This is a genomic window from Rheinheimera sp. WS51 (assembly GCF_050936095.1).
GTDB lineage: Bacteria > Pseudomonadota > Gammaproteobacteria > Enterobacterales > Alteromonadaceae > Alishewanella.
In genome coordinates, this window is record NZ_JBOTRC010000010.1 from 1 (window position 1) to 57,671 (window position 57,671).

Annotated in this window: 58 protein-coding genes (1 of these 58 running past the window's edge); 21 read left to right on the plus strand and 37 right to left on the minus strand. The window is 41.0% G+C overall.

Features of this window, described 5'->3' with window-relative positions; genetic code table 11:
- Positions 1-414 precede the first annotated feature (414 nt).
- On the plus strand, positions 415-900 hold the full coding sequence (locus tag ACRCA4_RS11420) for an RNA recognition motif domain-containing protein (protein ID WP_433188505.1): 486 nt from the start codon (positions 415-417) through the stop codon (positions 898-900).
- Between the two features lie 153 nt (positions 901-1,053).
- On the plus strand, positions 1,054-2,142 hold the full coding sequence (gene trmA, locus ACRCA4_RS11425) for a tRNA (uridine(54)-C5)-methyltransferase TrmA (RefSeq protein ID WP_433188508.1): 1,089 nt from the start codon (positions 1,054-1,056) through the stop codon (positions 2,140-2,142).
- Here trmA and fabR read toward each other — a convergent pair.
- Entirely contained in the window at positions 2,139-2,747 is a 609-nt protein-coding gene (fabR, locus tag ACRCA4_RS11430; protein ID WP_433188511.1) for an HTH-type transcriptional repressor FabR, read from the minus strand. The two genes, trmA and fabR, sit on opposite strands and share 4 nt — an antisense overlap.
- Before the next feature lie 99 nt (positions 2,748-2,846).
- Here fabR and ACRCA4_RS11435 point away from each other — a divergent pair, with 99 nt between their 5' ends.
- The 3 genes from ACRCA4_RS11435 to ACRCA4_RS11445 all read left to right on the plus strand — a co-directional run bounded on the left by ACRCA4_RS11435 (position 2,847) and on the right by ACRCA4_RS11445 (position 7,061).
- Complete coding sequence (locus ACRCA4_RS11435) at positions 2,847-3,965, plus strand: acyl-CoA desaturase (protein ID WP_433188514.1); 1,119 nt, start codon at positions 2,847-2,849, stop codon at positions 3,963-3,965.
- Positions 3,966-4,167: 202 nt separating this feature from the next.
- Entirely contained in the window at positions 4,168-5,586 is a 1,419-nt protein-coding gene (gene sthA, locus ACRCA4_RS11440) for a Si-specific NAD(P)(+) transhydrogenase (RefSeq protein ID WP_433188517.1), read from the plus strand.
- A 128-nt stretch (positions 5,587-5,714) separates the two neighbouring features.
- Positions 5,715-7,061 carry an energy transducer TonB gene (locus ACRCA4_RS11445; protein ID WP_433188521.1) on the plus strand — a complete coding sequence of 449 codons (1,347 nt, stop codon included), beginning with the start codon at positions 5,715-5,717 and terminating at the stop codon, positions 7,059-7,061.
- Positions 7,062-7,116: 55 nt separating this feature from the next.
- On the opposite strand, the gene hemE is transcribed toward ACRCA4_RS11445, so the two are convergent.
- Together hemE and nudC are read right to left on the minus strand one after the other, a co-directional pair.
- The gene (gene hemE / locus ACRCA4_RS11450) at positions 7,117-8,187 is read right to left on the minus strand and encodes a uroporphyrinogen decarboxylase (protein WP_433188524.1); all 1,071 of its coding nucleotides are present in this window, start codon (positions 8,185-8,187) and stop codon (positions 7,117-7,119) included.
- Between the two features lie 247 nt (positions 8,188-8,434).
- Positions 8,435-9,232 carry an NAD(+) diphosphatase gene (gene nudC, locus ACRCA4_RS11455; RefSeq protein WP_433188527.1) on the minus strand — a complete coding sequence of 266 codons (798 nt, stop codon included), beginning with the start codon at positions 9,230-9,232 and terminating at the stop codon, positions 8,435-8,437.
- A gap of 143 nt (positions 9,233-9,375) precedes the next feature.
- Between nudC and rsd the strand changes: the two genes are divergently transcribed.
- Positions 9,376-9,861 carry a sigma D regulator gene (rsd, locus tag ACRCA4_RS11460; RefSeq protein WP_433188530.1) on the plus strand — a complete coding sequence of 162 codons (486 nt, stop codon included), beginning with the start codon at positions 9,376-9,378 and terminating at the stop codon, positions 9,859-9,861.
- A 48-nt stretch (positions 9,862-9,909) separates the two neighbouring features.
- Here the strand turns inward: rsd and ACRCA4_RS11465 are convergent, their stop codons facing one another.
- Positions 9,910-10,644, minus strand: coding sequence for an FKBP-type peptidyl-prolyl cis-trans isomerase (locus ACRCA4_RS11465; protein WP_433188533.1), 735 nt, complete (start codon positions 10,642-10,644; stop codon positions 9,910-9,912).
- 104 nt (positions 10,645-10,748) lie between these two features.
- On the opposite strand from ACRCA4_RS11465, the gene ACRCA4_RS11470 reads away from it, so the two are divergent.
- Positions 10,749-11,729: a WD40 repeat domain-containing protein gene (locus ACRCA4_RS11470; RefSeq protein ID WP_433188536.1), complete on the plus strand. Its 981-nt coding sequence runs from the start codon at positions 10,749-10,751 to the stop codon at positions 11,727-11,729.
- Positions 11,716-11,943, plus strand: coding sequence for a SlyX family protein (locus tag ACRCA4_RS11475; RefSeq protein ID WP_433188538.1), 228 nt, complete (start codon positions 11,716-11,718; stop codon positions 11,941-11,943). The genes ACRCA4_RS11470 and ACRCA4_RS11475 overlap by 14 nt, the downstream gene beginning before the upstream one ends.
- Positions 11,944-11,988: 45 nt before the next feature.
- Here ACRCA4_RS11475 and ACRCA4_RS11480 read toward each other — a convergent pair whose 3' ends face one another.
- Positions 11,989-12,195: a YheV family putative zinc ribbon protein gene (locus ACRCA4_RS11480; protein WP_433188541.1), complete on the minus strand. Its 207-nt coding sequence runs from the start codon at positions 12,193-12,195 to the stop codon at positions 11,989-11,991.
- Positions 12,196-12,309: 114 nt separating this feature from the next.
- Here ACRCA4_RS11480 and ACRCA4_RS11485 point away from each other — a divergent pair, with 114 nt between their 5' ends.
- From ACRCA4_RS11485 to ACRCA4_RS11495, 3 genes are all read left to right on the plus strand, one after another.
- Positions 12,310-14,217, plus strand: coding sequence for an ABC transporter ATP-binding protein (locus ACRCA4_RS11485; RefSeq protein WP_433188544.1), 1,908 nt, complete (start codon positions 12,310-12,312; stop codon positions 14,215-14,217).
- On the plus strand, positions 14,210-14,701 hold the full coding sequence (locus tag ACRCA4_RS11490) for a TIGR02444 family protein (protein ID WP_433188547.1): 492 nt from the start codon (positions 14,210-14,212) through the stop codon (positions 14,699-14,701). The genes ACRCA4_RS11485 and ACRCA4_RS11490 overlap by 8 nt, the downstream gene beginning before the upstream one ends.
- 98 nt (positions 14,702-14,799) lie before the next feature.
- The gene (locus ACRCA4_RS11495; RefSeq protein ID WP_433188550.1) at positions 14,800-14,934 is read left to right on the plus strand and encodes a DUF3149 domain-containing protein; all 135 of its coding nucleotides are present in this window, start codon (positions 14,800-14,802) and stop codon (positions 14,932-14,934) included.
- An 82-nt stretch (positions 14,935-15,016) separates the two neighbouring features.
- On the opposite strand, the gene ACRCA4_RS11500 is transcribed toward ACRCA4_RS11495, so the two are convergent.
- Together ACRCA4_RS11500 and ACRCA4_RS11505 are read right to left on the minus strand one after the other, a co-directional pair.
- Entirely contained in the window at positions 15,017-16,567 is a 1,551-nt protein-coding gene (locus tag ACRCA4_RS11500) for a GMC family oxidoreductase N-terminal domain-containing protein (RefSeq protein WP_433188553.1), read from the minus strand.
- Positions 16,568-16,597: 30 nt separating this feature from the next.
- Positions 16,598-17,095 (minus strand): hypothetical protein, encoded by a 498-nt coding sequence (locus tag ACRCA4_RS11505; RefSeq protein WP_433188556.1) that lies wholly within the window; start codon positions 17,093-17,095, stop codon positions 16,598-16,600.
- A gap of 49 nt (positions 17,096-17,144) precedes the next feature.
- On the opposite strand from ACRCA4_RS11505, the gene ACRCA4_RS11510 reads away from it, so the two are divergent.
- Together ACRCA4_RS11510 and ACRCA4_RS11515 are read left to right on the plus strand one after the other, a co-directional pair.
- Positions 17,145-18,146 carry a hydrolase gene (locus ACRCA4_RS11510; RefSeq protein WP_433188559.1) on the plus strand — a complete coding sequence of 334 codons (1,002 nt, stop codon included), beginning with the start codon at positions 17,145-17,147 and terminating at the stop codon, positions 18,144-18,146.
- Positions 18,143-18,385 (plus strand): YheU family protein, encoded by a 243-nt coding sequence (locus ACRCA4_RS11515; protein WP_433188562.1) that lies wholly within the window; start codon positions 18,143-18,145, stop codon positions 18,383-18,385. Before ACRCA4_RS11510 ends, ACRCA4_RS11515 begins: the two co-directional genes overlap by 4 nt.
- A gap of 5 nt (positions 18,386-18,390) precedes the next feature.
- On the opposite strand, the gene ACRCA4_RS11520 is transcribed toward ACRCA4_RS11515, so the two are convergent.
- The 8 genes from ACRCA4_RS11520 to nudE form a co-directional block, all read right to left on the minus strand.
- Positions 18,391-18,810, minus strand: coding sequence for a group I truncated hemoglobin (locus tag ACRCA4_RS11520; RefSeq protein ID WP_433188565.1), 420 nt, complete (start codon positions 18,808-18,810; stop codon positions 18,391-18,393).
- Positions 18,810-19,643: a DUF3034 family protein gene (locus ACRCA4_RS11525; protein WP_433188568.1), complete on the minus strand. Its 834-nt coding sequence runs from the start codon at positions 19,641-19,643 to the stop codon at positions 18,810-18,812. The genes ACRCA4_RS11520 and ACRCA4_RS11525 overlap by 1 nt, the downstream gene beginning before the upstream one ends.
- A complete protein-coding gene (locus tag ACRCA4_RS11530) occupies positions 19,630-21,945 on the minus strand; it encodes an EAL domain-containing protein (RefSeq protein WP_433188571.1) in 2,316 nt (771 codons plus the stop codon). The genes ACRCA4_RS11525 and ACRCA4_RS11530 overlap by 14 nt, the downstream gene beginning before the upstream one ends.
- Positions 21,935-22,615: a methylamine utilization protein gene (locus tag ACRCA4_RS11535; protein WP_433188574.1), complete on the minus strand. Its 681-nt coding sequence runs from the start codon at positions 22,613-22,615 to the stop codon at positions 21,935-21,937. Before ACRCA4_RS11535 ends, ACRCA4_RS11530 begins: the two co-directional genes overlap by 11 nt.
- Before the next feature lie 255 nt (positions 22,616-22,870).
- Positions 22,871-23,071: a transposase domain-containing protein gene (locus ACRCA4_RS11540; RefSeq protein ID WP_433188577.1), complete on the minus strand. Its 201-nt coding sequence runs from the start codon at positions 23,069-23,071 to the stop codon at positions 22,871-22,873.
- A gap of 220 nt (positions 23,072-23,291) precedes the next feature.
- Positions 23,292-24,893 (minus strand): phosphoenolpyruvate carboxykinase (ATP), encoded by a 1,602-nt coding sequence (pckA, locus tag ACRCA4_RS11545; protein ID WP_433188580.1) that lies wholly within the window; start codon positions 24,891-24,893, stop codon positions 23,292-23,294.
- A gap of 194 nt (positions 24,894-25,087) precedes the next feature.
- On the minus strand, positions 25,088-25,918 hold the full coding sequence (gene cysQ, locus ACRCA4_RS11550; RefSeq protein WP_433188583.1) for a 3'(2'),5'-bisphosphate nucleotidase CysQ: 831 nt from the start codon (positions 25,916-25,918) through the stop codon (positions 25,088-25,090).
- Positions 25,905-26,474, minus strand: coding sequence for an ADP compounds hydrolase NudE (nudE, locus tag ACRCA4_RS11555; RefSeq protein WP_433188586.1), 570 nt, complete (start codon positions 26,472-26,474; stop codon positions 25,905-25,907). The genes cysQ and nudE overlap by 14 nt, the downstream gene beginning before the upstream one ends.
- Before the next feature lie 81 nt (positions 26,475-26,555).
- Between nudE and yrfG the strand changes: the two genes are divergently transcribed.
- Complete coding sequence (yrfG, locus tag ACRCA4_RS11560) at positions 26,556-27,230, plus strand: GMP/IMP nucleotidase (protein ID WP_433188589.1); 675 nt, start codon at positions 26,556-26,558, stop codon at positions 27,228-27,230.
- Between the two features lie 7 nt (positions 27,231-27,237).
- On the opposite strand, the gene ACRCA4_RS11565 is transcribed toward yrfG, so the two are convergent.
- Genes ACRCA4_RS11565 through gspC form a run of 12 tightly spaced genes read right to left on the minus strand, consistent with a single transcriptional unit; the run spans position 27,238 to position 38,539 of the window.
- Positions 27,238-27,984 carry a type II secretion system protein N gene (locus tag ACRCA4_RS11565; RefSeq protein WP_433188592.1) on the minus strand — a complete coding sequence of 249 codons (747 nt, stop codon included), beginning with the start codon at positions 27,982-27,984 and terminating at the stop codon, positions 27,238-27,240.
- Between the two features lies 1 nt (position 27,985).
- Positions 27,986-28,456, minus strand: coding sequence for a type II secretion system protein GspM (gene gspM, locus ACRCA4_RS11570; protein WP_433188595.1), 471 nt, complete (start codon positions 28,454-28,456; stop codon positions 27,986-27,988).
- The gene (gene gspL / locus ACRCA4_RS11575; RefSeq protein WP_433188597.1) at positions 28,453-29,640 is read right to left on the minus strand and encodes a type II secretion system protein GspL; all 1,188 of its coding nucleotides are present in this window, start codon (positions 29,638-29,640) and stop codon (positions 28,453-28,455) included. The genes gspM and gspL overlap by 4 nt, the downstream gene beginning before the upstream one ends.
- Positions 29,637-30,638 (minus strand): type II secretion system minor pseudopilin GspK, encoded by a 1,002-nt coding sequence (gspK, locus tag ACRCA4_RS11580; protein WP_433188600.1) that lies wholly within the window; start codon positions 30,636-30,638, stop codon positions 29,637-29,639. The genes gspL and gspK overlap by 4 nt, the downstream gene beginning before the upstream one ends.
- Positions 30,631-31,257, minus strand: a complete 627-nt coding sequence (gene gspJ, locus ACRCA4_RS11585) for a type II secretion system minor pseudopilin GspJ (protein WP_433188603.1) — start codon at positions 31,255-31,257, stop codon at positions 30,631-30,633. The genes gspK and gspJ overlap by 8 nt, the downstream gene beginning before the upstream one ends.
- A complete protein-coding gene (gene gspI / locus ACRCA4_RS11590; protein WP_433188607.1) occupies positions 31,250-31,630 on the minus strand; it encodes a type II secretion system minor pseudopilin GspI in 381 nt (126 codons plus the stop codon). Before gspI ends, gspJ begins: the two co-directional genes overlap by 8 nt.
- Complete coding sequence (gene gspH, locus ACRCA4_RS11595; RefSeq protein ID WP_433188609.1) at positions 31,627-32,241, minus strand: type II secretion system minor pseudopilin GspH; 615 nt, start codon at positions 32,239-32,241, stop codon at positions 31,627-31,629. The genes gspI and gspH overlap by 4 nt, the downstream gene beginning before the upstream one ends.
- Positions 32,241-32,675, minus strand: coding sequence for a type II secretion system major pseudopilin GspG (gene gspG / locus ACRCA4_RS11600; RefSeq protein WP_433188612.1), 435 nt, complete (start codon positions 32,673-32,675; stop codon positions 32,241-32,243). Before gspG ends, gspH begins: the two co-directional genes overlap by 1 nt.
- Position 32,676: 1 nt before the next feature.
- On the minus strand, positions 32,677-33,897 hold the full coding sequence (gene gspF / locus ACRCA4_RS11605; protein ID WP_433188615.1) for a type II secretion system inner membrane protein GspF: 1,221 nt from the start codon (positions 33,895-33,897) through the stop codon (positions 32,677-32,679).
- Positions 33,897-35,417: a type II secretion system ATPase GspE gene (gene gspE / locus ACRCA4_RS11610; RefSeq protein ID WP_433188822.1), complete on the minus strand. Its 1,521-nt coding sequence runs from the start codon at positions 35,415-35,417 to the stop codon at positions 33,897-33,899. Before gspE ends, gspF begins: the two co-directional genes overlap by 1 nt.
- An 8-nt stretch (positions 35,418-35,425) precedes the next feature.
- Positions 35,426-37,561: a type II secretion system secretin GspD gene (gene gspD / locus ACRCA4_RS11615; protein WP_433188618.1), complete on the minus strand. Its 2,136-nt coding sequence runs from the start codon at positions 37,559-37,561 to the stop codon at positions 35,426-35,428.
- Between the two features lie 27 nt (positions 37,562-37,588).
- Positions 37,589-38,539 carry a type II secretion system protein GspC gene (gspC, locus tag ACRCA4_RS11620; RefSeq protein ID WP_433188621.1) on the minus strand — a complete coding sequence of 317 codons (951 nt, stop codon included), beginning with the start codon at positions 38,537-38,539 and terminating at the stop codon, positions 37,589-37,591.
- 170 nt (positions 38,540-38,709) lie between these two features.
- On the opposite strand from gspC, the gene hslR reads away from it, so the two are divergent.
- The 3 genes from hslR (at position 38,710) to rrtA (ending at position 40,614) form a co-directional block, all read left to right on the plus strand.
- The gene (gene hslR / locus ACRCA4_RS11625) at positions 38,710-39,123 is read left to right on the plus strand and encodes a ribosome-associated heat shock protein Hsp15 (protein ID WP_433188624.1); all 414 of its coding nucleotides are present in this window, start codon (positions 38,710-38,712) and stop codon (positions 39,121-39,123) included.
- A 9-nt stretch (positions 39,124-39,132) separates the two neighbouring features.
- A complete protein-coding gene (gene hslO / locus ACRCA4_RS11630) occupies positions 39,133-39,987 on the plus strand; it encodes an Hsp33 family molecular chaperone HslO (RefSeq protein ID WP_433188627.1) in 855 nt (284 codons plus the stop codon).
- Between the two features lie 108 nt (positions 39,988-40,095).
- Complete coding sequence (gene rrtA / locus ACRCA4_RS11635) at positions 40,096-40,614, plus strand: rhombosortase (RefSeq protein WP_433188630.1); 519 nt, start codon at positions 40,096-40,098, stop codon at positions 40,612-40,614.
- Here the strand turns inward: rrtA and ACRCA4_RS11640 are convergent.
- The 4 genes from ACRCA4_RS11640 to ompR form a co-directional block, all read right to left on the minus strand.
- The gene (locus ACRCA4_RS11640; protein WP_433188633.1) at positions 40,582-40,989 is read right to left on the minus strand and encodes a hypothetical protein; all 408 of its coding nucleotides are present in this window, start codon (positions 40,987-40,989) and stop codon (positions 40,582-40,584) included. The two genes, rrtA and ACRCA4_RS11640, sit on opposite strands and share 33 nt — an antisense overlap.
- 79 nt (positions 40,990-41,068) lie before the next feature.
- Complete coding sequence (locus ACRCA4_RS11645) at positions 41,069-44,812, minus strand: S8 family serine peptidase (protein ID WP_433188635.1); 3,744 nt, start codon at positions 44,810-44,812, stop codon at positions 41,069-41,071.
- Between the two features lie 293 nt (positions 44,813-45,105).
- Positions 45,106-46,419: a two-component system sensor histidine kinase EnvZ gene (gene envZ, locus ACRCA4_RS11650; protein ID WP_433188638.1), complete on the minus strand. Its 1,314-nt coding sequence runs from the start codon at positions 46,417-46,419 to the stop codon at positions 45,106-45,108.
- Entirely contained in the window at positions 46,420-47,145 is a 726-nt protein-coding gene (gene ompR, locus ACRCA4_RS11655; protein WP_313907909.1) for an osmolarity response regulator transcription factor OmpR, read from the minus strand.
- A 293-nt stretch (positions 47,146-47,438) separates the two neighbouring features.
- Between ompR and ACRCA4_RS11660 the strand changes: the two genes are divergently transcribed.
- The gene (locus tag ACRCA4_RS11660) at positions 47,439-49,748 is read left to right on the plus strand and encodes a Tex family protein (protein ID WP_433188643.1); all 2,310 of its coding nucleotides are present in this window, start codon (positions 47,439-47,441) and stop codon (positions 49,746-49,748) included.
- A 66-nt stretch (positions 49,749-49,814) separates the two neighbouring features.
- Here ACRCA4_RS11660 and ACRCA4_RS11665 read toward each other — a convergent pair whose 3' ends face one another.
- From ACRCA4_RS11665 to bioH, 3 genes are all read right to left on the minus strand, one after another.
- Entirely contained in the window at positions 49,815-50,564 is a 750-nt protein-coding gene (locus ACRCA4_RS11665; RefSeq protein ID WP_433188646.1) for a putative metalloprotease CJM1_0395 family protein, read from the minus strand.
- Between the two features lies 1 nt (position 50,565).
- The gene (locus ACRCA4_RS11670) at positions 50,566-50,799 is read right to left on the minus strand and encodes a hypothetical protein (protein ID WP_433188649.1); all 234 of its coding nucleotides are present in this window, start codon (positions 50,797-50,799) and stop codon (positions 50,566-50,568) included.
- An 85-nt stretch (positions 50,800-50,884) separates the two neighbouring features.
- Complete coding sequence (bioH, locus tag ACRCA4_RS11675; RefSeq protein ID WP_433188652.1) at positions 50,885-51,646, minus strand: pimeloyl-ACP methyl ester esterase BioH; 762 nt, start codon at positions 51,644-51,646, stop codon at positions 50,885-50,887.
- A 56-nt stretch (positions 51,647-51,702) separates the two neighbouring features.
- Here bioH and ACRCA4_RS11680 point away from each other — a divergent pair, with 56 nt between their 5' ends.
- The gene (locus ACRCA4_RS11680; protein WP_433188655.1) at positions 51,703-52,398 is read left to right on the plus strand and encodes a ComF family protein; all 696 of its coding nucleotides are present in this window, start codon (positions 51,703-51,705) and stop codon (positions 52,396-52,398) included.
- Positions 52,399-52,401: 3 nt separating this feature from the next.
- Here the strand turns inward: ACRCA4_RS11680 and ACRCA4_RS11685 are convergent, their stop codons facing one another.
- Entirely contained in the window at positions 52,402-54,939 is a 2,538-nt protein-coding gene (locus ACRCA4_RS11685) for a M14 family metallopeptidase (protein WP_433188658.1), read from the minus strand.
- 126 nt (positions 54,940-55,065) lie between these two features.
- Between ACRCA4_RS11685 and nfuA the strand changes: the two genes are divergently transcribed.
- Together nfuA and ACRCA4_RS11695 are read left to right on the plus strand one after the other, a co-directional pair.
- A complete protein-coding gene (gene nfuA, locus ACRCA4_RS11690; protein WP_433188660.1) occupies positions 55,066-55,644 on the plus strand; it encodes a Fe-S biogenesis protein NfuA in 579 nt (192 codons plus the stop codon).
- Between the two features lie 93 nt (positions 55,645-55,737).
- The gene (locus tag ACRCA4_RS11695; protein WP_433188663.1) at positions 55,738-56,763 is read left to right on the plus strand and encodes a polysaccharide deacetylase family protein; all 1,026 of its coding nucleotides are present in this window, start codon (positions 55,738-55,740) and stop codon (positions 56,761-56,763) included.
- Here the strand turns inward: ACRCA4_RS11695 and ACRCA4_RS11700 are convergent.
- Together ACRCA4_RS11700 and cyoE are read right to left on the minus strand one after the other, a co-directional pair.
- Positions 56,750-57,391, minus strand: a complete 642-nt coding sequence (locus ACRCA4_RS11700; protein ID WP_433188666.1) for an SCO family protein — start codon at positions 57,389-57,391, stop codon at positions 56,750-56,752. The genes ACRCA4_RS11695 and ACRCA4_RS11700 overlap by 14 nt on opposite strands.
- A protein-coding gene (gene cyoE / locus ACRCA4_RS11705; protein WP_433188669.1) for a heme o synthase crosses the window boundary here: on the minus strand, positions 57,381-57,671 show its 3' portion. 624 nt of this gene lie beyond the right edge of the window; 291 of the gene's 915 nt are visible here — the last part of the coding sequence; its start codon lies beyond the right edge, outside the window — the gene reads right to left on this strand; its stop codon occupies positions 57,381-57,383. Before cyoE ends, ACRCA4_RS11700 begins: the two co-directional genes overlap by 11 nt.

Genomic DNA, 57,671 nt, shown 5'->3' on the forward strand with positions numbered 1-57,671 from the left:
GCTGGTTAGCGTAAAAGTCATTATCACACCTGACTTATTTTCCCGTTTCGAGCCGTTTAAACCAGCTTCGAAGCGAGGGCGCCATTTTAGAGATTTAAGCCGGTGTGTCAAGCGTCTTTTTAAAAGAATTTTGATTCACTTTCTAAACCCTTCCGAGCTACCTTACTGCGTATCCCCGTTGGCATGGCGCGCATTATAGAGCCTTTTAATTGATGCGCAAGCGGTTATTTAAAAAAATAATGTTTTTGCAGCTTGTTTGCTTATTAAAACGACTTTTTGTCCATTTATGCGGCAAATTCATTGTTATTCTAGTTAAGTTAATAGTTGCGGTTTGCTGCTTAATCGCTAAGATAAAGCTGCTTTAACTAATTAAAGCATTCCAATAACTAGAATAGCGTATTTAGGATTATTATTATGTTGCCCATTTTTCGTGCTTCTTTGCCATTTACATTGGCTTTAGCTGTTATATCATTCGCCACGTTTTACTTTTTACCTTCATTAGGATTACCTCAAGCCGTTTATGTAGTAATAGGTGTATTGCTTGCTGGTATTTGTGTTCCAATACTTGTAGATGTTAAATCTGCGCCTAAGCAAGCTAAGAATATAGCAGCTGCTCAAGCTTATACTGGTGAAACTACGACATTATATGTTGGTAATTTACCTTATCGTGCTAATGAAGATGCTGTACGTGATCTATTTCAAGGTTATGGTATCGTTATTAATGTTCGTTTAATGAAAGATCGTCAAACAGGTCGTCGTCGTGGTTTCGGGTTTGTTGAAGTTGCGCAAAAAGATGGTGCTAAGATGATTGCAAAATTAAATGACTTCAACTTCCTTGAGCGGACTTTAAAAGTACGAGAAGCCAAAGAGCGTCAAGAAAACGAAGACAACCAAGAATAAAGTATATCTTTAATTTTCCTGCACTATATAAAGAGGTATTTTACTGTTCTTTATATAGTGCTTTATCTGTTACCTCTGTGGCTAAATGCTAATCCGATTGGATCTTCACTTCTGTCTGTCTTAAAATGGTCTTTTTCGCAGTAGAGTTGCCAGATGAGCGTAGGTCAGGTTTTTCCCGAACAGTATTCCACCCAACTAAAAGCAAAGGTTGCTGAAGTAAGTCAACTTCTTGCCGAGTTTTCGCCACCCGCCCCACAGGTCTTTACCTCTGAACCTGAACATTACCGATTACGGGCTGAGTTTCGAATTTGGCATGATGGTGATGACATTTATCATGTGATGTTTGATCCAGCAACTAAAGCCAAAATTCGCATTGATTATTTCCCTGTTGCTTGTCGTACTATCGCTGACTTTATGCCAGTTTTACTGAAACAATTACAGTTTAACCATGAGTTACGCTATAAATTATACCAAATAGATTATTTAGCGACTTTATCCGGTGAGCTATTAGTCTCGTTAATTTATAAAAAACCACTTGATGACACTTGGTTAGAGCAGGCGCAACAATTAACAGAGCAACTGGCCCCACATTATAATGTTAAGTTTATCGGCCGTGCCCGTAAACAGAAACTTATGGTCTCAAATGACTTTGTTATCGAGCAATTCGATTTAATGGGTAAATCTTTACGTTACCAACAAATTGAAAGTAGCTTTACTCAACCTAATGGCTTGGTTAACGTGCAAATGCTTACTTGGGCCAAGCAAGTGGCCGATCAGTTATCAGACGACTTGTTAGAGCTATACTGCGGCAATGGTAATTTTTCAATTGCTTTAGCACCAAGTTTTAATCAAGTTATTGCGACAGAGATCTCTCGTACCTCTATTAAGTCTGCAGAATATAATATTGAGCTTAATAATGTTAAGAATTTAAAAGTAATCCAAATGTCGGCAGAGGATGTTTCTGCTGCGTTGCAACAGGGCAATATGCTTAAAAAGCTCGATTTATCCACTTTACAGCTAAATACGGTTTTAGTGGATCCGCCTCGTGCTGGTTTAGATGCCGCAACAGAACACTTAGTCGCTGGCTTTAATGATATTATTTATATTTCCTGCAACCCTAATACATTAGCGCACAATTTAACCACATTATGCCAAAGCCATGACATAGTGCGCTACGCTGTATTTGATCAGTTTCCTTATACTGCACATATTGAAACAGGTGTTTGGTTACGCAAACGCTAGGCTTTGTGTTTTCTACCATATCCCGCTGCACCATGCGCCAACCAGCGTAATTGCGTAATGGTGCGGCTTGTTAATACGGGATACTGATCAGCAGGAGCATCTAAAGCATCTGCGCCAGCATGAAACACTAGCGTCACCATAGCTTCAGCTTGTGCCCTGGCTAATTCATCAGGGCAAACCGTTTCTTTACGTAGATACTCTGCTAATTCAGCGACAAAGTGCTGGATTTCCCTAGCAACGGCACTTCTAAATGCAGCAGAAGTTCCTGAACGTTCACGAAGTAATAGCCGGAAAACATTACTATTACCGGTGACAAATTCCATAAAGGTCTCAATAGAAGTACTAATAACGCTACCGTTTTTTTCAATACGCTGTCGTGCTTGACGCATTAACTGCCGTAACATTAAGCCTGCCTCATCGACTAAAGTAAGCCCTAGCTCATCCATATCGGCAAAATGCCGATAAAAAGACGTAGGCGCTATACCCGCTTCGCGTGCAACTTCACGCAAACTTAAACTAGCAAAGCTTTTATCTGCGCTTAATTGAGAAAAAGCGGCATCAATAATTGCTCGCCTTGTACGCTCTTTTTGCTGTGCTCTAGTCACCTTAGCTCCTATATATTTTACATAATGTCATTATATACCTTGACCATTACATTGTGACTAGTAGAATGAGCGTACACATGTAAGCTGAATGAAGGCCTAATGAAAAAACCAGCACTAATTTGGACTAATATTATCCTATTTACCTTGTCTTCTTTGGTAGCAGCAATCGCTGTACCTTGGTATGCCCTAACCTATGGCTTTACTGGCACAGAAATTTTTATAGCCATACTGTGTCTTGGCTACTGCGGTATGTCAATTACTGCCGGTTATCACCGACTATGGGCACACAAAACTTACGAAGCTCATTCTATTTTACAAGTACTTTATGCAATCGGCGGTGCTTTTGCACTACAAAATAGCGCGTTACATTGGTCATCTGATCACCGCGTTCACCATCGTCATGTCGATAATAATGATAAAGATCCTTATTCTGCAGGCCGAGGCTTTTGGTATAGCCACATCGGATGGATGCTAAGAGATTATCAAGGTGACAGTTATTACGATTACAGTAATGTTAAAGATTTACAAAAAAATCGCATCGTTATGTGGCAACACAAGTATTACGTTAGTCTAGCGATTATTACTAATGTCGGTATTCCTGCATTGCTAGGTGTATTCACTGGCAATGTGCTAGGTATGTTATTACTTGCTGGCGTTTTACGCTTAGTCTTAAGCCATCACTTTACATTTTTTATTAATTCATTGGCTCATATATGGGGCAAACAACCCTATACGGATAAAAACTCAGCTCGGGATAATCCTGTTTTAGCTTTTTTAACTTATGGTGAGGGTTACCATAATTTTCACCATATTTTTGAATATGATTACCGTAATGGCATTAAATGGTACCACTTTGACCCCACTAAGTGGTTTATTAAAGCCGCTTCGTGGCTTGGATTAACCAGTAAATTACGTGTCTGCCCTCCTGAGCGGATTGAACAGGCTAAACTGCAAATGCAATTAATTCGTTTACAACAAAAAGTTAAGCATTTACCCGATGCAGAACGGGTACTGCAAACCTTAGAGCACGAATATAATTTGCTAATTAGTCGACTTCAAGATTATTACCAGATTAAAAAAGAACTACTTCAACGTAAAAAGAAACAGTTAGTTGAGCACTACTGTCAATATGAGTTTAAACAACGTTATAGCGAATTTAAGCAGCATCTGTACATGCAAAGACAGCAATGGGCGCAACTGGCTGCTCACTATAGCTAAACAAAAACGGTAATAAGGCGTTAATTCTCTTTATTACCGTTTCTATTACACTTTAAAGCTACGCTTAGTTTTAAAGTGTAATAGAAACCATTAATTTTTATTTACTTTAGTCTAAGATTGCAGCATTAAGCCCTGCTCCCTCTTTTTTTGTCTCTAATTGCTGTTATTATCAAAGACATCTATTTGAAAAGGATGCTGATGTATGGCAACGAAGAAAAGTCCCCCTTCATTTGATTTTGATAGCATTATTATAGGCACTGGCCCTGGTGGTGAAGGTACAGCAATGAACTTGGCTAAAAGCGGTCAACGGGTAGCTGTCATTGAACGGTATGACTCTGTAGGCGGTGGTTGCACGCATTGGGGCACAATTCCTTCAAAAGCATTACGGCATTCTGTAAGCCGTTATATTGAATATAAAGAAAACCCTTTATTTCAATTAGAAGATCAAGCCAGCCGTATGACTTTCTCCCATATTTTAAAACATGCAGCGGGTGTTATAAGTAAACAAGTCCGGCTTCGTAGTAGTTTTTATGAAAGAAACGATGTTAAATTATTTCAAGGTGATGCCAGCTTTATTGATGCCAACACACTAAAAATTGTCCCTAACAAAGGCAGTTCATTTCAAATAACCGCTGCTAATATAATCATTGCTACCGGCTCTAGACCTTATCGCCCACCACAAATTGATTTTAGTCATCCGCGCATTTATGACAGCGATACCATTTTATCATTAGAGCATGAGCCTAAGCATGTCATCATTTTTGGTGCCGGTGTTATTGGTTGTGAGTATGCCTCTATTTTTAGAGGTTTAGGCGTAAGAGTTGACTTAGTGAATACGCGAGATCGGCTACTTTCTTTTATGGATGCCGAGATCTCTGATGCGCTTAGTTATCACTTTTGGAATTCAGGTATTACTATTCGTCACGGTGAAGAGTTTTCTCATATTGAAGGCCGAGAAGATGGCATAGTGCTTCATTTACAATCGGGTAAAAAAATGAAAGCTGATTGTATATTGTTCGCAAATGGTCGAACCGGTAATACTGATAGCTTAAACCTAGCAGCAATTGGGTTAGCCGTTGATAGCCGAGGCCAAGTTAAAGTTAATAATCGTTATCAAACCAGTATTGAAAATGTCTATGCTGTCGGGGATATTATTGGCCATCCGAGCTTAGCCAGTGCAGCTTATGATCAAGGCCGAATCGCTGGAGCAGCCATTATTAATAATGGCCAATGTGACGAGCACTTAATAGATGATTTACCGGTTGGTATCTATACCATTCCAGAAATGAGCTCTGTTGGTAAAACCGAGCAAGAGTTAACTTCTGCTCGCGTTCCTTATGAAGTCGGCCGAGCCCAATTTAAACATTTAGCACGAGCCCAAATTGCCAATACCAATGTTGGTAGTTTAAAAATATTATTTCATCGCGAAACCCTTGAAATACTTGGCGTTCATTGTTTTGGCGAAAGAGCGGCAGAAATTGTTCACATAGGGCAAGCTATCATGATGCAAAAGAATGGTGGTAATACCTTAGAATACTTTATTCAAACGACATTTAATTACCCAACCATGGCGGAAGCATATCGGGTTGCAGCTTTAAATGGTTTCAATCGTTTATTTTAATATTAAACTGCTGTTTATTAATTATAATTTTAGCTATTGTTAGAATAAATATTTAATTTTGTTTTGACTGATAAATCGTTGTAAACTCAAATTCATAATAATTATATAAAAGTAACTTGGGGCTAAATATGATGAAACTTCGGTATAGTCTGGCATTCTTATGGCTAACCTATTCACTACCAGGGCTAGCCGATTTTCCAACTGCCAAGGCATTATTTGATCAAGCTGAATACGCTTTAGCTAAACCTCAAATGGAAACTTTAGCCGAGCTTGGCCATGTAGAAGCGCAGTATTTATTATCACGTATGTATGCGGAAGGCTTAGGTGTTGATCCTGATCTTAAGCTTGCTTATGCATGGACACTAATAGCTAAAGACAGAGATCATCCAGAAGCTGATAAGGCTTATCGCAAATTACGCACTCAGTTGGAATCACGACTAGAAGGCAAAAATGTTTATAACGAGTTAAATGATAAATACGGTGAACAAGCCTTATTTGATAATCTCTACCCTGTACCCAACCGCTTTGTTCCTGCAGAGCATAGATTACGCTCAATAACTAAGCCTGAGCCAGACTATCCATCTTACTTTAACCGGATTGGTGTTAATGCTTGGGCTGTTGTGCATTATGATATCGCTGAAGATGGTAAGGTAGAAAATATTAAGGTCGCAGCTGCTTTTCCAATAGACAGTATTAATCAATATGTTATTGATGCTATGAAACAATGGCGCTTTGAATCACCTAAAGACATCTTTGGCGACCCAATTCGCTTAGAGATGCAATCTCAAGTATTTAAACTTGAAAACTCAAGCGGAGCTAAAGCTCGTAAATATCAACGTGAAAGCAATGAATATATTGATGCGATTTTAGCAGCAGCTAATGCGGAATCTGCTCGATATCAGTATCTATACGGTATTTTAGCTGAGAATAATATTGTTACAGACCCTGAACCATTAAGTTGGTACATTAAAGCCGCGGTCAATGGCTCTAAGTCTGCACAATATCGTTTAGCGCAATGTTTAATTTCAGGAAACGGTTGTAAGCTAGATCGTAATAAAGCGATAAACTGGCTGCATATATCAGCTGACGGTGGTGATGAACGATCTGCCTACCTCTTGGCACAAGAGCTACTCGATCGGAATAATGCTAATTTTAACCCTCGCAAAGCGGCCTCTTATTTAGAGATTGCAGCGTTAAAAGAGTACATGCCAGCCATTACTGATTATGCAGAGCTGTTAGCCATGTCGAGTGATCCGGTTATACGCGATCCGCAAAAAGCTATCCGTTTAGCTGAACAAGGTAGAGCTATAGATTCAAATAACCCTAAGTTATTAGCAGCTATTGGCGTGGCTTTTATTGAGCTGGGACAAAAAGGTCGTGGTTTATCAATGTTAAAGCAAGCATTAGCCGAAGCTAAGCAGCGCAATTGGGCTTATGATAGTTTTGAAACTTTATTATTAGATTATTCTGAATAAGTAAAACAGAACAAGATAAAAAAGCCGCTGTATAAAAGCGGCTTTTTTGCTGGCTTTATTTAGTATCTGTCTGCATTGCTGCGCTAAACTCATGCACGGCATCTATAAATACTGTTACATTATCAGGATTAACATCAGGTGTTATACCATGACCAAGGTTAAATACGTGGCCTGGTCCGGTACCAAAACTTTCTAGAATAGTTTTCACTTCAGCACGAATACGCTCTGGTGAACCTAATAATATTGAAGGGTCCATATTACCTTGTAAGGCAACTTTATCACCAATACGCTGGCGAGCATCCCCAATGTTTATGGTCCAATCTAAACCTACACCATCACAACCTGTATTAGCGATTGTCTCTAGCCACAAGCCGCCATTTTTAGTAAATAACGTTACAGACACCTTTCTGCCATCGGCTTCGCGAGTCAAACCATCAAGAATTTTTTGCATATAATGTAATGAAAACTCTTGATAATCTCTTGGCGTTAGCACTCCGCCCCAAGTATCAAAAATCATCAATGACTGAGCGCCAGCACTGATTTGTGCATTTAAGTAAATGATAACACTATCTGCTAGCTTATCTAACAACAAATGTAAGGCTTGGGGATCTGTAAACATCATTTTTTTGATGGTAGGGAAAGTTTTACTACTGCCCCCTTCAACCATATAAGTTGCCAAAGTCCAAGGGCTACCAGAGAAACCAATTAAAGGCACACTGCCCTTTAACTCACGGCGAATTGTGCGAACCGCATTCATAACATACTGCAGCTCTTGCTCTGGATCAGGAATAGGTAACTTCGCTATATCTGCTGCTGTACGAAGGGGCCGTTCAAATTTAGGACCTTCACCCTCACTAAAGTAAAGTCCTAAGCCCATAGCATCAGGGATAGTTAAAATATCACTAAATAAAATAGCCGCATCTAATGCATAACGACGCAACGGCTGCAATGTAACCTCACAAGCTAGCTCGGCATTACGGCATAATGACATAAAATCACCAGCCTGAGCTCGAGTAGCACGATACTCAGGTAAGTAACGACCAGCTTGACGCATCATCCATACAGGTGTTTTATCAACCGGCTGTTTTAATAAGGCTTTAAGGTAACGATCATTTTTTAATTGCATCTTGGCTCCGCCATTAACAAATAGTTGTGGCTATTTTACCACTCCAAAGCCAAAGCAGCCATGCCTAGGTGGTAATTGCTATGATGTTAACTTTTAAATTTACATGGCCCCGTAAAAGACTTGTCTTAAAAAGTTAAATCTGGTATAACTTTGTTGCGCTAGTAAAGAAAAACAACTAAGAAGCTCGTTTAAACGAGTCCTAGCAATAAATTTCGTTAAGCCACTTTTGTGGCTTTTTTATTGTCTATTATTTACTGTACTTTGCTTGCTGAATTTGTCTAATGATTAAACCAGACAAGGTTTCTATCGGCGGTACTTGTGGTAGTTTATCAATGTCATACCAATGCGCTTCTTCTATCTCTTCAGGCTGACAAACAATCTCACCGCTAACATAATCGGCAATAAATCCCGCCATCAGCGAATGGGGAAAAGGCCAAGGTTGGCTGCCTACATAGCGTAAATTAGTTATTTCAATACCCACCTCTTCTTTTACTTCACGCTTGGCAGCATTTTCTAAGGTTTCTGCCGATTCAACAAAACCTGCTAAAATTGAAAAAAAGCCAGGTTTATGCCGACTTGAGCGAGCAAGCAGTATTTGTCCTTCGCGCTGTATAGCAACTAACACACAAGGAGCAATGCGAGGGTAGCAACGATGGCCACATTTATGACACAAAGCCGCAAGCTCCCAGTTGACTAAATGCATTGCACTTCCGCATTGGCCACAAAAACGATGCGTTTGTATAAAAAGTGCAACTTGTGTTGCTCTTGCTGCTAATGCAAATATTTCTTCGCCTTGGACTAATAGCTCGCGCGGTGTCACTAAGTTCAGCTCATCCGTAACCTGATCATGATCTATGATTAAATAGCATTCTTCACCGGCTAAATTTCCCAGTAAACAGACTTGCTCTGGTTCATTGACTAAATCAAGCTGATTAAAAGCACCATAAGGTAGCTCTCCTTCTGCCGTTAGTTTAATCTTACCTTTATTGACAATTAGCCAATAAGCGGTTTTATTTGCCGCTAACACCATACTATGTTTGATCATTGTTTAACCTCTAGGGTACTCTGTCTTGGTATCATCATAATCCGGTTAACAGAGCAGACCAATGAAATATATGTTGATTTTTAGTAAAAAATTACGTTAAGTAGATTCTACTACAGCCCATCGCTGTAATTAAGGAGAAGGCAATGTACACCCGTGTGCAAAAAGCGCAACAAAAATGGGGCGGCTCTCTATCAGCTATTGATAACTGGCTAGAAGAACGCCAACAAGTTATTGTTAGTTATTGTAAATTAGCCTCTTTACCGCCATTTGAAAATGACCGTAGTACCTTACCAACACAACAGCGGGTTCAAGAGTTTTGCCAGCTATTGTTAGATTATCTATCCGCCGGTCACTTTGAAGTATACGAGCGTATCATTACTGAGTCTGACACTAAAGATAACAATTGCAGACAATTAGCTGAAAAGCTGTACCCGAAAATATCTGTCTCAACAGACTTAGCGTTACAATTTAATGATAAGTATGCTGATCACCTTAGCACTCGTCAGAGTGGGCCTTTCGACATAGAATTATCCAAGCTTGGTCAGGCTTTAGAAGAACGGTTTGGTTATGAGGATGAACTAATTAATACCTTGTACCTAACTCAAACAGATAACTCGGTTTCGGTTTAACGAATAAAAAAAAGCGGCTATGCCGCTTTTTTTTATTCTATTACTTTTTTACTTTTCGCTTGGCTTAACAACTTCTAATAATTCAACCTCGAAAACTAAAACACTGTTTGGCTTAATAATACCTTTATCTTGAGCACCATAAGCTAATTCAGATGGAATGGTAAACTTGTATTTAGAGCCTACACTCATTAACTGTACCCCTTCAGTCCAACCTGAAATCACTTGATTTAACGGGAACTGAGCTGGCTGGCCACGATCGTATGAACTATCAAACTTAGTGCCGTCAGTTAAGGTACCTAAATAATGCACTTTTACCATATCAGTTGCAGTAGGTTTCTCACCGTCGCCTTGCTCTAAGACTTCGTATTGTAAGCCTGACTCTGTCACCATAACGCCTTCTTTAGCTGCGTTTTCAGCTAAATAAGCCTTGCCCGCTTCAATATTTTTAGCCGCTTCGGCTTCTACTAAAGCTATTTGTTTTTGTTGATACTGCTGGTCTAAACCTTCCATTACACTTTTCAATTGCTCATCAGTTAATTCAACCTTACCGGCAATCGCATCTTGTACGCCGCGTAGAACTAACTCTTGATCTAAAGTAATATCAATTTTAGCGTACTCTTCTTGAGCCACGCCTAAATAACGGCCGGCAGACACACCTAAGCTGTATGATTGTTTGGCTTGTTCAGTATCTAATTGTACTGTTTTTTGTTCTGCTTCTTTTTGGCAAGCCGCAAGGGTCATTATAGTAACGGCGACCAACGACAATTTGGTAACTAAGCGCATTTGGTTCTCCAGATTTACGCAGCAAAGCTGCAAAAGTATGTTTTAATAGTGTCCAATGAACTGCTCTATACTAACTGTTTGTATTGATGAGGTTAACACCCCAAATGAAATATCCGCTACTTTTTCTTCTACTTATACTAAGTGGCTGTGAAAAATTGCTGCAGCCAGCACCTTCGCAACAGTTTTTGCATGTTGCCAATGGTAGTTATGCGGCTGCAATATCTGACGATGCGCAATATGCCGTCGTTTCCTCAATTACAGATGGTATTGCATTTTGGGATCTAAATAATAATGCCCTACTATACCAATGGCAGCATAAAGCGGATACCGATAACTACGTTTTTAGCATGGCCATTAGTCATGATAATAGTGTTGTTTTAACGGCTGACCAACATACCTTTGCTCTGTGGCAAGTTAACGACGGTAAAAATAGAGGTTTTTGGCAGCTTGATGCGGCTACAGTGCGTGATGTTGCTGTATCAAATAATGGCGATCATTTACTTATAGGTAAAAGTAATGGCGGTGTGCAACATATTACACTTGCTACAGGCCGGCGTTTAGAGTTTCTTGGCCATACGGAGCGTATAAATAGTATTGCCATGTCACCTAATGGCCGCTACGCCTTAACGGGGGGGAATGACTATAAAGCCTATTTATGGGATACCAAGAGCGCGCAAATTATTCATACTTTTAGCCATCCTAGCCGAGTGACTAAAGTCGCGCTTGACCCAACTGGTCGTTATGCCTTCACCGCAGACAGTAAAGATTTAGCTCAAATTTGGGATATCCAAACAGGCGAACAAATCAGCCGCTTGCAGTTCTCGGCTCGCCAACAAATTTTTAGTGCCGTACGTTTTAGCCCTGACGGCCGCTTTATTGCTACCGGTGCACCAAGCAGAAAGTTAGCGCTATGGGATGTGCAAACAGGACAAGAACTGCAACAATGGCAAGTATCAGTAAAGCCTAATAGTCGCCCAGCCAGTGCAGTGGTGCATGCGGTGGCGTTTATCAGTCATAATCAACTTATTAGCGAAAGCTCTAGTGGCATAGCAGAAGTGTGGGAAATAAAAAATGAGTCAAACTAATGAAGAGTTACATCTGCATATTATCGAGCTTGAAAGTAAGTTAGCCTTTCAAGAAGATACAGTGCAAAGCTTAAACAATGAGATACTAGAGCATCATAAACGTATAGAAAAACTACAGCTGCAAATAAAGTTGTTAGCTGAAAAAATGCAACAAATCCCCGATGATATGGGCATATTGCGACCAGAAGAAGAGCCGCTTCCACCGCATTACTAATAGCTTAAAGAGCGATAAGCCACTGAGTGACGCTTGCTTACATTGTTACTCTGGCTTAAATACACCAATCAGCTGCTCTGACTTTCGGCTAGCTTTAGTCACTTGCTCTTGCGGTTGTACCATTTGGTAACCGCAATCAACACACTCTACTTTTTCAACATTATTTTCTAAAAACAACATCATGGTGTCTTGCTTATGGCACTCAGGGCAGGTCGCCCCCGCAATAAAACGTTTCTTTTTACGTGTAGTCATAATAATTCTCAATTTATTACTCGTAACTAGGCTAGCTATTTTACACCTTTACACTTGGTTTGTTACTGTTATAGGGGTAAATTAGCAGCCAAATTCAGTTGCTCAGGAAAAAACATGATCCAGCTACAACAGGTCGAGCTACGTCGCGGTATTCAATGCTTATTTCAACATGCCGATCTTACCGTATTTCCCGGACAAAAGGTGGGTATTGTCGGCGCTAATGGCTGCGGCAAGTCCAGTTTATTTGCATTACTACAAAGTAAAATTAGCGCCGATGCCGGTGAAGTTAGTTTACCTGTAAGTTGGGATATTGCCACTGTAGCCCAAGAAACTCCGGCGGCAGAATGCAGTGCCATGGATTATGTTTTACAAGGTGATGAGCAATTATATCCATTATTAATGAAAGTGCGTACCGACTGTGATGAAAGCGACTTAGCTGCAGTTCATTTGCAGATAGAAGCCTTAGATGGTTACCGAGCCGAAGCTAAGGCGGGAGTATTACTTGATGGCTTAGGCTTTAACGGGGAAATGCAGCAAAAGGCGGTAAAATCATTCTCTGGTGGCTGGCGTATGCGTTTAAACTTAGCGCGTGCCTTAATGCAACGGGCTGATTTAATGCTGCTCGATGAGCCAACCAACCACTTAGATTTAGACGCGGTACTTTGGCTAGAAAAATATTTAACTAATTATCAAGGTACCTTATTGCTGATTAGTCATGACCGCGATTTTCTCGATGCGGTTACCGATAACATTGTTCATATAGAGCGACAAACATTAACCTTATACAAAGGTAACTATAGCCAGTTTGAGCGCCAACGCGCTGAGCAACTTGCCCAACAACAAGCGAACTATGAAAAGCAACAACTGCAAGTTGCACACTTACAGAAGTTTATTGACCGCTTTAAAGCTCAAGCAACCAAGGCTCGCCAAGCACAAAGCAGAATTAAAGCCTTAGAGCGCATGACCTTATTTGCTCCTGCTCATGTTGATTCGCCATTTAGCTTTAGCTTTCGCGAACCAAAATCATTGCCTAACCCGTTATTAAAAATGGAAAATGTCCAAGCTGGCTATGCAGATAAGGTTATTTTAAGTCAAATTAAGTTTCAATTATTACCCGGTAGCCGAATTGGTTTATTGGGCAGAAACGGTGCGGGTAAGTCGACCCTCATTAAGTTGTTATCTGGCAATATGCAGCCGCAAAGCGGTGATGTGTGGTTTGCTAATGGGGTTAGCCTAGGCTATTTCGCTCAGCACCAACTTGAAACCTTAAGACCTCAAGACTCTCCTCTACAGCACTTAGTGCGTTTAGATCCTTTAGTACCTGAACAAAAATTACGTGACTACCTAGGCGGCTTCGGCTTTTATGGTGATAAAGCCTTAGAAGCCTGTGCGCCTTTCTCTGGTGGTGAAAAAGCCCGTTTAGTACTGGCACTTATTGTGTATCAAAGACCTAATTTATTATTACTCGATGAGCCAACAAACCACTTAGACTTAGATATGCGTGAAGCTATTGTTATGGCATTACAAGAATTCACTGGCGCTACAGTGATTGTCTCGCATGACAGACACTTATTAAGCAGCTGCACCGATGAGTTTTACTTAGTCGCTAATGGCAAAGTTGCTCCTTTTGATGGTGATCTTAATGATTATTATCAATGGTTGCAGCAAGACGCCAAACAAAGCCAAGCGAATGTTGCTGTTACCACTCCAGCTAATAGCAACCAAGTACGTAAAGATCAAAAACGTTTAGAAGCCGAGTTACGCAACTTACTACGACCGTTAAAGCAGAAAATTGATAAGCTAGAAAAGCAGCAGCAAAAATTGGCAACAGAACTTGCTGAGATTGAGCAGTTACTAGGACAAAGTGATATCTATAACGCTGAGCGTAAAGCAGATCTCACCGCCTTATTAAACAAGCAAGCCAATGCAAGTAGCCAATTAGCTAACATAGAAACAGAGTGGTTTGAAGCTCAAGAGCAGCTTGAACAACAAAGCGATGATTTCTGGCAGCAACATGACTAAGCTAAAAGCGGCTGATTTCTGGCACTTTAGTTTAGATTATTATAGCCAAGTAAAGCCTATCTGCTTAGCTTGGCAAGACCAACTCAATGCCAATGTTAATTTGCTTCTGCTGCTGTGCTACTTAGAGCAGCAGCAATTAGCCATCAGCAAGCAAACCCTTGCCAGTCTTGATAAAACCCTTAGCAGCTTTAATAAAGCGATTACCCAGCGTCTGCGTTCCTTACGTCGGCGCGCCTCGGTAATAGCCTGCCTTACCAAACAGCAACAGCAACACTTTAAGCAACAACTCCTTAAGGCAGAGTTAGTTGCCGAGCAACAAGAGCAGCAGTTATTAATACAAGCACTTGTTGGGTCACCTAATTCTATAGTCGAAAACGCCTCGTCAGCTCCCTTGCTTGAATTATATCTAGCGCAACTGCAACAACCTGTAACGGTTAGTTATCAGCAACAAATAGCACAATTACGCCAAGCTTTAACGCAATAACCCGCTACATAATGCTCTTACTTGATCTACATCAAATGTAGTGACTGATTAATCCGTTATGGTGTTGATATTAACATGCTATATAAGGGGGAGTTGCTATGGACCTATGGCATTTATACTTTAATGATCCAATTATTTTTGCATCTTTTACTGGCTTAGGGATATTACTTGGTATATGTACATTTTTTGCAGTCTATTTCATTTATAAAATCAATACGGCTAAAGAAAGCTAGGCTAACTATTTCGCCACAGTAAACGCATCCCAACCCGTTTGCTGTGGCAATTTTTCTGTAATGCAATATTCTAAACTGCAAATTATTCTAATGTTAACTCAGTAGTTAAATGCTGACAGTGCTTCCATACCAAGGCATAAATTGTTAATTGCGGGTTTGCACCCAGACTAGTTGGCAAAATAGAGCCATCTAATACCGACAGATTAGTTAACTGATGATGCCTGCCATGTTCATTAACAACGCCTTTTTCAGCCGACTTACTCATATTACATCCCCCCATAACATGGGCCGAAACCACTGTCTGACGTAAAGCGGTCATTGGCAACTGCTCAATACCGGCTTTAGCTTCAGGCCAACTATTATAGAGTTTAGCATCGTGATGCAGTGGTAAAACCTGTTTAGCACCCGCTGCAAATTGCAACTCGGCCATAGAAAGTAAGGCTTGTCGCATGCCATGCCATAGATAGTCTGTTAGCGGGTAATCTAAAACCGGCTGTGCAAATTTATCTAATAACACTTGGCCACCTTGGCTTTGTGGGTGAAAGCCATCGCGCATCAATGCAATAGTCACCTGCAACCGGTTAAAGTGCTGCATTAATTTAGCATGTTGCTCACCAACACCAATTAGTTTAGTTGCCATAAGCACTGGGTGTATTGGCGGCACTTCCAATTTGTAACCAAGCTGCTGCGGATCCTCGGGCCAAACAAACTGATCCGAATAGATGCTTTGCGGTGCGCCACTATGGCCGTTAATGTCCTCAGCAAATACAGCACCACTGACGACTGTCGGGTGCAAATAAGTATGCTTACCTAAACGCCCTGAGGGGTTAGGCACGTTAGATCGCAATAATAAAGCCGGAGAGCCAATTGCCCCAGCTGCGACGATATAATGCTTAGCTTGGATCCGTACCTTTATAGTGTCAGTCGGCTGAAAATGTTCATCTACCGGTACCGCCTCTAACGCCTGTACTTTATCGTCCTGCCAAACAAGCTGTCTAACACTAAGCCGAGATATTAACCTAGCCCCCTTTTGTAGCGCAGAAGGAATAGTACTCACTAACATAGATTGCTTTGCATCTATTGGGCAGCCCATTCCACAATAACCTAAATTTGCGCAATGGCTTACATTACGGTTTATCACCGTATACTGCCAGCCTAGCTGCTGACAGCCATATTGTAGTTTTGCATTATTAGCATTAGGCGCTAAAGCCCATTGTTTAATATTTAAGCGTTGTTCAGCTAGATGAAAGTAAGGCGTTAAATCATCTTCTTTTGTGAAATTAAGACCAAACTCTGTCTGCCAAAAATCTAAAGTGGCTTGTGGCGTGCGAATAGAGGTTGTCCAATTAACCGTTGTAGAGCCACCGACCGTTCTACCTTGTAAAATACCAATAGCTTGATCTTTGGTTTTACGCGCTGCACCTTCTTGGTACAAATTAGGATAAGCCCAGCGCTCTTGCATAACAAAATGCTCACGCCGGTAATACGCTCCTTCCTCTAGCAATAAAACACTAAAGCCCGCTGCACTGAGTTGCTCTGCAGCAATACCACCACCGGCTCCAGAGCCAATAATGACTACATCAGCCGTGAAATGTTGATCGCTAATAAACTGACTGGCATCCAGTGACTGCATCTTATTCCCTTTTAATTGCAAGCATTTGTATTAACGATATTTAGGCACGGTATAGTTTAATGGTTGCCAGTGTTCCGGCTGGCCATAATAAGCAGCGAATAGCAGCTCACGTAAGCCATGATACGCTTGTTGTAATAAAGTTAGGTAGCTATCGCGCCAATCGGCTAACAGCTTCCAGCGTTGCTGCAGGCTTAATTCTGTCAGTGCTGTCATATGTCCCGTTACCGCCAGTTGACCTACTCTATTGGCTAATAAACTAAACAATTGCTGTAATTCTTGCTGCTGGCGTTGCGGTAAAAAAGGCATAAATTCGTTGACTGCCCTTTTTGTCCGGATAACTTGCTGTGCCATAGTCGTATCTTGCGGTAAAGCAGCGTACAATAAGGCAGGTAAAAGTGCGCTTAACACCAGATCTTGACTATCATTACTATCATTACTCTCATTAATGCTGCTATGCCAGCCATAGATACCTAAGCTAGTTGCAGCACCTAACGCAATACCACTAAGTATAAATTGTCGGCGATCCATAAGTGCTACTCATCGTATTTTTTTTCATTGTTTATCAGGAAGCGCTGTTTTGCAAGCTAAGATCAGACCAGTTATCCATTCTTCATTTACACCTGCTTGGTGGCTTAAACATGCCCACTTACAAACTATTTTTGCCAAATATTTAAGTCCTAAGCTGAAACAGTCAACCGTAGCAGAGATATTTCCGCTCTCAGACGGTGACGAATTGCAGCTCAATTGGATGCAGCCACCGCGAGTTGCGAGTGATGCACCTTTAATCGTGCTTCTTCACGGCTTAGCTGGCGATATAAACAGCCACTATATTCAAGCCATGTTAGCTCAATGTCGGCAACTGCGTTGGCCTGCTGTACTTATGCATTTTCGCGGCTGTAACGGCCAACCTAATAAGCTGCCAAGGGCTTATCACAGTGGCGATACAGCAGATTTTTCAGACGTTATAGCCGAAATACAGCAACGTTTTCCAGAGCAAAATTTAGTTGCCATAGGCTATTCGTTAGGCGCTAATGTGCTGCTTAAATATTGCGGAGAACAAACCAGTGCTAATCCACTTTCTGCAGCTGTTGCTGTTTGCCCGCCTTTAGATTTATCCGCCTGTGCTAACCGTATTAATCAAGGCAGCAGCAGAATATATCAACGTTATTTATTAGGCCGATTAAAACGTAGTACAGCATTAAAGTTAAAACAATTCCCTGACTTTCCTATCCCTCTTACGCTTAAAAAATTACGTAACGTGCGAGATTTAGAGCAATTTGATGATAACTTTACCGCGCCTATCCATGGTTTTACTAACGCCCAAGATTATTATCAAAAAGCCAGCGCCAAAGCCTTTTTGCAGCATATTAGTATTCCAACCTTAATCATTCACGCTAAAGATGATCCTTTCCTTAGCGATGCTGTTATCCCATCAGCCGATGAGCTTAACCAACATATTCATTATGAGCTTAGCCAAGGTGGCGGTCATGTTGGTTTTGTTTCTGGCACTATTTTTAAACCGATATATTGGCTTAACCAACGTATTCCCAGTTTTATTCAAGAGCAATTACAACCATGATCATTCCACATCAACAACTTGATACTGACACGTTAAATAACCTGATTGAATATTATGTGTTACGTGAAGGAACAGACTACGGCGATAAAGAAGTTTCATTAACCGATAAAGTACAACATGTTATGCAGCAATTAGAAGACGGTGATATTGTTATTGTTTTTTCCGAGTTACATCAAAGTATAAACTTAATGCCTAAGCAACAGTTTGCTCAACTGCCACCTGAAATGCAAAATAATTAATATTCCTAAATTTTAATTATTTCATTACGTAATGGAGCCATGTTGGATATTATTTTATTTTGTACAGGGTGAGGGATATTTTGTTCTTCCATGGCATTAATCAGTAAGTCAACGACATGATTGAAATCTTTTTCAGTAATATTCATACCTGTATGTATAGCAACCATAGTATCACCATTATAATTACAAGGGCCTTGGATAAGAGCACATAGGTGACTAATAAAGCCTTGCCTAAAATGGCTTATGTTACTGTGCTCAAAGTAATGAAATACTTGCTCATCGTTACCAATTTGCTCAATAAAGCTATCTACCAGTCGCTCAATACCTGCTTGGCCATTTATTTGCTGATAAAGACTCATTTTTGGGTAATTACTGCAACTTACCAATACTGTTATGAGAAATAATAGCAGCATAAATATTTTCATCACCAATATCCTGTTACTGATAAATACCAACCCGTTTGGTTTTCTACTCCAGCTATACTACCTAAATCTAGGTAAGCTGCTGCTAAGCTTATATGCTTATTTGGCATCCAAGCTATAAATATATCTTTCCAGTCTTGTTCACCTAGTCCTAAATTGTTTCCTTTTTGCCGATATTCCATGCCAACTGCTACCTGCCGACTTAAAAATAGCGCGGTACTTGCTTCAAATAATATTTTATTATCGTCATTAGGACCACCGTAACCCAATAAACCTAATTGGTTAGCTTTGCTGTAGCGACTTGTTAAATTCCAGAACCAGTTATATCCAGCTATCGCACCTAGGTGTAATTTGCTTGCCGCCAAATAAACATCTGTGCCACTAATATTCTTAGCGCCTACTAGTCTAGCAACTGCGCCATCACTTAATGTTTTATGTTGGACGCCTAAGCTCAATTGAGGCCAACGGCTGTAAACAACATCACCATACAGGCGTATTTTTGTTCCTACTATTGACTGCTTTATTTGTGTAGTAAGAGCGTGTATATCAAAACTTTGTTGTGCATAACTAAATTCTACACGATTAAATATATTAAGTTGTGCACCACATACATCTAATCTGTAGTCGGTAACATCTGCTCTGCTACAAAAACTGTTAAGTGACACCTCATCTTCGCTTGCATATCCAGCAAGTTGCGCCCAAGGTACTAAGCCGCCACCAGCTGCGCCCTCGATCTGAGACACTCCTGGTGTTGCTAATAGTTTACCGCTACTGGCAGTCGTTAAAAAACTGAGCGTTAGTAAGATTATCGTCAGTAAAAATTTAATGTATAGCATCGTATTCCTCTAACCATCGCTCCAATAGATCAGCTTTTAAAGGTTTACTTAAATAATAACCTTGTGCATGATCACACTGCATCTGTTTTAATAGCTTTAGAGTAGCAGCGGTCTCTACTCCCTCGGCAACAACAGAAAATCCCAATTGATGACCTAAAGTAATACTCGATTGCACAATAAATTGATCTTTTTGTGATTCATCAAGCTTTAAAATGAAGCATTTATCTAATTTAAGTTCATCTATTGGTAGCATTTTTAACCGGCCAAGCGATGTTTGACCTACGCCATAGTCATCTAAAGATATCTTTACACCTATCGCTTTTAATTGTTCTAATGCAATTATACCTTTTTCTTCATTTTCAATCATATCGCGCTCGGTTAGCTCGATAGTAATTAAACTAGGAGTAACATTATACTGACTTAAAGTATTAATTAATGTCGAATGAAAGCCAGCGAAAGCAATATCTTGTGCTGATACATTAATAGCGGCCTGTAAATATATTTCCTTTTGCTGCCAATAAGCAACTTGACTGATAACAGTTTTAATCACCCAAGTTGTTAATTCTAAAATTAAACCAGACTGCTCAGCTAAATCAATAAACACATCAGGTGATACCCAACTACCATCCTTTCGTTGCCAGCGGATCAATGATTCAACTTTATCAATTTGGTTCAATTTCATATTAAGCTTTGGTTGATAGGTCATAAATAACTGACCATCATCTTCGTTTATAGCTTGCTTAAGCTCATCCAGCATTGCTAACCGCTCTAAATATGCTTCATCTTCACCTTGCTGGTAATAGTGACTGTTTTTATTGTGATGTGTTGCGTTATCAACAGCTATAAGTACGCGACGAATTAAATCCTCTGGCATTTCACCATGCAAAGGATACTGCACCACACCTACGCTAAAATGTAAGTTAATTTTTAAATTTTGGATGGTATAACGCGTCTCTAATTGCGCGATTAAACTTATTATTTCTTGCTGAATATTTGTTTCCCCTGCAGTCGGAAAAACCGTCAAAAATTCATCTCCGCCAATACGAGCATGAAACCCACCTAATTCAGCTGAAAATCCGCTAATACGCTGTGCTACCGCGATCAAACAATCATCGCCTACACGCGGTCCGAGTTTATCATTTATATGACGTAAGCCTTTAATATCAATAGCAACAAATATTTGAGGAATGTTTTTGATCAGCTTCTGACTTAACACATCCAACATAGCAGAGCGGTTATAAAAACCAGTTAATGCATCATGACGTGCTTGATAACTAATTTGTTGTTCACGTTTATTAATGTCGTTACCCATGTTATTAAAAGCATACATAAGCGTGGTTATTTCAGTGCTTTGTTTTTGGCTTTTAAATTCAAAATTATAATTCCCTTTAGCAAACTGTTTAGCTACAACAACTAACTCTGACAAAGGCGTGGTTAAGTTATTAGCTAATAAACTACTGGTTACAACGCCAATAAATATAGTGAATATCGCCAGCATGATGCTCAAATAAATTAACTGCTCAAAATCTTGATAACTTTGAGTTAAATCAGCGCTAAGTAAAATTATGACGGACTGATTTTGTAAAGAAGACAATTTTATTTCACGATTTTTATAAACTACATATTCACCAAAAAAAAGCCTTGTTGTTTTACTGTTAAAATAATTAATAAGCCTAAAGTTTATGGGTTGGACAACTAAAGAGCTTATTGCGAGGTTATCTTGGTTTGCAATAAAGCTTACTTCCATTCCTGTTAAACTTTTAAGTTCAGTGGCTACGTCTTTAGTAATTTTGAAACCTACTAAGCTATAAGCTATGGTTCGAGGTGTTTTAACAGGGAGCAGGATAACTTGGTATAATTGACCGTTTAATACAACAAAGTTTGATTGCTGAGTATTATTTAATAACTCACTCAATAAAGCCTGTAGATCATCAGTAAAACTATCTTCGTTATTGTTAGTTGTTATTAATTGACCTGATAGATCTAACAATAACATTAAGTCTGCATTTATTCGTTGACTATGATTTGCTAAAACGCTACTTATGGTAGCCGCATCACGAGTGGCAACCGCCTGTTTGAAACCAAAATCAGAGGTTAATACTTCTGCTGCAGTTAATAATAGATTTTCTTTTGAGTTTAAATATTGCTTATAAACATTTTGTGCGACGCTGATATCTTGATTGACTTTTTGTGTCTGTATTTTACTAGTTGACCACCAAAAACTTAGTAAACTAACAACAGTGGTTAGCAGAACTAAACCGACACATAAAATAACTATTCGATTGCGTAAACTATTGCTCATCAACACCCTTAAATTGATCGCCAAATGTATTCCGTGGTGCAGGCGATGCGATATTTATAATGATTGGTAAAACGGCTTGAGCATCAATATCTATCAATTTTTTATGTTCTAATGGCGCTGTTTGTAATGCATGCCAAACACTGATCTGTACCCGCTGGGTATTAATTGGCAAACTTACAACGCCATTACTACCACTTTTATACACCTGAGCACTATTTGCTATGTAAATATAGCCAACCATAGCATCATGAATATTACACCCCAGAACCACAACACCAGGCGTATCAAAATTTATTGGATCTTTTGGTTGGCCGGAATAAAGTTTTAATTGAAAAGATTTAGCTTGTGAAAATGAATATACATGATGACGAATATTATCGCTATTAGGAAAATTAACAGACTGTCCTTGCTGGACAATGAGCAATTCAGGGGAAAATTGTTTGTTTACCTGATCCATAACCGCTATAGGTAATTTTTTCACTATTTGACCATTAACTTGGCGATCTGATTTTATTTGATTTATTTCGACAATAGCGTTAGGTAATACCACGCCATGTTGATCTTGAATAATTAAATTAATATTACTACTTAAAGCTGGGTGGCTAAAAAATATACTTATAATTAGTAAATAACCTTTTCGAACAAAAATCTGTAATGATCGTTTAAACAAAATAATACTCCATCATAGTTCTATACCTATTTACCGATGTGGACTAGCTGAAAAAACCTGAACTCATTTATTTAAATAATTTATCTTTATACTATGTAATGGAAAGATTTAATAAAAAGGTTAAGTCTGTTGCTTACTGGTAACACTTTCTCAGTAGGTAAACCACAGCAGGATATTGATATAAATCAGCAAGCTAGCTTGAGTTAGTATAGACTATAGAGCAGTAAATTATATTTATTATTTTAAATAGATTGCTTATGCGTAATGCTGCTTACTAAAAGTGAGCGGCATTTTTATTATCCAGCGTGCGCCATAATCCACTACAATATCCAGCTTATTGATTAACTGACGTACGGATTCGTTGCGAGAGAGTGACATTCCTATCACGATCCAAATCATAACATTCATGGTGATTTTTTGTTCATGTAAGGTGCTACGTCGTTGGAAGCCAACCAAGACTGAATAATATCAGACTCTAAAACATCGGCCAACGACGAGAGCTCAGTCAGACAGTTGATTGAAGTGCGAGCTTAAGTTTCTAACAGTTTTATAAAAAAATCCGATGAATGATAGACTCATCGGATTCTTACACAGCTATTCGAACGGTCAATTGATCGCTAATAATATCTTAACTGATCGGCATCACGCTTCTGTGGCATTTTCTAAGATTATCACCTTAAAGTTGCGGACCAGCTGCAACTAAAGCTTTACCTTCAGCGTTATCTGTAAATTTAACAAAATTATCAACAAATAGTTTTGCTAAATCTTGCGCTTTACTATCCCAATCACTTACTTGGCCATAAGTATTACGCGGATCTAAAATAGACGCATCATCTACACCTGGTAATGCCGTTGGCATCGCTAAGTTAAAGTAAGGTAAAGATACAAATTCTGCATTTTCAATACTGCCATCTAAAATAGCATCAATAATTGCGCGCGTTGCTTTAATCGAAATACGCTTACCAGTACCATTCCAGCCTGTATTAACTAAATAGGCTTCAGCACCTGAGGCTTGCATACGCTTACCTAATACTTCTGCATACTGAGTTGGGTGTAAGCTTAAGAAAGCAGCACCAAAACAACTTGAGAAAGTCGGAGTTGGCTCAGTAATTCCGCGCTCAGTACCCGCTAACTTAGCAGTAAAACCAGATAAGAAGTGATACTTAGCTTGTTCTTCAGTTAACTTAGATACCGGTGGTAATACACCAAAAGCATCAGCCGTTAAGAAAATAACTTTTTTCGCATGGCCAGCTTTTGATACTGGTGTCACGATATTTTCAATATGATATATCGGGTATGACACACGGGTATTTTCAGTTTTTGAGCCGTCGTTATAATCAACTTCGCCATTAGCTTTCACAGTCACGTTTTCTAATAGCGCATCGCGACGAATGGCATTGAAGATATCCGGTTCATTTTCTTTCGATAAGTTAATTGTTTTAGCATAACAACCACCTTCGAAGTTAAATACACCATCATCATCCCAACCGTGTTCATCATCACCAATAAGCTGACGCTTAGGATCGGTTGATAAGGTTGTTTTACCTGTACCCGATAAACCAAAGAACACAGCAACATCACCGTCTTTACCAACGTTAGCTGAACAGTGCATTGATGCGATGCCTTGTAATGGTAAAAAGTAGTTCATCATTGAGAACATACCTTTTTTCATTTCACCACCGTACCAAGTGCCACCAATTAATTGAATACGCTCAGTTAAGTTAAAGGCAACGAAGTTTTCAGAGTTTAAACCTTGTTGCTGCCAATTTGGATTAGTGCATTTAGCACCATTCATCACAATAAAGTCTGGCTTATACGTTTTTAACTCTTCGTCTGTTGGACGAATAAACATATTTTTTACGAAATGTGCCTGCCATGCCACTTCAGTAATAAAGCGAACCGCAAGGCGAGTATCGGTATTAGCACCACAATAGGTATCAACAACGAATAAACGCTTACCAGATAATTGCGTTGTAACTAATGATTTTAACTCTGACCATACTTCCGGCGTGATCGGCTTATTATCGTTTTTACCTTGATCTGACCACCACACGGTATCGCGTGTTGTGTCGTCGCGCACAATATACTTATCTTTTGGCGAACGACCGGTAAAAATACCTGTGTCGACTGAAACAGCGCCTGATGTAGTCAGTTTGCCTTGCTCAAAACCTTGCAAGTCAGTACGGGTTTCTTCTGCAAATAATAGATCATACGAAGGGTTATAAATAACTTCCGCGACATCTGTGATGCCATATTGGCCCAGATCCAGCTCGGACATGATGTAACTCCTAGGGTACTGTAGGTAAGGGTGCAGTCTCTAGCGGACTTATTAATTCAGTGTTTCTGCCAAAAGCATAAATTTAGTGAGCAAAAACTCGGCGCTATAATAGCGTTTTTTTGTGTTAAAAGATAGCAAGAAAAGCCCCCTTAAACTCAACTAGTTAGCCCAAGCAACGCAGGTAATGCTAAAACTTATACCCGCAAATCGCGAAAAGTTGCTTTAGCTTTAATTAATTTTTGCCAAGAGATACTGGCCTTTCCTAATACCATAAAGTTTGGATTAGCCAAAGTTTCACGTTGGTTATAACTTAAAGGTGCAAATTCACTATCAAGAATTTGCCCGCCAGCTTCTTCTACAATCACTTGTACTGCACCGGTATCCCATTCACCAGTTGGGCCAATTCGTAAATAACAATCGGCTTTACCCTCAGCGATAAAACAACTTTTTAATGAGCAACTACCTAGTGCTATATAGTCAACATTTTGTTCAGTTTGTAATAAGTTAGTGATTGGCTGCAAAGGCTGACGCCGGCTAACGGCTATTTTTAAACAATCACCTGCCTGATACTGATTTACATTAATTTGTTGGGTCAGTGTTGCATCTTGCTTATATGCGCCATTACCACGTGTAGCGTAATAAAAGACTTGATGTTTCGGCCAGTAAATCACCCCTAAAGCTGGCCAACCATGTTCTACTAACGCGATACTTACCGCAAAGTCACCACTGCGAGCGACAAATTCTTGGGTGCCATCCATTGGATCAATTAGCCAATAACGCGGCCATTGATTACGCTGCGATAACGGCGCTAATACCGACTCTTCAGAAACAATGGGTATTTGCGGAGTCAGCTTAGATAAATGTTCAATAATAATCGCATTCGCAGCCAGATCAGCGGTTGTAACTGGGCTTTGATCAGGTTTTTGTTGCTGAACAAAGTTACCGCTTTGGTATAACTGCCATAATTCTGTTCCAGCTGCTAAGGCTGCGGTTTTAACGGGCTCAAGCAGTTCAGTTAAAAACATCCGGATTCGCTTCCAAATATTGCTGCGCTAATAGTAAGCCGGCAACGCTTCTAGCCTCGGTGAAGTCAGGTTGCAGCAATAACTGCTGGCTATCACGGCGTGACCAGCTTACTAGCTCTAGCGGTTCAGGTTCGTCTCCTGGCAAGGATTCAGGGTATAAGTCAAATGCCAGCACTATATGCATTGTAGCATTAAAGTGACTAGGGGCTAAAGCCAAGGATTTTAAGCTAACAAAACGTTTAGCACCAAAGCCAATCTCTTCTTTTAGCTCTCGATTTGCCGCTTCAAGTATGGTTTCACCGGCATCAATTCCCCCTTTAGGAAACCCCAGCTGGTAATCGTGACTGCCGGCGCAGTATTCTCTGACCAAGTAGAACTGATCTGGATCCGGGCAAGGTATAATCATAACGGCACCATTACCGCCGCCACGAAGTCGCTCATACACTCGCTGCTCACCATTACTAAACTCTAAATCTAATTGTTCTATTTTAAATAATTGGCTTTGTGCCACTAGCTGCTGCTGAAGTATCTGCGGCTTTTGATTTTTAGTTGTCATAATAATCCTATCGCTGCGTCTATAGTCTAGCTCTGTTACAATGCATTAGGTGTACTATAAAACGAATACTAGGAAAAACCTATGCTGCATTGGTCAGAAATTGATACCGTCTTATTAGATATGGACGGTACCTTGTTAGATTTACATTTTGATAATTATTTCTGGCAGTATTATTTACCCAAGCGTTGGGCCCAAACTAGTGGCATTAGTGAGGAGTCAGCACAGCAACAGTTAGCCCAAGAATATACCCGGCTTGCCGGTAAAATAGAATGGTATTGTTTAGATTATTGGTGCCAGCGTTTGCAACTGCCTATAACTGATCTTAAGCGTGAAATCATGGACAAAATTGCCATGCGCTCAGATGCGGCTGTGTTTTTGCAAGCTTTAAAGCAAAGTGGTCGTAAAGTTGTCCTACTTACTAATGCGCACCCTGATAGCCTCGCGCTAAAAGTGGAGCAAACCCCTTTAGCCAGCTACATTGATACTCGGATATCTACCCATCAGTTTGGGGTAACTAAAGAAAGTGTAGTCTTATGGCAAAAAGTTCAGCATCACCTTGGCTTTAATCCAAGCAGAACTTTATTTGTAGATGACAGCTTGCCTATTTTGCAGACAGCTAGAGACTTTGGTATCAAGCATTTGTTAGCCATAGCTAACCCTGATAGCCAGAAAGCCAGTTCTGTTATCACTGATTTTCCGGCAATTACTGACTACAACACTATTATCGCCGATATTTTAAAACCACAGTCTAGCTAAAAATCGCTTATAATTTTAATGTATAGCGGCCATTGCCATCTGGTCGGCCTAAAACAGCCATGGCCTGATGCACTTCTTCAGGTAATGATGACGCAGGTTGTACTGTACCGTCTAACTGCACTCGCTCGCTATTAAAACGAAATGCAGCATCTAGGCCTAATATATTATCTGGCGCGGTTTGCATAACTAAGCTACCGTCGTCACAGCCTAGTGTGGCAAATAAAGACTGCAAATCTAGCCAATTACCACTTAAGGTAAGTAACTTAGCATCTAACCAACTAACATTGCCTTTTAAACTATCGCACACTGGCTCTCCTTGCTTATAATCAGCAATATCCAGTACTACTTCACCTGTTACTTCTATAGGCACTGGCATATCTAACAGTGGCATAACATCAACCGCCTGTAGCCGGAACAAGCTATCTTGTAATGAAAGCCCGAATAGGCTGTAATTTAATGTTGATTTAACATAAGGAAACTGCACTTGCTGACCGTTGCCGCTTGTTATAGCAAACTGAGCTTTACCGGTTATAAGCTGCCAAGGATTAAGCTGCCAGCTAAGGTCAGATAAATACAGCTTTTGAATTTGAATTCCGCTGACTTTACCAGAGGACAAGGTGCCGCTAACATTTCCTAACTGCACGCCTGCTGGAAGAGAGACTAACTTTAACCACCATGCTGCAGGGGCTAATATCAGCATAAACACCACATAACAAACTAAGGTAATGCTGATTAATTTCCACGATTTATTCATTTTATTCAACTACCATCCTGCGTACTTTTACTATACCGGGTTTATCCGCTTCGGTTAGGTCGATACTGATTAACCGTACGCCATGTTGATATTGCAAATCATAAAGCCAAGGCAGCAGTTGCTCAAAGCTAAGCTCTTCCAGCACTAAAGCCAGCTGTTCATTTTGCGGTTGCATCCGGCTAACAGCAATATTTTTACTGCGAGCACTGTTACTAATAATTTGAGCTAAACTGCCACCGCTGCGAATATCATTAGTGCCAGCCGCAAGTAAACCTGGAATGGCTTGCTGTAGCTTCTGTAGTTGTAACTGCGCTGCCGCAACGGCTTGTTGTTTATTCTGCTTTGCTTGATGCAGTGGCTGCCATAATAACCAGTAAAATAAGCCAATTGTTATCACAACACCGGCTAAAGCAACTATGCGCTGCTCACGGACTTGTAAACCTGACCACCAGCTAATCACTTGCTGTTTCATGCTTTACCCCGCATAGCAACACTGCCTTTTACTTTGTCACCGTCATTACTTAATGTGCCTTGATTGACACTAAACCCTGCCTGTTCAAGCTTGCTTTTTAATTGCTCGAAGCTTTGAAAACCACCAGCTTCTGCTTGGAACCTCAATTCAGATAACTTGCTATCAAACCGCATATTCTCAAGCTTAATATCTGGCACCACCGCTAATTGCTGCTGTAATGCAGAGAGCAAACTTAGGAAGCTATGCTCTGCACCCCCGTCGACTTGCGCTAACTTACGCTTTAATTGTAGCGATAAATTAACCACTGACTCTTTAGGGAATGCCTGCTTATATACAGCCATACTTTGCTGCTGAAGCTGTTCTAGCTGACGATTTAATTGATAGTTTTCCATACCCAACTGCAGTAGATATACGCCTAAGCAAGCAACGGCTAATACGGCACTATTGCGCCACACATTTAATGAGCTAGTGCTTTTTCTTTTCGGCTTGTACTCTGCTTGTAACAAGTTAAAATCATTCGTTGTCAGCTGTGTTGCTAATAGGGCTAAAGGCAATTCTGGCTCAGCTAACTGATGCGGATGCATATTATTTACAGGCCAAGGGCTATAACTGGTGATAGCCGGAAGCGTGGCTAAAGCTAAATAGTCTTGCCACCAACTTTGCTCTACCGCTGCAATTTGCCATGGAGCTTGTTTAACCAACCACTGATCATTAAGTTGAATACAAGCTGGTAAGCTTTGCTCTGGTAACAAAAAAGCGTCAGGTATTAATCGGCTGACATTAAAGCCGGCTTGTTGCAGCCATTGTAACCATTGCTCTAGGCGTTTGCGCTGGCAAATAGCCACTTGCTGACTGTACTTACCTTCGTTAACTCTCACTTCACCTAACGCTAGAAACAGCTGTTCAATATCTTCAGCTTGTTCTTCTTCTAACATATAAGGTAAAGCTTGTAGCACTTGGCGATTAGGTTTTGTTGGTAAGATAACCTCTTTTAGCATGACATCTGAGGCAGGCACTAACCCTATTACCTCTCGTTGACCTACTCGCGAGGCTAAATCAGCCAGTTCATCAGCATTAGCAAGCTCGCCACTAGCGATGACCTCATGGTTATGGCTTGCCCAAACCAGCCAGGTCACCTGCTGCTCTGCTTGGCTGCCAAGCCTAATTATTAGTTGTTCACTCACCCATGGTCTCCAAATCGTCGAGCTAGCACTTTAATTTTATTATTATCGTTTTTTCTCAGCACTGACGTTAGCACAAAGCCGGATTCTAAATAAGCTGTTGTTGCAGTTAACATAAAATATTCAGAAGTAAATACCAACATATTTTTGACATCTTCTGGCACCTCAGCGTCTGCTAACTGTGGACTTGCTGTTATTTCTTCAATAGTTGTAAAACCGTCTTCTGGCCGATCTTTAAGTATTTCAATTGCCGCTTCTTCCGTTAATGCGGGAATTAACGCGGCCAATAAAATGGCTGATTCTTCATTTAGCGTATTCACATTCACTAATAAACGGCTATCTTCAGGTATGACACAAATATAGGGGGCTAAAGCTTGGTAGTCTGCCGGTGTTATATCCAAAATCACCCTAAGTTCAGACGGGCTAACCATTAACGTATTCGCTGTATAGTAGGGATATACTAAACTGGCATAGTCATCTTCTTCAGCACTGCCACTGGTCATAAGCAAGCTATCTTCATCTAACCAGTCTGCTATGCGGGCGGTTAAATATTCAGCAGGCATTGTTAAGTCGGGTAGTTTTAATTCTAATAATCGTTGAAACGCTTTTTGAGCCGTATTGAATTCAACGGTCGCCCTATTAGCCTCACCCGAGTTATTTTGTAGCGCATTTAGGTTAAAGCAACTGCGTAAATCTTTAATTTCACCCGAGATAGTACCATTATCAACCGGAAAGGCTGCACCTTGTAAGGCCCAATCCTGATTTAAGTTAACTGTTTTTTCGCCAGCTAAACTGCGCGCTAAAAGCACACGACTAAACTGCTCTGCTGCCATGGCGTACCAAAACGCTTGTGTCTGCTGTTGAATATTCTGTTGCCGCTGTATTTGTAACTGAAGTCTGCTTGTCATAGAGGCCGCTATCACAACAACGATGGCAATGATCATCAGTACCGAAATTAAGGCGACTCCTGTTTGTTTTCTATTCGCCTTAAGCTTATTCACTTCGCGCCGCCTCTGCCGTTAAGCCATCAGGCAACATAAAGATGCGCTCAATTTGGCCTAAATAAGTATGAACTAATATCACCTTTATTGCGCTTGGCATCATACTATCCTGCCATCGCTTTAACCATTTATCGCCATTAAAGTATTCAATTTCAAAACCGGTTAAATCCGTTTGTAATACTTGCACTCGTGGCTCTGTTCCAGTAACAGCATCTGGGTACAAGGTAAATAAGCGCTGTAAACTGCCCTCTTGTAACCGATAAGCTACCGCTTGTAACTCACTACGCGGCAGTATCATGCCAGGATTACGCCAGCCTTGGCGGCTAAAGCTAATGCCATGATCTTCGCTGTTCAACAAATATTGCTCGCCAACTAAGCGATTTTTCTCAGCCGCTTCGCCATTTATCCTGACATGCCTAGCACTAATTTGCATAAAGTCGCGCTCTAGCATTAGCATGGTACGCTGTATTTCAATAAGACGCTGCCCAGACTCGCGCGATAACTCATCACTTTTGCTCACGCTGGTTAATACCGAAATAGACGCTAGGCCAACTAGTGCAAATATGGCAATAGCTAACAACATTTCAATAAAGGTAAAACCACGCCGATATTTAAGCATTAGGCTTACCTTTATAGCTTTGTAAACTATACAAAATATCTTCTGGTTTATCTGCTAAGCTAACCTGAACTTTAAGCAGTCTCAGATCATTATCATCTAGTTTTATATTCTCTAATTGCCAAATCCATTTACGATTACCTTGCTCAACTTCACCTTGCTGTTTTTCTTTACCTGGCCAAGTTGTATCAAGCATGGCAAGCTGCATTTGGTTGCTGGCAATAAAGCCTGCTAAGGTTGAATCTTCTAGAAATGTAATACTGCGAATATGTGCGGATGTCGCCTGCATAATCGCAATACCGGCAGTGGCAAAGATAGCCATAGCAATTAATAGCTCAAGTAGCGTAAACCCTTTGTTTGTTCTGCTGGCTGTCATGGCTGTTCGTTACTGGCGATTGTGCGGGTTAACGGAATAGAAAAATCTGTACTTACAGTGGCATAAATGGGTGATAAGTCACTTTTGTCTATAAAAATCAATTTAAAAGGACTAATTTCACCTGAAGATAGAATAAATACTTGTGGTAATGCGGGCGGTTTTGGTTGTTCTGCGTTGTTATCTTGCTCGTCTTGCCAATCATCCTCATCAATTTGCCAGTCTAAATCACGTAATAAGTTATCTTCAACTGCAGCAAAGCCGTCTAGATCAAGCTCTACTTTCATGTCTTTAGGTAGCTTATATTGGCTTAAACTCTGGGGCTCATCGGCAGGAAACCATTTTTGCTCATTGCTGTTATAGTACAAAAAGCCGTAATAGTCGCCGCTGGTGTAAAAGCCCCATTCTTGTTGTTTTAGCTGGGCTGTTTCAGCTACAAACTGAAATAACTGTTGAAAGCGTAAAGCTTGCTTATCTAATTTTTCTTCTCGGCTTTCACCGTCGTAATTCATCACCACCGCTGTTGCTAACAAGCCAATAAGCAGCATAACCAGCATCACTTCTAATAAAGTGAAGCCGGTATTTTTTGCTTGGCGAACAGCGAGATTACTCATTAGTTATTATTGTTATCTGACTCAAGATCCCAGTTACCAATATCATCGTCTGTACCGGCAGTTCTATCAGGCCCTTTACTTAAAATATCGATGCGGCCAATTTGACCTGGGCTAATTAAAATATAATCTTCACCCCAAGGATCTCTTGGCAAACGTTTAATAAAACCGCCTTCTGGAAAAGCACGTGGAACTGGCTCTGAAGTTGCCTGCTGAACTAACGCATTTAAGCCTTGCTCTGTTGTTGGATAAAAGCCATTACGCAACCGATACATATCTAATACGTTTTCAAGTTGTTGAATATCCACTTGTGTTTTTTGCACATCAGCAGCTTCTTTATTGCCTAATAAGTTAGGCACAACCATACTGGCAATAATACCCAGTATTACAATAACAACCATTACCTCTAACAGGGTAAAACCCTTTTGTTTTAACATGTTACTTTCCTATCATATTGTTGAGTTCTAGTATGGGCAGCAAAATAGACATAACGATTAAAAATACAATTATCGCTAAAATAATTACTACCACTGGTTTGAATATTTCTAGCGATACCGTCATTGTCATTTCAAATTCACGATCTAAATTATTGGCCGCGCGCTCTAACATTGTATCTAATTGGCCACTTTTCTCACCACTGGCTATCATATGCAGCATCATAGGCGGAAATAGCTTAGTCTGGTCTAACGCATTACGTAGTGATGTCCCTTCTCTTACTCTAGCCGTCGCTTCTGATACAGCGTGCTTCATATAAGTGTTGTCGAGTACATCGGCACTAATTCGCATCGCTTCTAGCAAGGGTACAGAACTGGCATTTAATATACTTAAGGTACGTGCAAAACGAGCGGTATTCACGCCTCGAGTTAAACGACCTATAAATTTAATATTAAGGAGCTTTTTATCATAAGCCATTCTTAAAGCTGGCTTTTTAAGTAAACGCTGTGTCGCTATAACAAGTAAAGCAACGGCTAACACTAAAAATAAGCCATAACTTTGGACAAACTCACTCGCGCCTATCATAAACCGAGTTAACGCCGGTAACTGCTGGCCCATATACTCAAATTGCTCGGTGATTTTTGGTACCACAATCGATAATAAAACACCGATAATCAAGATGGATACAACTACCATGACTATCGGGTATATTGATGCCATTAAAATCTGGTTACGCATATGTTGACGTTGTTCAGTGTAATCCGCCAAACGATTTAGCACCTGATCTAAATGGCCCGATTTTTCACCGGCGGCTACCATAGAACGAAATAGGTGATCAAATACATGCGGAAATTCTGCTAAGGCTTCGGCTAAGCTATAGCCTTCAACAACCTTAGAGCGTACTGTCATCATCATATTTTTTAAACGTGGCTTATCGCATTGTTCAGCGACAGCTAATAAGGCGCTTTCAATAGGTAAGGCTGCTTCAACTAAGGTAGCAATTTGCCGCGTAATTAATGCTAATTCTGTTGTTGAAATCTTTCGTTTAAACCATTGTTTACCAGAGGCGAGTAGCTTTTCTTGCTGCGAGGCTAAACTAACACTGATAGGCGTTAGTTTTTGTTCACGCAATAGACTACGTGCATGCCTGGCATTATCAGCTTCTAGCACACCTTTAGTCGTCCGTCCTTTTTCGGTTAACGCTTGATATTCAAAAGCTGCCACTAAACATCCTCTCGCGTTACACGCAATACTTCTTCAAGTGTAGTGATCCCCTTTAGCACTTTACTAAAGCCATCAGAGCGAATGCTTGGGCTATGCTTACGTACGTATTTTTCTATGGCTTGCTCGCCTTTGCCATTGTGGATTAACTCACGAATATGCTCATCAACTTGTAGTAGTTCGTGAATACCCGTACGGCCGCGATACCCAGTAAGGTTGCAATGTTCACAGCCTTTAGCCCGATAAATAATACTATTACTGGCGTCGCTAATATCAAGAAGTCGGCTTTCTTCCGCATCCGGCTGGTGCGGTTGCTTACAGTGATCACACAAGGTGCGCACTAAGCGCTGAGCTAAAACACCTAACAGGCTAGACGAAAGTAAGAAGGCTTCTACCCCCATATCTTCTAGCCGGGTAATAGCTCCAGCCGCTGTATTAGTATGTAAGGTTGATAAAACTAAGTGCCCAGTTAAACTGGCCTGTACAGCAATTTGTGCGGTTTCTAAATCACGAATCTCACCAACCATGACGACGTCTGGATCCTGACGTAAAATTGCCCGCAAACCACGAGCAAAGGTCATATTAACTTTACTGTTAACCTGTGTTTGGCCTATACCTTCTAGCTCATACTCAATAGGATCTTCAACCGTTAAGATATTTCTATCTTTAGTATTAATATCCGTTAATCCGGCATAGAGGGTGGTACTTTTACCCGAACCGGTTGGCCCTGTTACCAAAATAATACCGTGAGGTTTTAAAATTAAATCAGCGAAAGCCACCTGAACTGACTGTGTCATGCCAAGATCAGCTAGGTTTAAGTGCGAGTTATTTTTGTCTAATAAACGCATTACCACCCGTTCACCATGACTAGAAGGCATAGTTGAAACCCGAACATCAACCGCTCGTCCAGCTATGCGCAAGCTTATACGGCCATCCTGTGGTAAACGTTTTTCAGCAATATCTAACTTGGCCATAACCTTGATACGAGACACTAATAAGCTTGATAAGCGCCGGTTGGGCCGTAAAACTTCGCGTAAAATACCATCAACCCTAAAGCGAATAATTAATGATTTTTCAAAGGTTTCTACATGGATATCTGAGGCACCTAGTTTAATCGCCTCGCCTAACATGGCGTTAATTAACTTAATAATAGGTGCATCATCTTCGTTTTCTAATAAGTCTTCCGTTTCTTGAATATCATCCGCTAGCGAGGCTAAATCAACTTCCTTACCAATATCTTCCATTAACTGCTGCGCTTCTGACGAGTCGCGCTGATAACTGGCTTCTAATAAAGCTTCAAATTCTTCAGCCGATAAACGGTTAATAGAAAAAGACTCAGCCAACATCCGCCGCACTTCTAACACGGCTTGAGCCGACGTTTCAGGGTGTACTGACAACAACCAACCCTCTTTTTGTTGCTGTAATAACACCCCATGACGCTTAGCAAAACCAAAAGGCAACCGGATCCGGCTACTTACTGGCTTAATTTCCTCAGCCTCGAGCAGCTGATCTAGCTCTTCCATATGCTCCATTAGTCTTGCTTTCCTTCAACATTCTGAGCTGGCAAGCCTTCTTTTTGTTCAGACTGCATATATTCATCAAAGGTCGGTGGCAACTCTAATGAGTCGTTCCACTCTGGCAATACAACTTGTTTAGATCGTGGCATTAAGCGAATACCTTCTTCTTCACGCTTTAACTGCTCGGCGCGAATATAGTTGTATTTTGTTTTAGATATGCCAGAAATAGCTGAGCCTTCACGAACTATGGTTGCCTTAATAAACACCATTAAGTTACGTTTTTGCTTCGTTACGCTAGTAGATTTAAATAAATGACCTAAAATTGGAATATCTCCCAATAATGGCACTTTAGATTCGCTTTCTTGCACGTCTTCATCAATTAAACCGCCTAGCACAACAGTGGCGCCATCATCGGCCATAACCGTTGTTTTAATTTCACGCTTGTTAATTGTAATATCAACTGCAGTAGCGCCACCAATGCTTGAAACTTCCTGCTCTATGGTTAACTGAACTGCATTACCTTCATTAATTTGTGGCGTAACTTTTAACTTAATTCCCACTTCTTGACGTTGCACTTGTTGAAATGGGTTAGTGTTATTCGCACCGGTAGTTGAGCCGGTAATAACCGGCACTTCTTGGCCAACTAAGAAAAAGGCTTCTTGGTTGTCCATCGTAGTAATATGTGGCGTGGCAAGTACATTCGAATTGGTACTAGTGCGTACGGCTTGTATTATCGCGGCCCAGTCGCCTTTATAGAAACCCATCATGGCGCCATTCAACCCTTGTAGCGCAGCAGCTAGAACACTATAGTCACGATTACTATCTGCTGTTGTGGTTGTAATTAATTCACCTGTAGTGGGATCACGCGAAGTGGTAGTCGTACCGCGAGTGACTTGCGACGCAACTGCTGCGCCAGCTGCGACATCAATAATAGAAACCGTGTTACCATTATTAAAGTTTGTACCGCCGCCATTTGCATTAAGCCATTGCACGCCTAAATCGGTACCATCACCTTCAAATACTTCTACGATAATAGCTTCTACTAGTACTTGAGCACGACGAATATCTAGTTGGCGTAACACTTCTTCTAAAGAGCGCATCATATCGGGTTGCGCAGTGATAACTAGGCTATTGCTATCGTTATGGGCTTCAATACTAATAGAGCGTGTGCCACTATTAGCCGAGCGCCTGGCACCAGCAGGACCACCTGCGGCAGATTGCCCACCTTCTACTTCGGCGACAATAGACTCACTTACCCCTTTTAATACTGGTACTAATTCTTCTGCTTTAGCGTATTTGAGATAGAAAACGCGCGTATTGCCACTCGTTTTAAGCTCTGAGTCTAGCCGTTTAGCTAATTCAATTACCCGTTGTCTTGCTTGCAATTCACCACTGACAATCACGCTATTCGTGCGTTCATCAGCAACAATCCTTGGCACTAAGAAGTCAGGCTGGTCACCCCTGCCTTGGCTTTTATAGATGCTCTCTAAAATACGGACAATTTCTGGGGCAGAGGCATATTCAAGTTTTACAATTTCTAACTCTTGATCACCGGCTTTATCTACCCGCTGAATAATATCGACTAAGCGATTCACTACAGCCGCGGGCCCTGTCATCATAATTACGTTAGATGGGTCGTAATGCACGACATGACCACCACCGGCTTGGTTGCTGAATTGACGTAATAATGGCGCAAGATCTCGCACAGATACGTTGCGTACAGGCACCACTCTGGTGACCATTTCATCACCTTGGCCTGGGTACTCATCGCTTACTACAGGAATATTGCTGGTCTTTGCATCTTTGTTCCTTACTACTTTTAAGATGCCATTTTCCATTTCTACTACGGCAAAACTATACACTTCCAGCACATTTAGAAAGAACTGATAGTATTGCTGCTCGTTAAGCATCTCGTAACTACGAACATTGATGCGGCCACGGACTTGTGGATCAACAATAATGGTTTTCTTTAAGTTCATACCAACGATATTAATAAACTCGTTGATATCAGTACCTTTAAAGTTTGGTGAGTACATCACAGGCTCGTCTGCAATTACGCTAGCGCTAGGAGCCACGATTGCAAGAGAGGCCGCAACTAAAATGCTGGCCATTGTGCGGCGTGAAAGTAAAGAAAGCTGCAATGATTTCATTAAATTATAACCAATTAGTTGTTATTATTATTGCGAAAGATTTACTAGAATATCTCTAGTTTCCCCATCTCGTTCTATTTTTATTGAGGCTTCTTGGGCATTACGAAGCTCATTTATCGCGCCCATTGCCTGCTGCATATCATCTAAACGTATACCGTTTATTTCAACGGCTAAATCACCTGCTTGCAAACCTAATTGCGCAAATAACGCAGGGTCTTTACCTGGCGTTAATTTATAACCAATTAATTGGCCTTTATCTCGCTCTGGTGATACACGAATATAATCAAAAAACTTCATCGGCTCTTTCATTAATTCTTCTCGATGCTCTACCAGTAAATCATTTACCTCTACCGGAGCCATCATATCAACTGTAGGAGCCGCATTTAAACCTGGCGGCTCATCACTAAAGTCATCACTGCGTCCTAAGCCGACATTAGCTTGGGTAACCTTGCTATACTCCATCCCATCTAGCATTAACGTTTCATAAGCGCCTGCTTGTTGAATCAAAACTCGGTCATAAAGTACTTGTTTTAATACGGCGTTAGTCCCTTCGATTGTATCGCCTATAGCATAAGTAGCTTCAACACCTCGACTATCGATAATGGCACTGCCTACGTCTGGCGCATCGCCTATAGCAACTAACCCGGTTAATTTAACATTTAACTTTGTTTTAGGCGCTTCGGTAACAACCTCTACTGGAGCGGCTTTGTCAGTTTTAGTTTGTTCAGCTTTACCAAATAAAGAAAAACTAACTAACGTCGTTAGATCAACTTGGTTATTTTTATTAACAGTGAATCGCGCTGCAGGGGGGACCAATGTCTCAGTGCTAACCGGCATTGGCACTAACTGCCAACTAAGCTGCGCCAATAGCCATGCCAATAAAACGCATAACAGCGCATTTAATAGCATCCGAAAGTTTTTTAGTGGCATTTTTTGTAACTGATGCCCGATTTTTTCTAGTTTTAATAACGGCTTCATTACGCACTTCTATTTTCAATTCGTTTTTATCTTACCCAGTTGTTTCGTTAGCAACAAGACCGAGTGTGTTTTTTTACAATAAAGTAACCCTGTTTTTTTAGGAATTTGCCCACATATAGTATGCTAGACGCTATAATAGCTAATTTAGGGTGGTAAATAGATTACCTACTATGCAGCAAAATACTAAACACACAACTGCCGAAGCGCCTTTAGTCCGCCTAGATAAATGGCTATGGGCATGTCGCTTTTATAAAACCCGCGCACTTGCAAAAAGCATGATCGAAGGCGGTAAAGTACATTATAATGGTCAGCGCTGCAAAGCTAGTAAAACTGTTGAAATAGGTGCAACAGTAAAAGTAACTCAAGGTACCGATGAAAAGCTGGTAATAGTTGAAGCCTTATCAGAAAAGCGTTTATCAGCGCCATTAGCACAAGCTTTGTATACTGAGACCGCAGAAAGTGTAGACTTACGTTTACGCCGGGCCGAATTACGCAAAACGAATTCTTTATTCGCGCCACACCCTGACACTAAACCCGATAAAAAAGAGCGGCGTCAGCTACTCTTATTAAAATCACAGCAGTAAGAGAATACAATGACTTCAGATAATTTATACCGTTTCCTATTTCAAGATAAACATGTCCGTGGCGAGCTTGTTCAGTTATCAGCTAGCCTAGATAACATGTTGTTGAATCATGATTACTCCTTACCTGTAAAAAAGTTATTAGCTGAGCTTGTAGCCGCAACCAGTTTGCTTACTGCTACGCTTAAGTTTGAGGGTGAAATTGCAGTACAGGTGCAAGGCGATGGTCCGCTGCGTTTTGCTGCGGTAAATGGCAGTGATCAACAGCAATTTCGCGGCATTGCTAGAATGCAGTCTGAGTTACAAGGCGATAGTTTTCGTGAACTTGTTGGTAACGGCCATATGCTTGTTACTATTACGCCAAATCAAGGGGAACGCTATCAAGGCATTATTCCATTAACCGGCGATAGTTTAACCCATACCCTTGAAACCTATTTTGCTCAATCGGAACAGTTGCCTACTCGCCTTTACCTATATACCGACATCCAAAGTGAACACTGCCGTGCTGCTGGCTTTATGCTGCAAGTACTACCTGTTAATCAGCAGCAAGCCAAAATTGATTTTGAAGAGTTAACTATATTAAGCAATACACTTACAGCAGATGAGACCTTAAACTTACCCGTTGAAAAATTGCTTTATCGGTTATATCACGAAGAAAACATTGAATTATTTAACCCTCAAGCGGTTAGTTTTGTTTGTGGTTGTTCAAGAGAGAAATCTGAAGCTGCTATTATAAGCTTAGGCAAAGAAGTGATTAACGAGCATATAGCAGAAGGAAAATTAGAGATAAGTTGTGATTATTGCCAAAATAACTATGTGTTTAATCAAGCAGATTTAGAGCAAATAAGTAAAAAGCTTGATGATTAAAGCAATGCTTATGCTGCAACTTCACTAACAATGGGTTTAACGCTCCCCCTAGCAAGCCGCTATACACTGCCAACAGTCTGTATAGCGGCCTTGCTTTGCCTACTGTTTATGTTACCCAACACATTGCTTGACTGGTTAACCTATGACCGTGCGGCATTAGACGCTTTTCAATGGTGGCGGCTACTAACAGGGCAATTTATCCACCTTCGTCTGCATCATTTATTACTCAACCTAGCGGGGTTGTCCGTAGCCTGGTTATTATTTGCTGAGAATCTTGCAGGTTTTCGGTACCTATGGCTCCTGCCCATTATTGCACTGAGTTGTAGTACAGGTATGCTTTTCTTTGCTCCAGAAATTAACTATTACATTGGTTTTTCTGGTGTGCTCTACGGCATATTTACTTGGGGCGCAGCACAAGATGTTATGCAGCAAAAAACATTTTCACGCTTAATACTGATGGCCATTATTGCAAAAGCAACTTATGAGTTTTTTATTGGTCCACTTCAAATTACGGCTATAAATGCAAATCCGTTAGCAACCGCAGCGCACTTTTTTGGTGTCGCAAGTGCGCTATGTATTGCTTGTTGTCATTACTTATTCGGTCGCATATTCAACCGGAACACATAGATCTTTATCTAAAATTGCTGTCAGCTTAGGTTGCACGTCACAGCTTAACTGGTCTTTACTACGTTGCGACATCACTAACTGATTATACTGTTCAACTAAGGGCGCTAGTGCTTTCTCATTTGTATTTTCAGTTGAATACAGCAGTTGTTTAGGTGCATGTTCGCAGTCTGCGCTTTTTAAAGTAATAATCTTGCAACTTGATTCAGCAAGCGCTATGGGACTATTAATTAACGTCTTAATTTCACTTTCTAATTCTTTAAGTTGCTGTACTGTATTTTGCTGTTCTTTTAGTTCAGTTTTTGGCTGACACCCTATGAAAAGCAATATTGCTACCATAGCAACAATAGTCACTAGTTTATTTTGTGTTGTTACCATTTATTTTTCCTTTTATTACTCAATCAAAAAAGGGGCTAAAAGCCCCTTTTTTATATTACTGCTAGAAAACTAAATTAGTTTACTTAGCAGCTGTACGGCGACGGCGTAACCATACTAATGGTAAAGCAAACAATGCCATTACAGCACCAAAGCTACCTTCATACCATTTTTTGCTACTCTTAGGAGGTGTTACAGAAACATCGATTGAAACCGTTGCTTCATTGGTTTTAACACCTTCAGCATTAGCTACATAGTAAGTAAATGTATCAACACCACCAAAGTCAGCATTGGCAGTATAACTAAAGCCGACTACTGTCTCTTCATCTTCATCAGATGTTGTCGTAATTGGCGTTAATGTACCATTCGCAGGGTTAGTGGCAATTGTAATCACTGCATCTTCTGCTGGTAAAATATCAAATGGCTTAATTGCTCTAAGTGTATCTTCACTTGTTGTTAAGCTCACCTCAGATAATAAACGCTTAGTACCAGTAGTAAATTCAGTTGATAAATCAATTGCAACTGGATCTTGCTCAAAGGTTTCAACACTAACATCGTTAGCAGTACCAAAACTCACTTCCGCCAGATCATAATTAACAACAACCGAGCCTTTAGCTCCTTCTACCATATTAGCGCGTAAAGCTTGACCTGATACCGGAGCCGTACCTTCACCATCATAGTAATAAGAAGTACCTTTAGTCCCTGTGATATCTTCTATACCAACAGTTGCCCAGGTTGGCATAGCCGGCATATCAATGTAGTTAAAGTAAACTTCCTCAGTACCTAACTTAATCCAGATTGAGAAAGTAAAACGATCTGCAGTTGGGTCAACAATTGGATTATAGTCGTCATCAAATTGAGCTTCAGTTACATCTTCCCACTCCATAACAAACCAAGTAGTGTCTTCATCTTCTGTAAGAAGATTATAGTTCGCCTGACCACCGTATTCAGCACCGATAATTAAATCAGCCCATAACGGCGCAATCATAGCATTAATATCATCAGCGTTAGGCAGCCTTTCATTGATATATGAAAGTGTATAGTCTTGCGGTGCAGCTGTAATAAAGCCATTAGGTGAAATGGTCATAGCTTCAACTAACTGACCGTTCCAAATAAAGCCACCATAATTACCGATAGGGAAATCAAACGGAGTTTCATCACAACGTGAACTTTCACATGGCAGCGTTGGCGAGTCAGCAACTATATCTGATAATTTTTGACCCGCAAATGGGAACTCTGGTGCACTTTCTATCGACTGTACACCTGGATCATTACTAATAGTACCAGTCCAAGTAATAACGCGCTTATCTTCTGAAATCGTTAGATCAATCTCTTCAGCCATTACTTTGTCAGTAACTACTGATTCATCAACTAAGTTCGTTCCCTCTGGAATATTAACAGTTAGGGTAACAGCCTCATCAGTACCACTATAGCCTGCGCGCGCATTCATGCTTACGTTGTTACCGGCAGTAACTTCACCTGCAGTAAGGGTTGTGGTGATAATGCTGCTGTCGTCACTTTGTTTTGCCATTACAGCAATAGGTAAATGAGCTGCAGGATATTGACCTGAAGCATCAGTAAAGACCACTTGACCAAACTGCCAGCCAATATCAGCATAACGCGAGTCAACTGTTACTGTGAAAGTTGCAGTACTTGCTTCTTCTTCAGTTTCACCCTTAGCTGAAAGCATAATAGTAGGCGTAGATACTTCACCCGTTAATTTATCACTGGCAAACTCTAACGTCGCGGTCCACTCGCCATCTTCTGGCATTAAGTTGGTTACTGTGCGCTCAAAGCTACAAGTTGCAATACAGCTTGTTGATACAATTGATGGCTTATCAAAGCTGATAGCCGTATTGTTAGCTGCTTCAACATCCAATAAACCCGCACCACGATCAAATGGCGTGGCGGCCTCAACTAAATCTTCCATCTTAACCGCAGGGTTACTAGAGGTCATTAAGATAGATTTAATTTGGAACGCATTTAGCTCTGGGCGTAACTGGCGTAATAATGCTGCAGCACCCGCAACATGTGGGCTGGCCATAGAAGTACCAGAAATAACACCATACTGCTCTTCACCATTGCTAGGTGTGTAAGCTGATAAAATATCAGAGCCTGGAGCAGCAATATCTGGTTTTAAGAAACTGTTATCACCATTAGGGCCTCGAGAACTAAAGTCTGACATAGCATTAACTGCTGCAGTATTAGTTAACTTTAAGCTTTTAGTGATAGTCGCTTCATCACCTTCTTGCCAAGCCGCTAACATAGCCTCACCATCTGCTTGTAAAATAGATACACTTGGTAAGGTTGCGCCTGGCATAGACATTAAAATTACACCTGGGGCATTATTCGCTAAGATCATACCAACAGCGCCTGCAGCTTGAGCATTTTCTGCTTTTTGAGTAAAGCTACACTCACCACGAGAAAGTAAAACAATCTGATCAGTTAATGACTCTTCAGGGAAAGGTGCACAACCAAGGCCATTTTCTTCATCAACATTGATAGCTGGCATTAATGTTGCCGTAATATCTTCTGTAATTGTAAAGTCACCAGTACCAAGACGGGCAGGAATATTGTCTGCGCCAGGTCCGCTAACTAAATGACCAAAGCTACGACCAGTTTGCGTACTTGCTACAGTAATACCTGCTTCAATACAGCCTGGGCAACCAATTGTTTGAGCACCTGGACCATCGTTACCTGCTGCTGTAACTAACACCACACCTGCTGCTTCAGCATTGGTAAATACATCTTTATACCAACTGTTTTCAGGGTGGCCACCAGCACCGCCGCCCCAAGAGTTATTAATAACATCTGCACCATCGGCAACAGCGTCTTCTAAAGCTGATAATAAGTTAATACCTGAGCCGGTACCCCTTCCTTCAGGGTTAACGAATAATGCTTTATATACCATGAGTGTCGCGCCTGGTGCTACACCAGAAAAATTAACATCAACCCCCACGTAATTAGTACTTACTGCATTACCTACCGCTGTACCCGCAACGTGAGTACCATGACCACCTAAATCTAGTGGTGTCATTGTTTCATCAGGATGCACAGCACTTGTTGGCGCGTAGTAACGTGCTAATACTAATTTATCATTACAAAAATCAGGATCTGTAACTGAGCAATAATCATCCGTCGGTAAGCCTTCTGGGCGTGTATGGCCATTGCTTGCAAACATTGGGTGTTTGGCACGAATACCGCCATCAATTACAGCAACCTTAACACCTTCTCCAGCACGATCACGATCGCCAATTTGATCCCATACTGCTGGCGCATTAATTAAATCTAAAGATGCGTCCATATGAGCGTAAAAAGTTTCGTTTTCATATACTTTTTTAACGCCAGGTACAGATTGCAGCTGTGCCTTTACATCAACATCGCCTGGGAAGCTGACAATTAAACCGTTTAAAGTAAGGCTAACGCTACGCTGCACATTTAATGAAGGAAACTTAGACTGTAAGGCTGAAGCCACTTCAGCTTGGCGAGCCTTTAAATATTCGCCATAAGCTACAGCTTCAACTGACTGAGTGTCTAAATAATCTTTATTAGTAAATTCTTTGCTAGTTGGGGCATAACCACGTACACCACCGCTATATGTAGAAACAGGCGCGTCTTCTAATTGAACAATATAATACGTTGGATACTGACGTTCAGCGGCTGTTCTTGCTACTTTTTTATAATTGGTATCAAGTTGCGTTTGTACTGGACCTGCATTCATAGGTGAAGCCGTTAACGTATTTGCTAACGTGCCATAAGAAATTGTTGATGCAACAAATGCGGCTAACACCGTCATTTTTGGCAGTGCCCTGGATTTAGACTGCATAATTTTAAAACCTCTTTTTATTATAATTTTTAAATCAGGCTATATAGTGATATTGCTTAAAAGCTTGTACATTCTGCGATGCATCACTTTTTACAATCTAGCGCCTCACTAGACCAAGATTTAATTAAACTGTTAACAACAGCTATGTTTTTTACAACACAGATGTATTTGATATCATAATTAAAAACAAAAGTAACTAGTGAACTTGAAGTTACAGGTTAATTTAACAACCAGAACTTTTAAGGTATTTAATCGAAGTGTCAACTCAGCATTACATTAAAGCGTCAAGTTTATTACAGCCTCTTTCCTATCGGTAAATAGACTCGCACCACCAAGCCTCCCTCTTTATGGTTATAAAGCTCGATTTCTCCCTGATGCATATCAACAATTTTTTTAATTATCGCTAGGCCTAAACCTGACCCACTGCCTCCGCGAGCTTTATCGCCTTGAGTGAAAGGTTCAAACATCGACTGTACTTTTTCAGCCGGTATTCCTGGCCCGTGATCCCTCACTTGTATATACAATCGTTTATTTTTACGCTCAATACCACTGCTAATTTCTATAGCTCCTTCGCTATAACGCAAAGCATTTTCTAATAAATTATTTAATAGCCTTTTGATGGCGATACGTCGCAAATAAGCATCTGGTAAAAAGGTGGCTAAGTCTGTCCTGATATCACGCTGTTGCACTAGCTCTGCTTGAACCAGCTCCTGAATTAAACTATTTATATTTACTTTTTCTGTAGGCTCTTCTGTATGATGCCGTAAATAATCAATAAACTGATCAATAATGGCATTCATATCTTCAATATCATTAATAATGCCATCTCGCACCCAGCTATCTTGCTCTTGCATCATTTCTGAGGCTAAACGTATTCTTGTTAGCGGTGTACGTAAATCATGAGATACCCCCGCCATTAACAATGCACGGTCTTGTTCTAATTGCTGGATACCCCTAGCCATATAGTTAAAGGCTTTGGTTACCGCTATTATTTCTGTTGAGCCTTTTTGTTCTGCCAAAGGCTTAGGAAACTCTCCTCGGCCAACTTGTATTGCCGCTTGCTGTAAGCTTTTTAGCGGCCGGTTTAGTTGCCGCGCAAATAGCCAAGCTCCCCCCACACTTAAGACACCAATGAGCAGAAGATAAAAAGTCAGGGGCGAAAAATCTGTTTCATCTAAGCCAGTTAAAGGAACTTTTATCCAGTAACTTGGCGCATCAGTTAGCTTCACCCAAAAGGCATAAGCTCTACCTTGCCCTACTCTCACTTCAGCTGGGTGATCTAACTCTTTTGACATCAAATCAGAAAAATAAGCGTAATAACGCGCTTCGTTTAAGCCATATAATATCGCTGTTTCCTCAGTGAAAATTTCAATGCCTGTTACCTGTTGAGGTCTCGATTTTGTCGGCGCTGTTATTAGCTGCTGTGGATTATCTAGATCAACAAACACCCCCTTAATTTGTTTAGCAATTAAATGGGTGATCTGCTGAGTACTTGGCTTAATGACATAAACAGCAACAGATATATACGACACTAGCTGATTAATAAGCAGCAACATCGCAATTAAAAATACGGTTTGACCAAAGGCACTGCGTGGCACTAAACGCATTTAACTAACGCTACCGTCTGGTACAAAAACATAGCCTAAGCCCCAAACAGTTTGAATATATCTGGGGTTAGCAGCGTCATCTTCTAACATGCGCCGTAGGCGAGACACCTGAACATCAATACTGCGCTCCATTGCTGAATAATCGCGCCCTCTCGCTTGGTTCATCAGCTTATCACGCGATAATGGCTCACGAGGGTGGCTAACCAAGACCTTAAGCACAGCATATTCACCGCTGGTTAAAGCCAATAAGGTGTCACCTTTATACATCTCGCGAGTGGCTAAATTAAACTTAAATGGGCCAAATTCAACGATACTTTCTAATTGGCTAGGCGCGCCAGGAAGCTCTTTTACTTTACGCCGCATAACGGCACGAATTCGGGCCAATAATTCTCTTGGGTTAAAAGGTTTCGGTAAATAATCATCTGCGCCCATCTCTAAGCCTATTATCCTATCAACCTCATCACCTTTAGCTGTTAGCATAATAATTGGGATTTCATTTTCTTGCTGACGTAACCGACGGCAGATTGACAGTCCATCTTCACCAGGCAACATAAGATCTAATACAATTAGATGAAAATTTTCTCGCTCCATCACACGCTGCATTTGCTCATAATTGCCAACGCTGCGCACTATGTAACCCTGCTCAACTAAATAACGCTCTAATAAGGCGCGCAACCGTACATCGTCATCAACCACTAGCACTTTTGATGTTTCAGTTACTGTCATCACTTAATCCTCTACATTTTTGTCTTACTATAAACTAAAACAATCTATTAACGAGCCATAACAGCAGCTCATTTGTGTTACAAAGTTTGTCTAATCCAAGTTTAGCGCTTGAATTTTACTATTTTCAGCACCATTAGAATGCCTAACTAGCTTGCTAGACGTTATGGTAAAGCGAATTACCAATGAATTTCTGCATTGTTAAATGGCTTTTATTTAACTGAAAGTAGACAATTGCACTATCAGTTTATATTTATCGGCACTGTCTTTGTTGGCACTGCACTAGGAATCCTTTTATGTCTTTGATTGTTAATACCATTGCTAACGAAATCACAGCTAAAGCCGCACAAGTTGCTGCGGCTATACAGCTGCTTGATGATGGCGCTACCGTTCCTTTTATTGCTCGATACCGTAAAGAAGCTACTGGCGGCTTAGATGATACGCAGTTACGGCTTCTAGAACAGCGCTTAACCTATTTACGCGAACTAGAAGATCGTCGCCAAGTTATTATTCGTACCATTGACGAGCAAGGTAAATTAAGCCCAGAGCTAAAACAGCAATTAGAAGACGCAGATAATAAAACCCGTTTAGAAGACTTATATCTTCCTTATAAAGCTAAGCGCCGCACTAAAGGCCAAATGGCCATTGAGGCCGGTTTAGAGCCTTTAGCAAACCGCATTCAACAGCAGCCTGAGCTCAACCCAGAAACAGAAGCCCAAGCCTTTATTAATAGCGATGCTGGCTATGCCGATAGCAAAGCAGTATTAGAGGGCGTTAAATATATTTTAATGGAACGTTTTGCTGAAGACGCCAACCTATTAGCCCAACTTCGCCGTCATCTTGCCCAACATGGCCAACTTAAAAGTACTGTTGTCGCAGGTAAAGAACAAGAAGGTGCTAAGTTCCGTGATTACTTCGCTCACAGTGAAAGTTGGAAAAATGTGCCATCACATCGTGCTTTAGCCATGTTTAGAGGCCGCAACGAGGGCGTGTTAGCCTTACAGCTTATCCCCGATAGCAATGAAGAAACCGCGCATGCGGTGTGTCAGAAAATGGTAGCCGATCACTTTGATATTGCCGATAAAGGCCGTGCTAGTGACAGCTTTTTACTTACGGCAGTGCAATGGACTTGGAAGGTAAAACTGCATTTACATTTAGAAAACGATCTTCTTAGTGAGTTACGAGAAAAAGCTGAAATTGAAGCCATTAACGTTTTTGCCCGCAACTTAAAAGACTTATTAATGGCCGCCCCAGCAGGTATGCGTCGCACTTTAGCGCTAGATCCGGGTTTACGCACTGGCGTAAAAGTAACCGCCATTGATGAAACCGGCAAATTATTAGCGCATACGACTATTTTCCCTCATGCGCCACAGAACTTATGGGATAAGTCAGTACGAACTTTAAGTTTATTATGCCAACAACATAAAATTGCTCTAATTGCCATTGGTAATGGCACAGCGTCGCGCGAAACAGATAAATTAGCCGCAGATGTTATTAAAGCCCTACCAGAGCAAAACCTGCAAAAAATTATGGTGTCTGAAGCAGGCGCCTCAATTTATTCAGCCTCAGAATTTGCCGCAGCTGAATTTCCTAATTTAGATGTATCATTGCGTGGTGCGGTATCGATTGGCCGTCGCTTACAAGATCCTTTAGCTGAATTAGTTAAAATCGAGCCAAAAGCCATTGGCGTTGGTCAATACCAGCATGATGTTAACCAAAGCTTATTAACTCGCTCATTAGATGCCGTAGTTGAAGACTGCGTTAACGCCGTTGGTGTAGATTTAAATACCGCCTCTGCGGCTTTATTAACTAAAGTGGCCGGCTTAAATAAAACCTTAGCCCAAAATATTATTCAATTTAGAGATAGCAATGGCCGCTTTAATGAACGTAAACAACTATTGAAAGTGCCTCGTTTAGGGCCAAAAGCCTTTGAACAAGCGGCCGGTTTTTTACGGATAACTAATGGCGCTAATGCGTTAGATGCCTCCTCTGTGCATCCTGAAGCTTATCCATTGGTTGAAAAAATTCTTCAGGCCCAACAAAAAACAGTTGAACAAGTTATTGGCAACCGAGAGTTTTTAAATAGCATTAATGCTGCCGACTTTGCCGATGAGCATTTTGGTATCCCAACCATTAGCGATATTCTGAAAGAGTTAGAGAAACCAGGCCGAGATCCCCGCCCTGAGTTTAAAACGGCGAACTTTAAAGAGGGTGTTGAAACTTTAAAAGATTTAAAGCCCGGTATGCAATTAGAAGGTGTGGTAACAAATGTGACTAACTTTGGTGCCTTTGTCGATATTGGCGTCCACCAAGATGGTTTAGTGCATATTTCTTCACTCACCGATAAATTTGTTAGTGATCCACATGATGTTGTCAAAGCAGGTGACATAGTTAAAGTTAAAGTGCTTGATGTCGAAGTGGAACGCAAGCGCATTGCACTAACCATGCGCTTAGACGAGCAGCCTGTTGCCCAAGCGGCTAAGCCGGCACAAGCTTCAGCAAAACCACAACACAGAAAACCAGCATCAAGGCCACAGAAGCCACAAGATAACAATGCGGCTATGGGCAATGCTTTTGCAGAAGCCTTTGCTAAATTAAAGAAATAACCTGTTCGCCATTAGCCAGCAGCAGCGGGTTAATGGCGCGCTTATGTGTGAATAGCTAGAGAATCTTTACGCGGTTTGCGTCAGGCTATGCTGTTGATGTGGTGATGTTGCTTGTTGATAAAAGCCGGAAATAACTTCACGCCGTTTTTGTATGCCTTTATCTGCTGCAGCATGGCTTGCATTCTCAGCGGTAAGTTCAGCTCGGGCCTGCTGGGCTTGCTGTGCCGCTTTGGCGGCTATTGCTAAATCGGCAGAAGAAGGTTGAGCCGGAGCTAAGGCGGCAGCTTGCACTTGCTGCATTTTGGCAACAGTAGCCTTAGGATCATTGGCAACAGGGGCAATATCAATTTGCACTTCCCCACCTACAGCGTACCGCTTACCATCTGGCCCTTGCTCATAACTATAGCTAGGTGCTGCGGCATAGCTTCCACCAACACTAGCATGCGCTTGCTCATGCGTTTTAACCTCAAGGTCTCTCGCTTTTAACTTCTCAACTTGCTTTAACTCAGCAGCTTCAGCCTGCTTTTGTTTAGCTTCTGCTTGCTGATCTTGTTTTGCTTCTTGCTCAGAGTTTTGCTTTGAACGGGGATTAATAGCTTGATAAGTATCAGCACTATTATCTGTCGCATCAGAGCGACGCTGATCAGTACCCTTACTTGTTGATTTATCATCAGCCGTAACGGGCTTTTCTGCAGCCGATTTTTCCGTTGATTTTACTGGAGAAAATAAATCAAGCCGCGAGTTATCAACCCTAGCCTGTTCAGTAAGCGGGTTCGCCGTGTTAATGCTGACATTTGGATAGTGCGAGGTAATCATATTAAACCCGTATATCAATCACCGAACCAAGCATTTGATCGGCAGCTGTAATTGAACGCGCATTAGCCTGTGCCGCTAATTCGGCTTGTTTTAATTGCACTACACTTGTTGTTAACGAGCTAGATCCTGCTTGAGTAGAGTCAGGCTGATTAATAGCACGAGTGGCTGTCGTCGCGCTGTTAACAGCACTTTGATAACCTTGCACACCAGATATAAATGCAGACTTTACATCCATATTAACCACCTTAGAAGAATATATTTAGCTTAGTGTTTCAATGGTTAATTATTAACCATTTTCAACTGAAAAGCCAGTTGCTTTGTTAAACCGGTTGCAACGACGCCTTAAGCCAACGAATAAAAAGATCTGGATGTGAAATAAAAGGCGCATGTGAAGCCGCAGCTATCGTCGTAGCCTGTATAGTTGGTTTTAATTGCTGTAAAACAGGCAAAATTGCAATTGGCACCAAAGAGTCTAACCGACCAAAACAGCCAACTATAGGCATCTTTAATTGCTGCAGTCTCTGTCGTAAATCAGTAGTACTAAGTAAAGATAAAGCACCAGATACAGCAGCAGCCTCAGGCTCTGGGTACGCCAGAATAGCTTGTTTTAACGTTTTAATATCTGCTCTGGCGCTATCGCTACCCAAAGCTTGAATAGCCAAGAAACGCTCTATCGTTAAACTAAGATTTTTACTTAAAGCCTGAGCAAATTGTTGCATCACCTGCTCTGCCATACCGGGCCAATTAGCTTGAGCTAAAAAGCAAGGTGATGCGGCAATTAAGCCTAATTGTTTCACTTTATTAGGGTATTTATCTGCCAATGCCGTGGCTATTAAGCCACCTAACGACCAACCATAAACATAACTTTGATCTGGTATTTTACTGGCGAGTTGCTCTATAACTTGCTCTAGTTGGTAAGGCTGAGGAAACTGCCGTTCAGCACCAAAGCCTGGCAGATCTAGGGTAATTACATTTACCGTCTCAGCTAAAGCGCGCTTTGTACTTTGCCACACCGCTTGGTTAACGCCCCAGCCATGCAACAATACCAGCGTTGGTAATTTAGATGTGCTAGTCTTATTCATAGTTAATTTTTTGTTATAAGTTAAATGGTTAATTGATTAAGATAGCGCAGATAGTGATGACGTTACGTCATTACTGGCACCTTATTCTACCTTCGCCTTGTTTATGGTGCGCTTTGCCCGTGCAGTCAGCACAACATCAGCTATGCAACGATTGTCAGCAAGCCTTACCTAAGCTGCCTTTAACATTATGCCATTATAATCTGCTTAGCTTACCAGTAGTAAACAAAAGCCTTAAACAACCACTATTTCAGCAACTACTTGCCTTAGACTATTACGGCCAGCCTTACCAACACTGGATCCAACAATGGAAATTCTTTGCAAACCATGGCGCAGGTGAACTTTTACAACAACAATTTAGCCAATTACTCCAACAGTACCATCATCACGCAGATATGTTGCCTGATGCTATTCTATATGTGCCTATGCATCCAGCTAAACAACGTATTCGAGGCTTTAATCAAGCTGAAATTTTAGCAACAGTGGCAGCTAAGCAATTTAATATACCCTTACTGCATGTACTAGAGCGCCAACATAGAAATACAGCCCAAGTAGGCTTAAACCGCAAACAGCGGCAGCATAATTTAAAGCAAGCATTCTGCTTAAAAGCTGGTGCTACTTTACCTCCACATGTTGCATTAATTGATGACGTGGTTACAACAGGCGCAACAGCAAATGAAGTGTGTCGACTATTAAAACGTAACGGCGTCAGCCATATTAGCTTATGGACTTTAGCCGTTACGGTTTTAGATTAACAACTATTTTGCACTCGCATCTATACTGTGGCCAAGATAAAGCGCATTAATTAACAACCGGCTTGAACCAAAGAAATAGCCACGAAATACTGGGTTATCGGTCATTGCTATCACTTTACCCTTGCCGTAATTATGGGCAATAAGGGCTGCGCTTTGGCTTATTCTTGGAATGTATTCTGTTGCTGTAAAGCCGGCTAATTGCGGTGATGCACTATATAAAGCTACATTAACAAAATGCTGTTCACTGGGCTTTAATAGTAAAACACTATTTTTAAACACTGGCAGCTCTTTGCGAGTAAAGCCAAAAGCTAAAGGGTGACTTAAATCTAATTCCGCCTGATAAATAGCGCCAGCTAAACGCTGTTTACCCGCTAACTGCTCTTGATCAGCATAACTTAAGTTTTCTGCTGTAATTAGACTATACATCTCAGCAGCTGTCCAAGTTTCGGTTTTGATGATATTACGCTCAGCCAACCACATAGCTGCACGCTTATGCCCCCACAAGACACCACCTTGTTGCACCCATGCTTTTAGTTTAGTGACATCGGCATCTGACCATTGTGTGTAGCTACCATCAGGTAACACAATATGGCTATAGCGATTTAAGTCTATTGCTGAAAAGCGCTGCGGCTCTACAATACTAGGTGAAATGCCGCCTAAGCGTTCAATATTATACCAAGCTTCACCTGCTTCTGTTGAGCTGATGCCTGGGCCTGCAATTAGCAATACTTTAGGTAAAGTCACTGGCAGTAGATTACGACTACCTAAATCACTACCTTTACTGGTTAAGCCGGTAGTGATGGCATAAACTGGCAAATCAAATTGCTTTTGTACTTGCTGCAGTTTGGCAAACCATTCACCCTGCTGTAGGCCAGCAGGAATTAACATTGCCCCTTTGGCTAAATCAACCTTACCTTGTGCTGTTTGGGTAGATATATCATTCATAGCAACCCGAACTTGCAGCCCTTCGGCCAATAAGGCATGAAGCAATAAAGGCGCTTGCTGATCGTGCCAATTAAAACCATAGGCATAAGCACCTGAGGCTAAGGCTAAAGGCTCAGGTGACGCTTTTTGCCACTGCTTTGCTAATACATTTTCGCTAGGCTGGCTTTTAACTGGCTTAAACTGAATATTATAAGCATAAGGTAAGGTCCAAGCTGACACATCATAGAAAGTATTATCATTAAACAAGGTTTCGGTGCTAAACGCTGCTTTTATAAATTTATATTGCGCCTGTTCTAATGGCACATAATAGCTGGTATCAGCCGGGTATTTTTCGCCACTATTTTTCCAGTCTTTAGCCAGCGGATACACTTTAATTTGGTGGCGTTTAAGCGTATCTAGTAAAGCGGCCATTCTGGTTTTATCAGCCGGCTCCGTTAAAATATAACCACTTATTTTATCGTCTTTGGCTTGTTGCTTGGCATCTTTATAAAATTGATGTTGGTAATCTAATAATGCTTTACGCTGCTCAACCGCGCCGTCAATCATTGACAGTGAAGCGGTAAATTGATTTTGAATGGTATCAGGAAAGCTCAAATTACCATTGATACTTTCTTGCAAATGACCGCGACTGCTGGCTTGTTCAAATAAAATGCCAACGCTGCCTTGAACATCTGGGTAAGTAGACCCTTTGCCAACATAAAAATCATCAAAGGACTCCTGCGTATAGTACAACTTATTAGTCTGATCTAAAGCCGCTGCATGATAGGTCGCTAATGTTTTAGTCAGTTCAAAGTTACGCTCTGGTGTAAAAGGCGAATTACGACTAGGAATACCCGGTTGGAAAAAGAAGGTACTATCGGTCCCCATCTCATGATAATCACCCACAATATTAGGCAGCCACTTCTGGTATTGCGTTATGCGGGCTTGGCTCTCTGGATGTTGTAATAGCAACCAATCACGGTTTAAATCAAACCAATAGTGGTTAGGGCGTCCGTTGGGCCAAGGCTCGTTATGTTCACGATGTTGCCTATCTGCAACTGCTGTGGCACCTTTGTGCATATTGGCCCACAGAGCAAAACGGTCGTTACCATCAGGGTTTAAACTAGGCTGCACCAGTATTACGGCATTCTTTAGCCAGTTAATAACCTTTGGATCATCACTAGCAGCTAAATAATGCGCTAAAAGCAATGACGCGTTAGCTCCGCTGGGCTCATTACCATGGATACTATAACCAAGCCAAATGATCACCGGAGCATCAGCAGCGGGCTTAACGCCGCCTCGTGCTGCCCGAATATGTTGCTGGCGAATTTCATCTAAACGCTGTACGTTTTCTGGCGCAGATATAACGAGTTGCAGCAGGGGTCTTTTTTCATGACTATAGCCAATAGTCTCTAACTGCATTCGTGGCGACTTGTCAGCTAATTGGCTAAAGTAGTGCTGAATTTGATCATGACGCGCATGCCATTCACCTACAGTAAAACCTAACGCCTGTTTTGGACTAGGAACACTTGGTTTTTCGGCTGTTGGTGCATATTGTATCTGAGCAGTACTAAGGCAACTAAATAGCGCCAAGGTCAGTAAACTTACATATTTCATATTGTGATATCCTCTTAGCAGCCGCTAAGTTAGCCAGATCCGAAAGCAAAGTTCAAGCTGGGCTGGCATCCAATAAACAGGAGGAGTATCATAGTAATTAACCTAGTAATTTAGTCGGGTACTAAAATGATTTCTATTTCAGAACAAGCACAAGCACACTTTGCAAAACTATTATCTAACCAACCTGAAGGCACCTTAATTCGTGTCTTTGTTGTCAACCCAGGCACAGTGCAAGCTGAGTGTGGCGTTTCTTATTGTCCACCCGATGCGGTTGAAGAAACCGACTTACGCTTTAATTTCACCGGCTTCGATGCTGTAGTTGATGCTGAGAGTAAACCCTTTTTAGTCGATGCTGAAATTGATTTTGTCACTGATCAGATGGGTTCACAGCTAACATTAAAAGCGCCGAACGCCAAAGTACGTAAGGTGAGTGACGACGCGCCATTACTTGAACGCGTGCAATATGTGATTGATGCCGAGATTAACCCACAACTAGCGAATCACGGTGGCCGTGTTGCCGTTATTGAGCTAACAGAAGCCGGTGTAGCCGTATTAGAGTTTGGCGGTGGTTGTAATGGTTGCGCTCAAGTTGATCTGACCTTAAAAGAAGGCATCGAGAAAGAGTTATTAAACCGTTTTAACGGTGAGCTAACCGGAGTGCGTGATATTACAGAGCACCAAGCTGGCGAACACTCTTACTATTAATAGCATCTTCAAGCTAGGGTATTAAACATTACCTAAAGCGAGACCCTAGCTGTGATATAACAGCAACCTTTATTATTTCAGCTAGGGGATTTTATGCTGCGGTTATTAACTTTATTTTTTGGCCTGTTTTATTTAACATTACAGCCTGCTCAGGCTGCGGTCATTCTTATTTATCACCATGTTGCTGATGATACCCCTAGAGTAACAAGCGTCACAGCAGATGAATTTCGAAGCCACTTACAGTATTTAAAAGATCATAACTTTAACGTTATTGGCCTTGATGTCTTAATTAATCAACTTAAAACCAACCAGCCTATTGCTGATAATAGTGTTGTTATCACTTTTGATGATAGTTACGAAAATAACTTCACCACTGCAAGGCCTATTTTACAACAGTTTGGTTATCCCTATACCCTATTTATTAGCCCTGGCAGCATTGATAAGCAAGACGGCCCTTTATTAAGCTGGCAACAAGTTAAGCAAATGTCTGATGAAGGTGTTTTAATCGCTAACCATGCTATGTGGCATGAGCATATGGCCGCTCCAGAAGCAGGGGAAACCACACAAGCTTGGCAAGCGCGCATGCAGCAAAGCATTTTGCAGGCAGAAGAGAAAATTAAACAGCACACCGGACAATCCCATAAATGGTTAGCTTACCCTTATGGGGAATATAGCCTAGCCCTTGAACAACTAGTATCTGAGCTGGGATTCATCGGCATTGGCCAACATTCAGGCGCTGTAGGTAATAGCACTTCTTTAACTCATATCCCCAGGTTCCCAGCTGCCGGCCAATATGCAGATTTAACTCAACTTAGTCAGAAGTTTCGCAGTTTAGCTTTTACTATTACTAATGAGCAGCAAACAGACTCTTTAATACAAAAAACAAACCCACCCACATTAGGCTTAACCTTAAAGGTAGACGACTTTCAGCCTAGTCAATTACAGTGCTATGCCTCAGGTCAGGTTTTAACACCTAACTGGATAACTAAAAACAGTTTTAGCGTGCAAGCTAGCAAGCCTTTAGCTAAAGGTCGTAGTCGCTATAACTGTACTGCCCCCTCACTTAGCAAGAAAGGCTATTACTATTGGTACTCACAACCTTGGCTTAGGCTTGATTAAGCTTTTGTAAAACCAACGGGAAATCAGTTAACAACTGTTCAGCACTCACTACAGGTAGCTCGCCTACTTGTAGTGGCGGTTTGAACATTGCCACTAATTGGCCTTGTGGATTAATTAATACAATAGAAGCACTATGATCCACTAAATAATTCGGCTCAGTTGTGCTGCTAATGGCATACATTAAGCCAAGCTGACGCACAAAAGGAAATAACTGATCATGGCCTGCTGTCATTCCTAGCACAGCCGGCTGTGAGAAATAGTTCACATAATTATTTAACTGTTGCACCGTATCTCGATTAGGATCAACCGAAATAAACCATACCTTTAACGGCTCCTCTACCATAGTTGCCAGTTCCGGCTGAACTCCAGCTAATTTAGCTAAGGTTAATGGGCAAATATCTGGGCAATATGTATAACCAACAAACGCTAGAGTCCATTGACCATATAACCGCTCTCTGTCGACCTTCTCACCAAATTGATCCGTTAAGTTAAAGTCACTTAAGGTTCTAGGCTGTGGAAAAACTAAAGCATTCTGCGGCTCTGCACTAGACTGCTGCATTTGATAAAACATAACGCCCGCAGCGACAGCCGCCAAAGCAAGGATAACAACAATAAAATTACGTAACATAGAAGGGGGATACCTTTATATAATGATCAACTAACAGTAAAAGAAACAACGTCATCAAGTGCACTATAGAAAACTTAAATGTTTTCATGGCTAAATCTGTTTTTTCATCCGCAAGCTTTAATCGCCACGCGTACTGCATAAAGCGCAGGTTTAAAATAACACTGCCTATTAAATAAATCGCACCGCTCATCCCTACTAAATAAGGCATTAAACATACTATAAAAAGAAGCACTGTATATAAACAAATAATACTTTTAGTAAACTCAATACCATGTGTTAC

Bases quoted from the DNA above. Each gene is read 5' to 3' on its own strand.
- ACRCA4_RS11465 (WP_433188533.1), bottom strand. From the start codon at position 10,644: ATGCGCTTAGTTACCAAATTGTCGTTGGTCGCCGTTACTATAATGACC.
- gspH (WP_433188609.1), bottom strand. From the start codon at position 32,241: ATGAGTAATCTCGCTGTTCGCCAAGCAAAAAATACCGGCTTCACTTTA.
- nudC (WP_433188527.1), bottom strand. From the start codon at position 9,232: ATGATCAAACATAGTATGGTGTTAGCGGCAAATAAAACCGCTTATTGG.
- rrtA (WP_433188630.1), top strand. From the start codon at position 40,096: ATGTTACCCAACACATTGCTTGACTGGTTAACCTATGACCGTGCGGCA.
- nudE (WP_433188586.1), bottom strand. From the start codon at position 26,474: ATGACAACTAAAAATCAAAAGCCGCAGATACTTCAGCAGCAGCTAGTG.
- ACRCA4_RS11530 (WP_433188571.1), bottom strand. From the start codon at position 21,945: ATGAGCAATAGTTTACGCAATCGAATAGTTATTTTATGTGTCGGTTTA.
- ACRCA4_RS11680 (WP_433188655.1), top strand. From the start codon at position 51,703: ATGACGTTACGTCATTACTGGCACCTTATTCTACCTTCGCCTTGTTTA.
- trmA (WP_433188508.1), top strand. From the start codon at position 1,054: ATGAGCGTAGGTCAGGTTTTTCCCGAACAGTATTCCACCCAACTAAAA.
- ACRCA4_RS11485 (WP_433188544.1), top strand. From the start codon at position 12,310: ATGATCCAGCTACAACAGGTCGAGCTACGTCGCGGTATTCAATGCTTA.
- gspJ (WP_433188603.1), bottom strand. From the start codon at position 31,257: ATGCTTAAATATCGGCGTGGTTTTACCTTTATTGAAATGTTGTTAGCT.
- gspC (WP_433188621.1), bottom strand. From the start codon at position 38,539: ATGAAGCCGTTATTAAAACTAGAAAAAATCGGGCATCAGTTACAAAAA.
- envZ (WP_433188638.1), bottom strand. From the start codon at position 46,419: ATGCGTTTAGTGCCACGCAGTGCCTTTGGTCAAACCGTATTTTTAATT.
- ACRCA4_RS11660 (WP_433188643.1), top strand. From the start codon at position 47,439: ATGTCTTTGATTGTTAATACCATTGCTAACGAAATCACAGCTAAAGCC.
- gspE (WP_433188822.1), bottom strand. From the start codon at position 35,417: ATGGAAGAGCTAGATCAGCTGCTCGAGGCTGAGGAAATTAAGCCAGTA.
- hslO (WP_433188627.1), top strand. From the start codon at position 39,133: ATGACTTCAGATAATTTATACCGTTTCCTATTTCAAGATAAACATGTC.
- ACRCA4_RS11505 (WP_433188556.1), bottom strand. From the start codon at position 17,095: ATGGATCGCCGACAATTTATACTTAGTGGTATTGCGTTAGGTGCTGCA.
- ACRCA4_RS11565 (WP_433188592.1), bottom strand. From the start codon at position 27,984: ATGAATAAATCGTGGAAATTAATCAGCATTACCTTAGTTTGTTATGTG.
- pckA (WP_433188580.1), bottom strand. From the start codon at position 24,893: ATGTCCGAGCTGGATCTGGGCCAATATGGCATCACAGATGTCGCGGAA.
- nfuA (WP_433188660.1), top strand. From the start codon at position 55,066: ATGATTTCTATTTCAGAACAAGCACAAGCACACTTTGCAAAACTATTA.
- gspG (WP_433188612.1), bottom strand. From the start codon at position 32,675: ATGTTAAAACAAAAGGGTTTTACCCTGTTAGAGGTAATGGTTGTTATT.
- ACRCA4_RS11525 (WP_433188568.1), bottom strand. From the start codon at position 19,643: ATGCTATACATTAAATTTTTACTGACGATAATCTTACTAACGCTCAGT.
- ACRCA4_RS11435 (WP_433188514.1), top strand. From the start codon at position 2,847: ATGAAAAAACCAGCACTAATTTGGACTAATATTATCCTATTTACCTTG.
- hslR (WP_433188624.1), top strand. From the start codon at position 38,710: ATGCAGCAAAATACTAAACACACAACTGCCGAAGCGCCTTTAGTCCGC.
- ompR (WP_313907909.1), bottom strand. From the start codon at position 47,145: ATGACAGTAACTGAAACATCAAAAGTGCTAGTGGTTGATGACGATGTA.
- ACRCA4_RS11445 (WP_433188521.1), top strand. From the start codon at position 5,715: ATGATGAAACTTCGGTATAGTCTGGCATTCTTATGGCTAACCTATTCA.
- ACRCA4_RS11640 (WP_433188633.1), bottom strand. From the start codon at position 40,989: ATGGTAACAACACAAAATAAACTAGTGACTATTGTTGCTATGGTAGCA.
- ACRCA4_RS11490 (WP_433188547.1), top strand. From the start codon at position 14,210: ATGACTAAGCTAAAAGCGGCTGATTTCTGGCACTTTAGTTTAGATTAT.
- sthA (WP_433188517.1), top strand. From the start codon at position 4,168: ATGGCAACGAAGAAAAGTCCCCCTTCATTTGATTTTGATAGCATTATT.
- ACRCA4_RS11480 (WP_433188541.1), bottom strand. From the start codon at position 12,195: ATGACTACACGTAAAAAGAAACGTTTTATTGCGGGGGCGACCTGCCCT.
- ACRCA4_RS11695 (WP_433188663.1), top strand. From the start codon at position 55,738: ATGCTGCGGTTATTAACTTTATTTTTTGGCCTGTTTTATTTAACATTA.
- ACRCA4_RS11470 (WP_433188536.1), top strand. From the start codon at position 10,749: ATGAAATATCCGCTACTTTTTCTTCTACTTATACTAAGTGGCTGTGAA.
- ACRCA4_RS11645 (WP_433188635.1), bottom strand. From the start codon at position 44,812: ATGCAGTCTAAATCCAGGGCACTGCCAAAAATGACGGTGTTAGCCGCA.
- ACRCA4_RS11700 (WP_433188666.1), bottom strand. From the start codon at position 57,391: ATGTTACGTAATTTTATTGTTGTTATCCTTGCTTTGGCGGCTGTCGCT.
- ACRCA4_RS11670 (WP_433188649.1), bottom strand. From the start codon at position 50,799: ATGGATGTAAAGTCTGCATTTATATCTGGTGTGCAAGGTTATCAAAGT.
- ACRCA4_RS11475 (WP_433188538.1), top strand. From the start codon at position 11,716: ATGAGTCAAACTAATGAAGAGTTACATCTGCATATTATCGAGCTTGAA.
- rsd (WP_433188530.1), top strand. From the start codon at position 9,376: ATGTACACCCGTGTGCAAAAAGCGCAACAAAAATGGGGCGGCTCTCTA.
- ACRCA4_RS11665 (WP_433188646.1), bottom strand. From the start codon at position 50,564: ATGATTACCTCGCACTATCCAAATGTCAGCATTAACACGGCGAACCCG.
- bioH (WP_433188652.1), bottom strand. From the start codon at position 51,646: ATGAATAAGACTAGCACATCTAAATTACCAACGCTGGTATTGTTGCAT.
- ACRCA4_RS11420 (WP_433188505.1), top strand. From the start codon at position 415: ATGTTGCCCATTTTTCGTGCTTCTTTGCCATTTACATTGGCTTTAGCT.
- ACRCA4_RS11500 (WP_433188553.1), bottom strand. From the start codon at position 16,567: ATGCAGTCACTGGATGCCAGTCAGTTTATTAGCGATCAACATTTCACG.
- ACRCA4_RS11685 (WP_433188658.1), bottom strand. From the start codon at position 54,939: ATGAAATATGTAAGTTTACTGACCTTGGCGCTATTTAGTTGCCTTAGT.
- hemE (WP_433188524.1), bottom strand. From the start codon at position 8,187: ATGCAATTAAAAAATGATCGTTACCTTAAAGCCTTATTAAAACAGCCG.
- yrfG (WP_433188589.1), top strand. From the start codon at position 26,556: ATGCTGCATTGGTCAGAAATTGATACCGTCTTATTAGATATGGACGGT.
- ACRCA4_RS11515 (WP_433188562.1), top strand. From the start codon at position 18,143: ATGATCATTCCACATCAACAACTTGATACTGACACGTTAAATAACCTG.
- gspM (WP_433188595.1), bottom strand. From the start codon at position 28,456: ATGAAACAGCAAGTGATTAGCTGGTGGTCAGGTTTACAAGTCCGTGAG.
- ACRCA4_RS11520 (WP_433188565.1), bottom strand. From the start codon at position 18,810: ATGAAAATATTTATGCTGCTATTATTTCTCATAACAGTATTGGTAAGT.
- ACRCA4_RS11495 (WP_433188550.1), top strand. From the start codon at position 14,800: ATGGACCTATGGCATTTATACTTTAATGATCCAATTATTTTTGCATCT.
- cysQ (WP_433188583.1), bottom strand. From the start codon at position 25,918: ATGTTTTTAACTGAACTGCTTGAGCCCGTTAAAACCGCAGCCTTAGCA.
- gspI (WP_433188607.1), bottom strand. From the start codon at position 31,630: ATGACAGCCAGCAGAACAAACAAAGGGTTTACGCTACTTGAGCTATTA.
- gspD (WP_433188618.1), bottom strand. From the start codon at position 37,561: ATGAAATCATTGCAGCTTTCTTTACTTTCACGCCGCACAATGGCCAGC.